This is a genomic window from Sulfurospirillum tamanense, from assembly GCF_016937535.1.
Lineage (GTDB): Bacteria > Campylobacterota > Campylobacteria > Campylobacterales > Campylobacteraceae > Sulfurospirillum_B > Sulfurospirillum_B tamanense.
In genome coordinates this window covers 1-57671 of record NZ_JAFHKK010000006.1, presented here as the reverse complement: position 1 = coordinate 57671, position 57671 = coordinate 1, and the positions used below count along the sequence as shown (strand labels likewise).

Sequence of the window (57671 nt, the reverse complement as noted above, 5' to 3'; positions counted from 1 at the left end):
TTTTGTCACAATTATTGCGTCAATTTGGTAGTTACATGTAAAGGCATGTTTGTACAAAAAGTAATCGATTGTCTTTTGGATTTTTTGCATTTTCGCAGGAGTAATGCGCCCAAGGGCATCTTCGTGTTTGGTACTTTTGACTTCAATAAAATGAAGGGTTTTTGTGCTTTTGGCGACGATATCTATCTCACCAAAACGGGAATGAAAATTCGTCGCAATGATGCTTAAGCCTTGGTCAAGAAGAAAAGCACGTGCCTTTGCTTCTCCTTCTTGGCCAAGGCCCATGACCTACTCCTCAATCCGAATCATATGAGGAATATCAGACACAAAATCTAAATGAGTAATAGCTTCTATGGCTTTTTTTGCATCTGACTCTTTACATGTATGGGTTGCAAACAGCAAAGTAACGTCTTTGCGGCTTGTTAGGTCAGGTTTTTGCAAAAAGCTGTCAATGGAAATGTTGCATTCGCCCAAGATGGTAGCAATCTTAGCAAGCACCCCTTTTTCATCTCGAACATGCATCCGCAAATAGTATTTGGTTTCAATCTCATCTTTTGGCATCAAGCTCAAACTCGCCTCTTCAAGGGGCTGTTTAAACCCAAGCATCGGCGACCCTTGCCCATCTCTGGCAATGTCAATCAAATCAGAAATCACCGCGCTCGCCGTGGCATTTCCTCCCGCGCCTGGACCATAATACATGGTCTCACCTACCGCATCGCCAATAACACTAATGCCGTTCATCACGCCATCCACTTTAGCAATCATCTTCTCGCTGGGCACTAGCGCTGGATGGACCCGCAACTCTACTTGAGACCCACGGCGTTTTGCGATACCAAGAAGTTTAATGGTGTAATCAAATTCTTTAGCAAAATAGATATCTTCCTGGCTAATACGCTCAATGCCTTCGATTAAAATGTCTTCGGGGTCCCCATGCACGCCATAAGCAATGCTTGCCAAAATCAACAGCTTGTGTGCCGCGTCAAACCCACCCACATCAAAAGTAGGGTCTGCTTCAGCATAACCTAACTCTTGGGCCTCTTTAAGCACAGCAGCAAAACTCACTTTCTCGTGCATCATTTTGGTTAGAATATAATTGCTCGTCCCATTCATGATGCCTTGAATGGATTCAATGTGGTTTGCGCTAAGTCCTTCGCGCAATGCCTTGATGATAGGAATTCCCCCTGCTACACTTGCTTCAAAGCCAATAGCAACGCCACCAGCCACTGCTTGTAAATCGTAACGGTGGTAGGCAAGCAGTGCTTTGTTGGCAGTGACAACAGGTTTACCTTTGGCTAAAATGCGCTTGACAATACCGTGTGTTTGGGCAACGCCGCCCATGAGTTCTACATAAATGTCAATATCTTCACGCGCCAACACTGCCTCAAGGTCATCGGTTAATGGTAAAGAAGTATCGCGGGCTTTGGTGGTATTTTTTACAACCCCAATCACCGGAACAATCTCTTTGCCGCTGCGCGCTTTAATAATGCTTTTATTCTTAAGCAAAATATTTGCAACGGCCGTTCCTACGGTACCAACGCCTAAGATAGCTACCTTTATCATGCCTTATTTTCCTTCCTGTAATTCTTTGAGGTATTTTTTTACATTGCGTGCCGCTTGGCGGATGCGGTTTTCGTTTTCAATGAGTGCAATACGCACATACCCATCACCTTGCTCCCCAAACCCAACCCCTGGGCTCACTGCGACCTTGGCTTTGGTTAAAAGTTGTTTTGAAAACTCAAGGCTTCCAAGGTGTTGTGCACACAGAGGAAGTTTTGCCCAAATAAACATGCTTGAACGGGGTTTTGCCATCTCCCAACCTGCATTCGCAAAAGCTTCTAATAAAATATCCCTGCGCTTTTCATAGGTGTTTCTAATCTCCTCCACACACTCTTGCGGCCCATCCAGTGCAACGGTTGCAGCTACTTGAATGGGGGTGAACATCCCATAGTCAAACCAAGATTTAATTTTTTTAAGGGCCGTAATAAGCTTGCTATTGCCCACCACAAATCCCACGCGCCATCCCGCCATGTTGTAACTTTTGGAAAGCGTGTAGCTCTCTACCGCAACATCTTTAGCCCCTTCTACTTCAAAAATGGAAGGGGTTTTATACCCATCAAAAGTCAAATCTGCATAGGCGATGTCGCTGATGATATAAAAACGTTCTTTTTTAGCCATCGCCACCAAACGCTCATAAAAACTCTTCTCTACTGTCACCGTTGTGGGATTATGGGGAAAATTCACCACAACAAATTTGGGTTTTGGAATAGAATCGTGAAAAGTTTTTTGGAGTTTTTCAAAAAAGGCATTTTCATCCAGCTCAAAGGCTTCATTGAACTCTATTCCCATTTTGTGCACACTACCCCCCGCAATGATAAACGCTTGGGTATGAATAGGATAGGCGGGTTCTGGCACCACGGCCACATCGCCAGGATTAATGATGGCATGCACCAAGTGCACAAACCCTTCTTTGCTTCCAAGGGCAACAACTGCTTCTGTTTCTGGGTCTAAGTGCACATTGTATTTGCGCTTATACCAATTGCAAATCGCAAGACGGAGTTTATAAATCCCCTGACTGGCCGAATAGCCGTGGGTTTTGTCTTTTTGGGCAGATTCTACCAGTTTATCAATGATGTGCTGAGGCGTTCTGCCATCAGGGTTTCCCATAGAAAAGTCGATGATATCTTCGCCTGCACGTCTGGCAGCGAGTTTGATGGCATTGACTTCAGCAAATACATAGTTAGGAAGGCGCTCAATCGTGTTAAACCTAATTTCATCAAACATCTTACTCATCTCCTCTCAAGGTAAAGGCTTAGGCCTCGCTTTATGTTGTCTAGCGTATAACGGTCTTCAATGCGTGCATAAGCAGCATTTTCAGGAATACTAAGTCGAAGTTGAGCACGAGAGTTCTCCTCTTGGACCTCTTCAATAACGTGCAATGTTTTATCAAAAAAGGCCACACGAGGAAACCATCGGTCTGCTGCATGGGAACGCAATGTCATGCGGTTTGCCTCTGAAACATTTACCCAATAGGGGTTAATAGGGTTACCTAGAGCTACAGTGGTATTTAGAGGATGGGGCTCCACCTTTGCTTTTGCCTCTTTCAAATCAATTACATAGCGCCACTGGCCCTGTGTGTCTTTACTAATTGCCTCAATCGTACCACCACGTAAGGCAATTTGACGCGACAACAACACAGGATCTACAACATGCTGGGTATTCATGGCAATGACCCACATAATGCCTTCTTTGTTTTTTTCCATTTTTTGGGTCAAATAAAAGGTGTAGCCCATTGCCTGGAGGGATTCGTTCACGATGCGCATGAACAACAAGGGGTTTTCTGTGGCATAAAACGAAAGCTCCACAGCGCGCGCCTCGGTGTACATGAGGCGCAAAAGGCCATGTTCTTTTAAGGTTTTTAATATTTCAAGGGTATTGGGAGACTCCCCTTTCATGTAACGGGCTTCGTCGTTAAACAAAATACGCACTAGGTTGCGTTGAGATTGGTATGCTCCTTCTCCCATAAACTGAACAAGGGTTTTTTCAAGTGTAGAAGCATTAAGCATGCATACCAATGCTGCCGCCAAAACAAAGGGTTTTACCAATTGCTGCCCCCATTGAGCGCAACAAACTCTTGTTGGGTTATTTCTCTAAGTGTTCCGTCTTTGACATGAAACCGTTTGGGTAACTGGGCGGTGTACTCATGGCGTTCTTCCCCGTTTATGAATGTAAAATTCCCGTGTCCTGTTGTAATGATTTGCTCTCTTGAAAAATCCAACGTGATGGGGTCTTGGCTCAAGTGAGATGCGCGTTTTTTTGTGTCAAGGTAGACAACGCCCACCCAAATGTTTACATTGGGGAGAATGATGCCTTCTTTAGCGTTTACAGTGGCACTCTGGGCGGAAGAGGCTTGAACTGGCTCTTGTGTATTACTTTCTTGGGCTAGGTTCTCTTGTACTGCGACTTCTGGTGCTGGCTCTTCTTGGACAGTGTTTACATGTAAAGATGTTTCTTCAGAGCCTTGAGGAGAAACTAAAAGTGTTTGTGTTTGGTTGTTTTCTTCTAAAGCCTCTGCTGGAACTTGTTGCACAAGCTCTAGGGACTCTTTTGTCTCTTCCACAATGGGCGCTACCGTAAAGGCAATGGGAGCCTCTTTTGCGGTATTTTGATTTTCAAGATAGGTTTGTATTTTTCCCCACGCATCAAAATACCACACCCCAGCACCCAATCCTCCAAGAAGGAGTATTAGCAACCACATTGGCTTGGATGAACGCTTGGAACTACTAAGTACAAACGTGGGCTCTTTGGTTTCTTCTTGCCCCTTGGTACTTTTCCAGTACTCTTCAAATTCCTCTTGCCAGCCACTCAAGTCCAAGTGAAACTCGCGGCTTAGGATCTTTAAAAAACCAAGGGTATTGATACGGCTCAGTTTATCAAACTCTTTGTTGACCATATACTGTAATGTCTTGACTTCAATATGTGTCTTACGGGAAACTTCTTGTAGGCCCACTTCTTCCAGTGTTGTCATATCACGCATTGGCTATCCTATCACATAATACTGCCGCGGCAGCACTGACGTTGAGAGAGTCAAAGGCTCTCGCCATAGGGATGGCCACTTTATAGTGGCATCGGTGCAGGGCTTTACTGGGAATTCCCTCCCCTTCGCTGCCAAGGACCAAAACTTTCTTTTGCGCTAAAGCAACCTTGCGCACATCTTCCCCTTTTGCATCCGCACCATAAAGAGTAAACCCACTTTGAACAAGCTCATTCATCGTGCCAAGACCATCTGGCGCGTGGGCAATAGGCATAGCAAACGCTGCGCCACTACTGGTACGCAACACATTTTCTAGGGCAAGGTGCTTGATGTTTGCCACGATAACCCCATCCGCACCAAACGCATAGGCACTGCGACAGATTGCGCCAATGTTGCCCATGTCTGTCAAGCCATAAAGCATGACCAAAAAGTTGCCTTGCTTTAACGCCTCCAAAGGCGTGGGCTCCAAGGGGGTAATTTCCGCGAGGAACCCTTGATGATTGCCGCCCTTTGCTAAAGCTTGCGCATGGCGCTCGTCTAGCCGCACAATAGGGCGCTTTAGTGCCGCAATGCGAGAGAAGAGTTTCTTTTCGCACTCTTTTGCAAGGTAGAGGGTACGCAACCGCTCAGGAGCGTTGTCAAGTAGGTAAAAAAAGAGTTGTTTGCCATAGATTATCATGGGGACGAGTGTAGCCAAATTCCCTTAAATATTGACTTATAAGGAGCCTACGTTTGGAGCCTTTGGTACCACACTTTGACACTTTCGCCTGTCATTTTGGCGAGTAATTTTGCTTTTTCTTTAGGAGGAAGAGAGAGTGTTAAAATATCTTGAACCACCAAAGGCGTTGTGGCAGCCTCCGAAGGCACCGCCTGAATCACCAATGCCCACTCGCCTTTAAGGTTTGCTTCTTGCATCAGGGTGCTTACATGTAAGGCCGAACCTTTGAACATTTTTTCGTGTTTTTTGGTGGCTTCTTTGATGGCAAAAAGGGGGCGCTGGGGCGCTTTTTGAACCAACTCTTCCATAAGTTTTTCGATGCGGTGGGGCGACTCATACAACACCACATTCAACCCATGGGCAAGCAATTTATCCAGCGCAATTTCTCGCTCTCTGCCCTTGTGGGGTAAGAATCCAAAAAAACTAAAGGCGGTCTCTTCAAAACCGCTTGCAGCATACGCGAGCAAGGCAGCATTGGCACCAGGAATGATTTCGTAGCCAATGCCATGATCTTGGCAAAACTTTACCAAAGCAGCACCTGGGTCGCTAATGGCAGGCATCCCTGCGTCACTCACATAACAGCAAGGCTGGGTTAAAAGAGCAGGATCGAGGGTTTTTAGAACTTCGTTTTCATTGTGAGAATGAAGGGAAATAAAGGTTTTTGGGGAACTTTCCATTCCATAACGCTGAACAAGGAGAGCTAAAAGGCGTTTGGTTTCGCGGGTGTCTTCACAAAAAAGGAGGGTAGCAGAAGCAAGGAGCCGAAGGCTCCTTTGCGAAATGTCTTCTAAATTTCCTATCGGCGTAGGAATGAATGATAACACGAGGTGTTACAACTGCACTTACTGGAGGTTGTATTTTCGCTTAAACTTCTCAACACGACCGGCCGCATCTACAATTTTTTCACTGCCTGTGAAAAAAGGATGGCACGCATTACAGATGTCAATGCGCATTTCTGGCTTGTTAGAGGTTGTAACAAAACTATTACCACATGCACATGAAACCGTGCATTCTACGTATTGGGGATGAATTTCTTTTTTCATCGGATAGTCCTTCGTTCTCTTGTAAAATCAAATGCAATAGACCAAGCAGTCCACTGCTCTATTGGGAGGGGAGTGGAAGTATAACAGAAAGTTCAGCCTTTTTCAAGGTTTTTTTAGGTCAAAATCTTTGCTGCCATTGCCACCACTGCACTTTCGCTACGTAAAATATAAGGGCTTCCCAAACCTACCACGGTTTTATTCTCAAACAAAGCCCGTTCTTTTGGGCTAAAACCGCCCTCGCAGCCCACTAAAAATGCATGGGGTTTTGCCTCGCCCAAGCGGTTTGATGAAAAATCCACAACCACCCCCTCAGGGTAGGCTTCACACCACGCTTCGACACTCTCAAAGTGCTCCCATGTGAGCAAATCCCCTCTTCCGCACTGTTGGCAAGAGTTGATTAAAATGCGTTGCAATCTGGCCATATCTAGCGTAACGCGGCCTTGGGAAAAATCACTCTGAACAAAGCCGATTTTTTTGACACCCATTTCATTAAGCATGGGCAACACTTTTTCGATGCTTTTTTGTTCCACCACTGCCCACCCTACATTCACCTCATGTTGGGCCATTTCAGGCAAAGGCAAAGTTTGTTCCAAAAGGGCGTGTGCCTTGTTTCGCGTTATGGCCTCAAGGCGATAAACGTACGCATTCCCGTCCACCAAATTCCTTACATGTAAAGACTCTTCGTGGCGCATACGGCGAGATTTAAAGAGGTGTGTAAAGATTTCGCCCTCAAGGGTTAACACGCGCTCTCCCGCACGTGCATCATAGACAAATTGCATGGGTATTCCTTTTAGGCAATGGCAACAAGTAGTCCCAGCACAAAGATGTCAAAAAGGTATTTCTTTTTAGCAAACGCCACAAAGCGCTGTTGTGCTTCGTGGGCATTTGTGGTTTTTGTGCGCTTAAACAGACTATATGCCTTCATGCTTCCACCTAGCATCAACACCCACACTACCACCATGGTAACCACCGCATGGGAGAAATAAAAATGCAACGCCGCCCACGCAATAAGCCCTGTAAAAAAAAGACAACTGAGCAAAAAGTAATACACAGGAATAAGTGTGTGTATCTTTTTGCCCAGCCTTTGCGCCTCTTTTATGAACCACAAAAGGCTTACATGTAACGCCGCTACTGCAAAGGTAAGTGCTACAAACACAAGGTGCAAAAACACGCTCATGCGCAATAATTCATCCATTGTTATTCCTTGGGTATTTTTGAAAAAGGTATAATACCAAAAATCCCCAAAGGAGTCCGTGCGTGAAACTAAGCCTAAGCGATGCCCTTGCGCACATTGCTTCTTGCATCACCCCACTACAAACCGCCGAAACCGTGCCACTCATGAAAGCCTTTGGGCGCATCAGTGCTGAGCCTGTACTTGCGCATTTTTCCGTGCCCCCTTTTCCTATCTCCTTGCGCGATGGCAAGATTGTTCCCTATGGCGCCTTGCCTTTAACCTCTTTTGAAGGGCTTGCCTCCATTTCCACCGGAGGGCGGGTGCCTGAAAACACCGCATGCATCGTGGAAAATGAAGCCTTAAGTACATGCGACCCTGCCTCGATTGTGCCAGAAGACAGTTTCATTAAAGCCCAAGGCGAAGACATCACCAAAGGCGAGTGTCTTGTGCAAAAAGGGCAAAAAATAGGCCCTTTTGACATCACTAATCTTGCCAGCCAAGGGATGCACACCTTGCGTGTCATTAAAGAAGCGCGCATTGCGTATGTGGGCATTGGGGATGAACTTATCGATGTGCAAGAAGCCCCTAAAACTGGTCACATTTATAATTCTAACGCTTACACCATGGCCGCACGTGGTGAAATGATGGGCGCGCGCACGGCTACCATCACCCACACCAGCGATACTCCTGAAGCTATTTTAGCTACCCTTGGTGCATTACATAATGTGGATGCCATTATTACAAGCGGCGGGATGAGCGCCCAAGACGCCATGCATTCTTTGTTAGATTCTGGCCCTTTGCGCACCCTTTTTAAAGGGGTTGCCATGGCGCCCGCGGGGTTAACGGCATTGAGTTTTTTGGACACAACACCCGTTGTGCACCTTCCTGGCCTTCCTATGTCTTCTTTGCTGGGTTTTGAGGTGATTGGCGCAGCGCTGATTCGCCAACTGTATGGCATGGACGAAGCCCAAGGGCTCATTACTACGATTACCGCAAGCTCCATTAAAGCCCATCCGTATTCTCAAAGTATCGTGCCGGGCTTTTTTGATGGAAGGGCGTTTCATCCCAAGCAGATTGCTGCGGGGATGATTAACGTGCTCAACCACTGCAATGGGTTTATCCTAACGGAGACAAACCGCCCCCTAAATACAGGTGAGGGCGTAACATTTCGGTCGTTTTTGGCGTGGAGCTAAAGGTGTTTGCGTAAGGTTTTGTTTTGTAGTTTAATGGCAAAGAGGTAAAAAAATGGGGTGTCTAAAAGGGCTAAGGCAACCTTGACTAAATAGTCTCCGATGATGAGTTTCACAAGCATAGAAGTGGGCATCGTGCCCCCAAACGCCAAAGTAAAAAACAGCGCCGTGTCAAACAGTTGGGATGTTAAGGTGCTGCCGTTGTTGCGCAACCACCACAGTTTTTCAAATTTTTTCTTAAGAGCATGGAAAATAACCACATCAAATTGTTGAATGAGTAAAAAGGTCACGATGGACGCAAAAGCGATTCTTCCATCAGCTACGAGCAAGGTAGGCACGATGGCAAGCACCACCCCAACACGCACCACTTTAAGGGTTTCTTGTTTGGTGTAGCGTTCTGAAAGAATATCGGACATCAAAAACGTAAAAGGGTATAACAATGCCCCGTACGTAATCCATTCATTGATAGCAAATTGTACCGTGTAATTAGCCAAAGCAATGAGCAGGGCAAAAACCGCCCCGTACATGTACGTCTGTTTTAAGCTCATCTCTACCCTTTAGACACCACGGAAGAATCAATCTCAATCACCGTGTGCACGTTACCACGGGGGTTAAAATCGGCCACGACTTTGAGCCATTTTGGCGCAAGTTTGGTCATTAGCACGTCGTAGATTTCATTGGCACTGTCTTCGTGGCTGATGGAGCGGGTCATGAAGCTATTGATGTAAAGCTTGATGGCTTTGAGTTCTACTACTAACGCATCGGGAATGTATTCGAGCTTAATGGTTGCAAAATCAGGATACCCACTGCGCGGACACAAACAGCAAAATTCGGGCAAGGTGATGTGAATCACATAATTTTTTTGGTGCTTATTGGGCCACACTTCCAAATCTTTTTCCACATCAAAAGTGGTAATAATTTTCTCTCCGTATTTCACGTCTTTCCTTCTTTTTAGATACGCCTTTGAAGCAAAGCTCCAAAGACTACGCTAACGCTGAGTTCTGCTCGGCGCAGGGCCCGCGCACCCTTGGTGCTTTTTTGTCTTATACACTATAGTTGCGAAGATGTCTAATGCGCCATTTTTGGTAAAAAAGCGCGCATTATAGCACACTAGCCTCCCGTTTGGTAAAAGGCGCGGTCACTGCTTTGGTTTTCTTGGTCTTCGCTCCAGCGGTTTTTTTCAGGTTTATTCGCAAGCACCGTGCGCAGTACTTCTGCGGCGCCTGCCACATCACCCTTGCGTACCGCGTCTTTAATGCTCATGGCTTCATCAAAATACAAACACGGAATGAGCATTCCCTCTGCGGTCAAACGAATGCGGTTACAGGTTTCGCAAAAATCGTGCTTGTGCGGGTCGATGATGCCAAAGACGTACCCGTCTTCTAGGCGGTAGAGTTGTGCGGGGCTAGCACCCTGACGTCCCATCTCTTCAAAGGCATATTTGGTGCCAATAATGGCTTTTATCTCCTCAGACTTAAGGCCCTTAAGGTCAGGATTGGCATGGTGGTTTTCCATGTACTCGATAAACCGAATGGGCATATTGCGGGCTTTAGCGTATTCCATAATGTCAAGCAGTTCTGTGTCATTAATACCCCGCATAGGCACGGTATTAATCTTTACATGTATACCTGCCAAACGGGCAGCTTCAATGCCTCCAAGAACGCGTCCAAGGACCTCTTTTTGAGCCACTTGTTTTGCCACTTCAGGCTTCAGTGAATCCAGTGAAATATTCACCCGCTTTAATCCCGCATCATAAAGCTTTTGGGCTACGTCTGCGAGTAAAAAACCGTTGGTTGTCAGTGCAATGTCTAGGCCACTTTTATAAGCATTAATCATCCCAATAAACTCGTCCAGTCCGTGGCGCAAAAGCGGTTCACCGCCCGTGATGCGAATTTTTTTAATCCCCTCATCAATCGCCACTTTGATAAACAAAAACAGTTCTTCAAAACTCAATAACTTCTCTTTGGGCACCCAAGAAAATGGCTTCTCTGGCATGCAATATTGACACCGAAAATTGCACCGTTCCGTAACAGAGACCCTTAAATAGCTTACTTCTCTTCCATGACCATCAATTAACATACTCCACCTTTGTTCTCTTTTTCAAAAGCTTAGCGCAATTTTTTTGCATTATACCTAAGATTTTTGCCATTAGGCCTGGAGTAAAGCACCTTTTAATCCTGCCAAAGCTACAATTGACTGTTTATATTTATATTTTTATCAAAGGAATAATTTTATCATGAAACGTCCTACTCCAACCAGCACGGAGCGACAAGTCAGGGATGACGCCTTCTTGGTTTCCAAGACCGACACCCATGGTCGCATCACCTATTGTAATCTCCCCTTTATTGAAATTGTTGGCGCCACCGAACAAGAAATACTCGGCAAGCCCCACAGCATTGTCAGACATCCTGACATGCCTCGTTATATCTTCAAACTACTCTGGGAACGCATCAAAAACAAAGAGGAAATTTTTGCCTATGTGAAAAACATGAGCTTTGATGGGTCCTATTATTGGGTTTTTGCCAATGTGACGGCTTCTCTTGATCGCAATGGCACTACTGTTGGGTACTACTCCGTGCGCCGAAAACCCAACCCAAAAGCACTGCAAGCCATTATCCCGCTTTATCAGGAGCTCCTTGCTAAAGAAAAAAGCGGTGGTATTGAAGCTGCAGAAGCCCACATGAAACAATTACTTAACACAAAAGGAGTGAGCTATGACCAGCTTGTTAATGCGCTTCAACGATCCTAAACTCCTTGGTGTTTTGGCTCTTGTTTTTGGGTTTAGCACCTTAGGGGGCGACGCTCTTCTTGGAGGAACCTTAGCCCTTGGTCTTTTTGCAGGAGGGTTTTTTGGTTCGACCAAAAAAATGGAAGTAGACGCGGATATTTATGAAAAAATACTTGCTGTCACCCAAGAAGCCGCCAATGGCAATCTCGAACCTCGTATCGTAGATATTGACCCAAAAAAGCCTCTAGGTAAGGTGGCGTGGGCTATCAACGATCTTCTTGATCAAGTCGAAGCTCTCCAGCGTGAAGCCAACACTTCCGTTAAAGCGGCCAGCGAAGGCAAGGCGTACCGTAATCTTTTTAACGAAGGGTTTCGTGGCCTTTTTGCCAACAATGCCAAAGCTTTCACTAAAGGTGTTGAAGGTATTCATGCAGGACAAAAAGGAAAAGTGCGCGGTGTGCTTTCAGAAAAATTCGGACAATTGGGCAACGGAAATGCAGGCATTGAAAATGTGCAGGCAGATTTGACCTACAGCATCGAAGAGATGGCTCGCATCACCGAAACAGCAACGGACACCGCAAGAAGATCCAACGAGAGCCTCTCTACGGTCAACGCGCTAGCTAGTGATGTGCAAGAGCTCACACAACTCATTGCGCGCACCGATGAAGCCATCAAGAGCCTTAGTGAACGCACTGCCGAAATCTCTTCCGTGGTGAGCCTCATTAAAGACATTGCTGACCAAACAAACCTTTTAGCCCTCAATGCCGCCATCGAAGCCGCACGCGCAGGTGAACACGGACGCGGATTTGCCGTTGTAGCTGATGAAGTGCGCAAATTGGCTGAGCGCACCCAAAAAGCGACCCAAGAAATCTCCATCACCATCCAAACCTTGCAACAAGAAACCAATGAAATCAATGCCAACTCTGACCGCATTAACGGCATTGCCGAAACAGCAGGAACAAATGTTGTGAAGTTTGAGGAAACATTAAATAATTTCAACGTCAATGCCAACCACACGGCCGCCATCTCTTACAGTATGGAAAACAAAACCTTTACCATTCTTGCAAAACTTGATCATATTGTTTACAAAATTAATGCATACAATTGCGTCATTAATGAACGGTGCGATAAAGAACAAATCGAAGCAACTGCATGTCGCTTTGCAAAATGGTATACAAACACAGGAAAAGAGCGCTTTGAGGAAACCAGAGCTTACGGGCTCATCCATGAGCCTCACCTTGCTGTCCACGAATACATTAATCATAACGTCCAAAGTGCTACCAATGGCTATACTATGGACAATATGCACACATTTGTTAACCGCTTTAAGCAAGCCGAGGAGGCGAGTGCTAAACTCTTTGTCTTGCTAGACCAAATGGTGGAAGAGAAGAAAAAAGAGAAACTCTAGCGCTTTTCCAAAAGGCGCTTTGGAGCAAAATACGCCTGCACCTTTGCATCATGGATAAATCCAATGTTGTAAGGGTGCAGGGTTTTAATCAGCGTGTAGCCGTGCGAGGTTGGTAAAAGCTTTTCCACCTCTTTGGCTAAATTTCCAAACAAAATCAACTCTTTATTATCTCCTGAGAGCTCGCTCAAAAGAGCTTGCATGAAAGGCTTAAACATCTTTACATGTAAAGATGTTTCTTCTTTACATGTAAAGATTAATGCCGTATTTAAAAGCAAAATTCCCTCATGTTCAAAGTTTTGGCGCAACGTTTCCATAGTGCCAATCAACCCCTGTTTGTCTACGTTAGAAATCGCTGATTGAGAGAGATTATCGGGCGATAAAAGCCCTTGAGCTAGCAGTTGCATTTTAAGAAAATTGCGCAAACTTGTGGCACGGTTTACTGGTTTTGAAAACCCAGAAGGTGAAAACAACCCCTCCACTGCCCCATCAATAAACGCATACCCAATAGCACTTTCACGCCTAGGATAGGGGTCTTGTCCAAACAAAATAGCTTTAGTGTTAGCCCGCGAAAGAGAGCCAAACGCCGCTAAAAAATCCACAGGAAAGTATCCCTCTTTTTTTTCTAAAAAAGCACGATAATCAGGCGAAAGTGCTCTATACGCTTTTTTGAGGACTGGCTCCCATGAGGAGTGTATCATTTGAGGTAATTCATCTTCAAAATAAACTGCACCTCACCAAGACCAAGTCGCAATTCTTTGGCAATCTCGTGCTCTTTTTTGCCCTCTTTAAATAGGGTAATCACTTGTTTTTCGTTAGAGGTAGCCGAAGGAGCAGCAAAGCGGTTAATCGTTTTAGTGCGTTCCTCTAGAGAACTAAGCCTATCTTGTTGCTCTTCTTGAAAGTTTTGCATGATGTTTTCAATCTCGCGCAAAGAGTTAAGCAGTGGCATCACATTGGTGTTAATCTCTTCTTGTACACGTTTGTGAAAATACTCTTCAAATGCCGCTTCTTTGGCTTTTATCTGTTTATTTTGCTCTAGCATTTCACGACGCAATTGGTGGTTTTGTTGCATTAACTCTTCTACCATGCGTTCAAATTTTGAGAATTTTTGTGCACTTTCACTGTCTTTAAAATAGACCATTAAAAAAATAAGAAGCAACAATGCCCCAATACCCGCATACACTAAAAGGTCAAAATCCATCGCGTTTCGCCTTTATTTGTCGTATCATTATCCGTTCGCGCGCCATAACATAGGCGTTCCAATCGCTCTCATCACCCTCATGCAATCGCACCATTTTAGCCAAATCTTTGCCCTCTGCTTCAAAAAAAAGGGGGAATTCCCGCTTGGGGAATACCGGCATCAAAATCCTACCGTAATAACGCTTTCCCGTTTCCAAAACAGGAACTTCCAGGTGAAAATACTCAAACCCAATTTGGTCAATCTCTGCGTGTTTGGCCAAAGCAAGGTACTGGGTCTGTTCATTGCGCACGTAAGCGCCTAAAGAATCGATTTTTCGGTGAAGCTCCACCATGAGCGTCAGGAGCACTGGGTCACTTTCCCCTGTTTCTCCTCGCGCCTTGGCAATTTTCAACCATTGCCCCACAGGATCTTCATCACTAAAAGAGAGTTTTTCAAACTCTTTGATGTAAAGGGCTTCATCAACAACAGGCTCAAAGGCAATTTTTAAAGGGGCATTAACAAGGCGTGGCATTTTAAGCTCCTAGTCTGTCCAAAAAGACAAAACAAAAAAACAAGATGCCAAGATAGCCATTGAGAGTAAAAAAGGCGCGATCGATTTTACTAAAATCCCGCGCCACAATGCGGTGTTCTTGAGCCAAAATAGCCGCGCACGCAATCACACCCAACCACCCAAGCACCCCAAGCCCAACAGCCCACCCAAAAAGCGCCCAAAACAGCACCGCTAGTGTGTGAAATAATTTAGAGATAAAAAAAGTAGCCTCTTTGCCAAAATGAGAAGGGATGGAGTGAAGCTTGTTTGCCTTGTCGTACTCCATGTCTTGCAACGCATAAAGTAAATCAAATCCCGCCACCCAAAACACAACCCCTAAAGAGAGCAATCCTGCCCACAAGGGAATATACTCACTGACCGCCACCACTCCCGCAATAGGCGCAAGACCCAAGGAAAGCCCCAGTACCAAATGCGCCAAAGGGCTAAAGCGTTTAAAGAGTGAATACCCGCCAAGGACACACAAAATAGGAACACTGAGATAAAAAGCCAAAGGATTAATCAACCACGCACTCAACACAAAAATCCCTCCATTAAAGGCAATGAAAAGCTGCATATTGCGCACACCAATGCGTCCATCCACACTGGGGCGCGAAGCAGTGCGCGGGTTGCCTTTGTCGATGTCACGGTCTGCGTAGCGGTTAAATCCCATGGCAAAATTACGCGCGCTCACGGCAGCTATGAGCCCAAAAAAGAGAAGTTTCCAACCAAACCACACCGACCCATTTTGCACATGACTTGCCACAATCATTGCTACAAAAATAAAAGGAAGTGCAAACACTGAATGCTTGAACATAATAAGCTCATTAATATCTTTAAGCACCCTCATAAAACGTTCCACATCACTCCTTTGAAAATTAATAAACCTTGATTCTACCCGATTGCGCATTAGACAAAGATTATCGCTTTACATGTAAAGAATCTATACATGTAACTTATTTTGGAAATAGGTGTCAACATCAAAAAAAAGCTCGCCACGCACATCTCGAAAAGCAAGGTGTTTTCGTGAAAGCTTTGAGATGTGCGCTTCACCCGTTACGGCCAAAATCGTTCGAAGCCCTTGAAGGAGTTGCCTATGGTAGTTAGCAATGTGGTGAGATTTTTGCAACACCAAATAAGAAAGACGTTTTTTTCTGTCTTGTGTTGCCATACCCACGGGGCATTTTTTACCCTCTGCACCCGAACAATGGCGCGCACGAATGCATCCGCCACTCATCATAAATCCCCTAGCAATCCCCACCATGTCTGCCCCCATACAAAGGGCAATTGCCACATCATCTGGGGTGAGGATTTTTCCACTGCCAATGATTTTTATCTTGTCGCGAAGTTGGTGCATACGCAAATAAAAATCCAACAAATACAAAGAATTAATAAGGCTCAACCCCACGCTCTCCATAAGCTCCAAAGGAGCGGTAGCGCTTCCGCCGTCTCCTCCGTCTACGGTGATAAAATCGGGAATAGCACCACCTGCACCTTTGCGCCCTTTAATGGCCACCATCAAATCATCCAGTTGCTCCACATCAGAGATAACAATCTTAATTCCCACAGGCTTTTTTGAAATCTCTTTAAGTGTTGCAACAAAACCCAAAAGTTCCTCCAGAGTGTTGGCATAAGGAAAACGGTTTGGGCTCATCAAGTCTTTCCCTGCTTCCACACCACGGTAGTAGGCGACATCATCTGTGACTTTTTCACTTATGATTTTTCCACCCGTTTGTTTTGCCCCTTGGGCAATTTTTACTTCCGTCATCTTGCAAAAGCGCATCACTTTTTCGTAGCGCTGGGGGTCAAAACTGTGGTCTTCTTTGCGCACGCCGTACAACCCTGAGCCAATTTGCAACACAATATCAGGAATGTCTTCGGGAACTGTTTTAGGAAACACCTCCAAAGGAGCGCTCCAATTAATGCGGTACAACAAAAGCGAATCAGTATCAAGAATAAAGCTATCTTTGGCTTTTGTTCCTGCAAGGGCAAGCTTTCGGTATAAACGTGAAGCAATCGCCCCGTTAAAGAGTTTTTTAACAAGACGGTAAAGCCCTTTTTGAAGGGCGGTGCCTTCCAGACTTTCAAGGTAGGCTAAACGCTCACTGGTGGGACGATGGGTAAAAAAATAATTAGACGTCAAACCACCCTCGCCTGTATTAACGGGAAATTTTCCCTTTAAAGCACCCATCGCAAAAGAGCGGGTTGCTTCAGGGCTAAGAGCACCATCACTCATGGCTGATCGCACAATGACTGAAGGGCTCACGTAGGGTATCTGACACTCCTTCCCAAAGGTTTGCGAAAAATCTTCACTCACTTCTTCGGTGTTTAATACCCTGTTAGCATTTTTGATAATAAACCGACTCCCGCTAAAAGGTTGTGCGACTGAGAAGGAGAGAAAAAGGTTTCTATCCTTAGCGGCTTTATAAACCCATTCGACCTTATCCCGCGACTCATAAAAGGTCTCTTCAGCAAAATACTGACGCAAAGGTTCTCTGAGTAATTCAAACACGTACCGCATGCGCGCCAAAACTGGGTAATTAATCAACAAAGACGACTTGCGTTGAACATATTTGTCATAAATAAACAACTGAACGAGCCCAAACACAATAACCAGTAACGCAATCTGCCACCACACCATTACCCACTCCTTGCCCCAAATATGTCACGAAATAGTAGCATTTTTTAGGGTTTTTAGGGTACGTAAAAGCTGTTTTGAGAAAGCTTGGTATAATTCCTTTACATGTAAAGCCGAAAAGGAACATTATGGGCCAATCAGTTGTCATTATTGGTGGTGGAATCGCAGCGCTCACAAGTGCGTATACACTGGCAAACAAGGGGCACCGTGTCACCATCATCAACCAAACAGACACCAACAGTGCTCCCTCTTTTGGAAATGCAGGATTGCTTTCTGCCTTTGAAAAAGCTCCTTTGGCCGCGCCTGGCGTCATCACAAAGACCCTCAAATTGATGCTTCAAGGTAAAAGCCCCATCGTACTACGCCCCAATCTTGACCCGCATTTTTACCGCTGGCTCGTGCGCTTTATGGCCAGCACTACCCGCGCACGCCTAAAAAAAACGTTAATTTTATTTGAACGCTACGGCGAACAAAGTATCCAAGCTTACCATCGTCTCACCCAAGAAGAGGGCCTTGATTTTGACTTTCACCACGATGGCGTCATGCTTGTCTTCACTGAGGCTGAAAGCTACCGTGAAAAACTTCGCCATGCTACAGATTCTAGTAAATATGAAGTATTGGATTATGCTTCTGCCAAAGAGCGGCTAGGCTTTGTTGCACCCAATATCGAAGGAGTGATTCATCTCAAACGTAACGGACGCCTTGATCCAGGGCGCCTCATGGAGCAACTCAAAGCCTTATTAGTACGCAAAGGCGTCTGCTTTGTTTCAGGCGAGGAGATTGTAGATTTTGACGTTGGCCCAAAACAGATTAAAAGCGCACGTAGCAAAACACGCACTTATGAAGCAGATACTTTTATTCTGGCTTCGGGACATCACACCGCTCTTGCAGCCAAGCTTGGCACCCCTTTAATGCTCATTCCCGCCAAAGGCTACAACATCACCTTTGAGATGGAAGAGAGCATTAAACCTAAACAATGTGTCATGTTTAATGACCTTTTCATCATCGCCACGCCACGCCAACATGACATGCGCCTCACCTCCAAGCTAGAAATTGGAACATCAAATCCTGACATTAACATGAAACGTGTGCAAAGTATTCTTGCCAACCTTAAAACACATACCGTGAAATTTGAACTTCAAAACCCCCGCTACTGGGCAGGGTTTCGCCCCCTTACGCCAAATGATATGCCTCTTATTGGACGCGATAGCACGTACCGCAATATGGTCTATGGGATGGGGTATGGATGGCTTGGCATGACGTTTGGACCTGCCCTTGGAGAGATTATCGGGCGATTAATTGATGAGGATTTAGAAAACCATCAAAGCGATGACGTGCTTTTGTTTTCTGGATTTTACCAAGGTTGTTTGTGAAACAAGTGGCTATTTTGGGGCCTACAGCCTCAGGTAAAACAGCGTTAGCGTTAGCGTTAGCTAACCACTACAAGGGTGTTATTTTATCAGTAGACTCTTTGGCTCTTTATAAAGAAATTGACATTGCCTCTGCCAAACCCACACCACAAGAACGGGGCAATGTGCCCCATTTTGGCATCGATGTCATCACGCCCGATACCCCCTTTAATGTGACACTCTTTTTTGAGCTTTACTGCCAAGCAAAAGCTTTTGCCCTAGCACACCATAGCCCCCTTATTTTAGTAGGAGGAACAAGCTTTTACCTCAAAGCAATGCTAGAGGGAATGAGCGAAAAGCCACCCATTTCGCCCTCTGTGAAAGCCCGTGTTCATGCTGAGCTTGAAGATATTGCCGCGGTGCAAACCCTCGCCCAGAGCCTTGACCCTGCATTTGCAGCCCGCACTGAAAAATTTGACCGTTACCGTCTGGAAAAATGGCTAGAGCTGTACTATGCTACAGGGGAGGTTCCTACCGTTTTTCAGGCCCGTACCCGCAAACCACCCCTAATAGAACATTTGCCTTTATTTGAAGTAGAAATGGATAAAGAAATACTCAAAGAGCGCATTAAACAACGCACAAGTGCCATGTTGGATCAAGGCTTAGTAGAAGAAGTGCGTACCCTTGAAAAACGCTACGGTAGAACACCTGCTTGCATGAAGGCCATTGGAATTAAGGAAGTGTTGGTTTATTTGGATGGGGATTGCAGCCATGAATCCATGCAAGAGGCGATTAGCATTCACACCACGCAGCTAGCAAAACGCCAACGCACTTTCAACAAAACGCAATTCAAACAAGAGATTATTAAAAATTCTGCTGATGCACTTTTTGAGCAAATAGCCCTTTACATGTAAAGGGCTAGATGTTGTCCTCACGTCGTAGAATCTCCAAAACAGATTGAGAATAAAGTGCGGGGTCGATGGTAAATTGAGAGTGCCAGCGATTGCGGTCAGGATCTTTCCATTCTAAAAAGTCTAACATTTCGTTTTCTCCACCAGTAGCCACACGGAGTTTTGGTTTTTTGTCAACGGTTTTTACGGTTGTTGGACCAAGTTTTCGCAAGTCTGAAATCTCTTGGGCCCTCACTTTACTAATGCTTAAAATCATTTCGCGCAAACCCCTACTGGTTCCTCTTACGATATACATCTTCATTGGCAACTCCTTTGCTTTAACTTTCACGCGTTACATTGTAGCAAATTTTCCTAAGGAATGAGTTCCAAATGCTGTTGGCACACACTCTTCCAAGAGCTCTCTTCTGAAGCATCGGCACATTGACTAAAATACGCCTTTGCCTCTTGAATTTTTCCGAGTTTTGAACTTATCTCTCCTGCATAATATTGCGCACGAATTCTCTCGCTAGGAGATTGAACGCGCGAAATTAAAGCAACTGCTACCTCAAGGGCTTCCTCTGGTTTTTCTAAGCGCTGAAGAACTTGAATGGTTTCGTATTCAAGTTCAGGAGTAAACAAAAAGAGTTCGGAACGCTCCTGCAGAGCAAGGGCTTCTTTGGCATATAATTCTAGCAACAAGTCGTTACCTTGTGTTTTTGCATACCGCATCACTTCCCTGTACACTTCCACACTTTTATAAACCTCTGAAAGGGTTCGCATAATCTCTTGGGCCACACCCAGTGCGCGCTCATGCTCCCCAAGACGCGTCAGGGCAAAAAACTTTTCGTACAATACTTCATTTGCTTTTGGTACTTTTACTAAAACACCAAGTTCCATAATATCATCGCTCATTCCCACCACATCAGCCCATTTTCCCGCTTCAAACAAAGCTTTATTAAGGCGTATCATCCACGCCAGACGTTCACGTAAATCCCGTACTAGCGTGTGGGTTTTTGCCTCTGCTGCTGCTGCGTCAAAACGAGAAAGACGCATTAAACATTCAAAGAGCTTTTCTCTATTTGCTAGCTCCTCGCCCACACCATACCGCTCAACCAACAACACGGCCCCTTGGCATTGGTCTTCCTCCAACAACACTGTTGCCTGATCAAAGGCAGCCAAGGTTAGTATTTGGTTAGCTTCCGTCGCCAAGCTTGGTTCCGCAACAGCGCGCAACGCGTCATCAAGGGCTAACACTTGGGCATAGCGCGCCTCTTGGTGAAAAAGTTTTGCTTTTTCAACCAATGCTTTTTGAGAAATTTCGTTATCGTAGCGCGCCATGAGGGTTTCATAGTATTGCGTTAGTTTTGTCGTGTTTGTTTCGGCAAGTTCAAAAAAGAGGCGATCTAATCCTTCTTGAACTTGCCCGCCAAACTCTCCTTCAGAAAATTGACTTTGGTACCGCGTAAGATACAAATGCCCCTTGGTCACTTCTCCTGATTCTGCATACCACAATCCCGTGTCTTTTAAAAGCACTTCGTAAAGAGGATGGGTGCGTGTCTTGTTGGCAAGGAGAGATTCTGAAATTTGTGCTGCAATACCAGGAAGGCGATTGAGTGCTAATTTTTCCGCCAAAGCATAAGCATTTTCTTCATCTTTTAATAAAAATTCTGCGTTGGCGTTTAGGATTTTTACAAGGTACTCTTTGGCTTCATTAACCTTACCCAAATCAATACTGTTTTGCGCCAAGCGAATGGCAGCTTCTGATGCCATATCTAAATCTTTAGCAGTGTATAACACATCATTATATAATCTTAGCGCTTCGGCGCGCTTGGTGCCATTATAAAGGGTATCGGCATAGAGCAAAATGGCCCATTTTGTAAAACGGCTTTCGGGATACTCTGTAATCAAAATGTCTAAAAAATAATTAGCGTCACTTGAAAAGCCCATTTTGAGGTAATTTTTAGCTACTAACATCAGTGCTTCTGCCATATTTTCATCGGATGAAAAGTTTTTCATCCACGCCTTTCCTTCTTGAATAACATCATTACGGTCAAGCGCCAAGAGCGAACCCGCATCCTCAGCATCTAACAAATAATCCATAGCGCGAATTTTATATAAAGCAAATTCACTTTTAAAAATAGTTTGAGGATAAAGCATCATGGCTTCTTGGGCTTGTTCTATGACGTTTTCAAAACGCCCCGCCTCATAATCGCGCTTTACATCCAAGTACGCATTAATATCCCTACTTCGTACATACCCAATGGGTGCACCGTTTAAATCAAGTGCACCTACACTTGGCCGTTGAAACTTTGGATATGTTACAGGAAAATTAATGCCCTCCTCCTGTGTTAAGTTCGAAAAAGGGTGTTCTTGGTAAATAAGAATAGCCCAATGCTTCGCTAGAGACGTTGGCGTAAGAGGCACTTCAATGCTCTCATGAAGCACCACGTCCATGTTTCGCATTTGCGAATCAAATGTTGGAGTAATAACAATTTCAAAACTCTCTTCATTTTCTACAAAATCGATTTGTACTAAGGGAGTTTTTTGAGAAGTAATGCGGTTAGTTAAAATTTTATCAAACTGGCAGGTGTATTTTTTTTGGCCCAAAGGAAGGTCTGTGACAAAACATTCAATAGGCGTATCATTCATTACATGTAAAATAGCATAGGGGCGATTGTTCTCTTGCGCACTGTTAAGTACAAGTGTCACCGCATGAAGTGATGAAAAAAAAATAAGGAAAATTAGAAGGTGTTTCATGGGCACCATTATAGCACATGCCCATGAAAACAAAAACGGTTAAAAACCGCTCGCGATGACATACTCTGCAATAAACCCGATGAGTGAATCCACAAACAGTACAGCACACAAAGTCATCACAAGAGCAAACCCAATAATGCTTTTTAGTGGCGTAGAAGCATTAATTGCATAAACACTACCATCTTTGGCAATAGGGTCTTTTAAGAACATAAACACTACCAACTTCATGTAATAATAAACCGCAATAGCGCTGTTAATCGCCATAATAACAGCCAACCCAATGTACCCCGCGTTCACGGCGGCACTCATCAAAAAGAGCTTACCCCAAAAGATAGAAAAAGGCGGAATACCAGCAAGGGAGAACATAAATACACCCATAATGGTAGCTGCCATCGGACTCACTTTGACCATCCCTGAAAACTTCGTAAAGGGGTGTTGGTACCTCGCATCCCACAGGTTTTGTTTATTGCGCGCAATCCAAAGCATAGAAAACGCCCCAAGGTTGGTAAACAAAAACATCATCCAGTACAAAAAGAAGCCCACATTCGCTTGCGTGGTGCCAATCAAAATGGCCGCAAGCACAAAACCTGCGTGGGAAATGGAGCTAAAGGCTAACATGCGTTTGACATCGGTTTGCACTAACGCCATTAAGTTTGCCAGAGTCATAGTGAGCACAACGGCCACAAAAAGCACATCTTCAAGCCACACCACTCCTGATTGGGCTAACATTTCAAACAAACGCATCGCCACGACAAAACCTGCAATCTTAGGCACAATAGACATATACCCTGCTAACGCCGCGCTTGAACCCTCGTACACATCGGGTGTCCACGTGTGAAAGGGAATAATGGAAAGTTTAAACCCAAGGGCCGCCAACATAAACACCGTGGCCCCAAGCACGCCTATCATGGGGTCAAAACCGCGCTCGTAGAGAACATTGACAATCACGCCAATCTCTACACTTCCTGTGAGCGCATAAAACAGCAGGGCGGAAAAAGCGTAAAACCCAGCCGCTAGTGCGCCCATGGTAAAGTATTTGATGGCTGCTTCAATAGCTTTGAGGCGGTTGTGCATGGCTATCATCGTATACAAAGCTAACGATGCTGTCTCAAGACCAATAAAAATCAAAATCAAATTGTCGCTTGAAACCATGAATAAAAATCCTGCCACCATAAACAAAAAGAGGGCAAAAAATTCAGGCATAGTAAACTCGTGAAAACGTTTAGAACTCAAGGCTAAAGGGACAAATAGCACCGAGGTTACCAAAATAATCAACCCTGAAATTACGGCAATGCCATCCATGAGCATCATGTCGAAAAAGCCACGCTCCGAACCGCTAAGTCCCAAGGTTGCTCCAATAGAAAGCAACATCACCAACACAGCAATCATGGTATAAAAACTGCGCGAGAGGTCGCGCTTAAACAAGTCGATACACAAAATCGCAAGGGCACCAATTACCAAGATTAAAGTTGGCATCACCGTTGCCATATTGAGCGTTGCGAGGTCAATGGAAATAGGCATTAGCGCACCTCCCCTACGGTATTTACATCTTTAAGCAGCAACTTGGTCTCTTGGCGTTCTGCTTTTTGTTCCATGAGTGAAATCATTTTCTTTACACTTGCATCCACTGGCCCTAAAATAGGCTTGGGGTAAACCCCTAAAAGCACCACTAGGGCCACTAGGGGCACCAAGGCAGTTAGTTCTCTACTGTTTAGATCAGAAAGCCCACGGTTAGCCTCGTTGGTGATTACTCCAAAGAAAGAGCGTTTGTATAGTGTTAGCATGTAAATGGCACCTAGAATGATGCCCGTACCTGCCAAAGCAGTTAGGACCATGCTCACCTTGAAAAAGCCCATTAAGGCTAAAAACTCACCGACAAACCCGATGGTAAGCGGCAAGCCCACCGAACCCATGAGCATGATGCCAAAGACGGTGGCAAAGCCAGGCATCACCGAAGCCAGGCCTCCAAACTCGCTCATTTTTTTCGTGTGGCGCCGTTCGTAAATCACGCCCACGAGCATAAACAGCGCGCCACTCACAATCCCATGGGAAATCATCAAGAAAATTGACCCTGTAATCCCCTCAGCATTTAGCGCAAAGGTGCCTAGCACGATAATCCCCATGTGAGAGATGGAGCTGTAGGCAATGACTTGCTTCATGTCTTCTTGCGCATACGCAATCATCGCCGCGTAAATGACCATCACAATGGCCACAATAGCAATGGGAATCATAAAGGTCACCGCCGCATCAGGAAACAACGGAAGGGAAAAACGCACAAAGCCATAGGTTCCCATCTTTAAAAGCACGGCGGCTAAAATCACCGAACCAATGGTCGGTGCTTGGCCGTGGGCATAGGGAAGCCACGTGTGGAAAGGCACCATGGGCACCTTGATAGCAAAGCCCAAGAAAAAGGCGCCAAAAAGCCACAGCTGGAAGTCATAAGGCACTTGGAGCAAATGCCAATCAGGAAGCGCAAAACTCCACACGCCCGTGGTTTGAAAATACAAATAGGCCATAAACAAGATACCCACAAGCATAAACACAGACCCAAAAAAGGTGTAGAGGAAAAATTTTACCGCAGCATAAATACGCTCTCCCGAGCCCCACGCCCCAATGATGTAAAGCATCGGCAAGAGAGACATTTCCCAAAAGACGTAAAATAAGATGACATCAAGGCTTAAAAACACACCCACCATGGTCATTTCCAAAAAGAGCACGGAAATCACGAGGTTTTTAACGTCTTCTTTAACGCTAAGCCCGATGAGTGCAATGAGGGTCATGAAGGCACTTAGGATGACCAAAAAGAGAGAAATGCCATCTACGCCAAGGTAATAACTCACCCCAAACTGGGCGATGAGCGGCGCGTATTCCACAAACTGAAAGCCCGCGTTGGTATTGTCAAACCCAACCCACAGCCACAGCGTTAAACACAATTCAATGGCGGCCACACTGATGGCGTACGCCTTGGCGCTTTCTTTATGCACCACGAACCCAAGCAACCCCGCAAAGGCTGGAAAAAAGATAATAAGTGAAAGTATATGATCCATCAAGCGGCTCCTTAAGGTCGATAGAAAACGGCTAAGACTAACAAGGTCACCAAGCCCACAACCATCCAACGTAGCATCGTTGAAAGATTGCCCGTTTGCATGCCATTAGCACCTTTTCCAAGGCGCACCAATCCGCTCGCAATCACATCCACCGTTTTGTCTACAAGCTTTTGATCCACGCTTTTCCACATAAAGGCAGAAAGGGTGGTAAAAGGCTTCATGATGCCCTCTTTATACAACTGCGGAATGTAGTATTGGTTAGAGAGCAATTTATAACAAAAGTGCTCTTCCATCCACACAGGAAACCCGCCTTTTTTGCCATACATGTAAACCGCAAACCCAATGCCACTAAGGGCTATGAGCAAGGTTCCACCAATGAGCAAATACGCCGTTGAATGGGGAATGTGCATGGAATATTCAGGTAACAACGTCGTCACAAAACGGTGAAAGCCTTTTTCAAAAAATCCTGCAATGACTGCCAACACACCAAGAGGGGCCATCGCCATGAGCACATAGGTGTAGGCTTCATGAGGGTGAACACCATTTTTTTCATGCTCTTTTTTGCCAAAAAAGACAAGCATTACCAAACGGAAGCTGTAAAATGCCGTAAGTCCCGCCCCGATAAATAACGCAAACCACAACACATACGCCCCTTCGTTAAAGGCGACTTCGAGGATTTTATCTTTCGAGAAAAAGCCCGCAAAGGGATAAATCCCTGCCAGAGCAATAGAAGCTAAAACCATCAAAATAGCCGTAACCTTCATGCTCTCATACAAGCCACCCATTTTTTTGATGTTGAGTTCATTGTTCATCGCGTGCATCACGTTACCTGCTCCCAAAAACAAAAGGGATTTAAAAAACGCATGGGTCATGAGGTGAAACAACGCAATCCAATACGCCCCAAGTCCTGCAGCCACAAACATGTAGCCTAGTTGCGACAAGGTTGAGTAAGCGATGATGCGTTTGAGGTCATTGTTCACCAGCGCCATCGTCGCGGCAAAGACTGCCACAAACGCTCCCAATGAAGCGATGAAAAACCCAACTTGTGGGATGATTTCATAAATCGGGTGGGCGCGGATGACCAAATACACCCCCGCGGTAACCATCGTCGCAGCATGAATGAGCGCAGAAACTGGCGTGGGGCCTTCCATGGCATCCGCTAGCCAGGTGTGCAGGGGAAATTGGGCCGATTTTCCCATTGCGCCGATAAATAGCAAGATGCCAATGAGTGCTACCACTGAAGGGGCTACAAATTCGATGCGTTCAAATACGGCATCATACTGCAAGCTTCCCACCTGCCAGTAGATGAGAAAAAGCCCCATCAGCATGCCAAGATCGGCAATGCGGTTCATAATAAAGGCTTCATTAGCCGCCCACGAAGCGGAATGCTTGTGGTACCAAAAGCCGATCAACAACCATGAACACAGACCTACTCCCTCCCAGCCGATGAACAAGCCCACAAAGTTGTCGCTCATGATTAAAATCATCATGGAAAATACAAAGAGTGAAAGGTAAGAAAAGTAGCGGTTAAATCCTTTGTCGTGGTCCATATAACCGATGGAGTACACATGCACCGCAGTGGAGACCACCGTAACGGTGACCATCATGATGACAGACACTTGGTCTACCACAAACCCAAAAGGCACGCTAAAGCTTCCCGCGCTTATCCAATCAAAAAGCGTTACATGTACACGGGTAGAAGCGTCCACGTGGGAGAGTAAGACCAACGAAGCTACCATGGAAACCGCTAAGAGCAACGAGGTGACAATGCCGGTTAAAAGCATCTTAGGACGTGCGCCGAAAAGTGCTGCAAACAAAGAACCCACCAGCGGAGCAAACAGTGCAGTGTAAAGTAGTTGTTCCATAGGCTATCCTTTCATAATCTGCAAGCTATCAAGGTCAATACTGCCCGTGCGCTTGTACCATAAGACCAACAGTCCCAATCCCACCGCTACTTCACTCGCGGCCACTGCAATGATAAAAAAGGCAAAGATTTGCCCTGTGATATCTCCGTAAAACTTTGACACGGCAGCAAAGCCAACATTGGCCGCATTTAAAAGAATTTCCGTGGAAAAGAAGAGCATCAAGAGGTTTTTGCGCCGCATAATCCCCACCAAACCAATGGCAAACATCGCGCCTGCCACCACAAGGTAGTGTGTTAGGGTAATCATAATGCCTCCTCTTTTGGGTCTTCGTCGTGGAGTGTGATGCTGTGATCTAGTCGCTTGCTCACCAAGATAATCCCCGAAATCATCGCCACAAGCAACATCACCGCCGCGAGTTCAAAAGGAACAAGGTATTTGGTAAAGAGTACCAAGCCAATGGTTTGGACGTTTCCAAGTTCTGCGCTCATAGGATAGGTGGCTTCAATGTTTGCGCCCATAATAGGAGCGGCCACAATCAGCACAATCAAAACAGCGCTAAACAACGAAAGAGTATAGAGAGTTTTTTTACATTCGGTCTTTTCGCGCACTTCTTGGGTGGTGTCAAAAAACATCATCCCAAAGGCGTACAAGGCCATTACCGCTCCTGAATAAACGATAATTTGCACTACGCCCAAAAACTCCGCATCTAGGAGAAAAAAGAATCCTGAGATAAAAATCATCCCACCCGCCAATGCACTCATGGAGTACAGCGCATTTTTGCTCAACACGGTGACGCTAAACATCCCCAGTGTTAGTGCCGAAAAAAAGTAAAAGGCTATTGCTTCATACATCGTAACCCCTAATATGCCAACGGCGTTTTTGTGACCCACTGGTCTGCTTCTTTTGAAAGCGCCCCAAAGCCATCGTATTCACGTTGTTTGTTTGCTCGAAATGTTTCTAACGGTGTTAGCATGTCTTCTTTGAGTGCAAAATGGGCCCGCTGTTCGCTGGCATTTTCATACTCTCCCCCATGCACAATAGCAAGCTCTGGACACACCTCAGCACAATACCCACAAAAGATACATCGCCCAAAGTTGATGGTGTACTCGCTTACTTTTTTGCGGCCGTCTTCGCCTAGTTTAGTGTCCATGCGAATGCAGTTAGCGATGCAGATTTTTTCACATAGCCCACAACCAATGCAACGCTCATTCCCACTTTCTACCAACACCAAGAGCTTATGAATCGCGCGATAACGCGGACTCATGGCAATTTTTTCAAGAGGATATTGGATGGTTGCACAACTGTCTTTTTTAATCATTTCTCGAAATACAATCCAAAGTCCCACAAAAAGCTCGCCCTTAAAAGTGCGGGCAACCACTTGCTTAAACTGCTCCCACGGTGTAACGGGGTGCACTTCTTCGTGGACGTACATGTAAGGGCTGTTTCGCGTGTCTAATGGTTTCATAATCCCTCCTAAAGTAGCACAATGCCCGTGATAAGGATGTTAAGAAGTGCTAAAGGCATGAGCACTTTCCAACACAACCACATGAGCTGATCGGGGCGAATATGGGGCCACGCGGCCCGCACCCACATAAAAAAGAAAATCAAAAAACAGACTTTTAAGATAATCGCCAAAGCACCAGGAATAAACCACATGGGGTTAAACCCACCGAGGAAAATCAACGAAACCAAAAAAGAGGCGGTGAACATGTTGGCGTATTCTCCAATGAAGAACATCCCCCAACGCATCCCCGAATACTCCGTGCCATATCCTGCGGTAATTTCTGTTTCGTGCTCCAAAAGGTCAAAAGGCGTACGGTTAGTCTCCGCAAAAATGGCGATGACAAAGAGGACAAAGGCCAAAGGTTGTTTCCAAATAATCCACTCCGCAACCCCGCCAATTTGGTAGTTGTTAATATCAATGAGCGACAACGACCCAATAATCATAATCGGTGCTAAAAGGGCAAACCCTGAAACCACTTCAAAAGAGAGCAGTTGCACCACCGCTCTTGCGGAAGCTAGCAATCCCCATTTATTAGAGCTACTCATCCCTGCTAGTAAGGGCGCGTACATGCTCACCGAAGCCACCCCCATGACAAACAACACACCCACGCCCACATCTGCCAAAATGGGGCGCACCGTATGCCCAAAGAGGGTAAACTCAGGAAATAATGGCACAGCAGCCAAGGCTGTCATCGCTGAAATTGCCGCAATAAGAGGTGCGATGAGAAAGATAGGCTTGACCACATTTTTAGGCACCACATCCTCTTTGGTAAAGAGTTTAATCATGTCTGCAACCAATTGCAACACACCATAAGGCCCCACCATCATTGGTCCCAAGCGGCGTTGCATAAAGGCCAAAATCTTTCGCTCCACGTACGTTGCAAACCCCGCCAACGCCGAAAACAGTGCAATAATCACAAGGGCTTTTACGAGGGTTTCAATCACATAGGCCATCTCGCTACTCATGGCTCACTCCTTCAAACGTTACCTGCGCAAAACGGTATCCTGTAAAAAACGGTGCCGTTTCAAGCTTGGTGTCAAAGGTGGGCAGATAAGGAATCATACCCTCCCATAAAGGGTCGGCTTTCATTGCCACTACTAACGTGTGTCCCTCTTTATTTGTTAGTTTTACCATTTGCCCGTCTTTCCACCCCTTGGCTTCTAAAAACGCCAAAGAGACATACAAGGCTCCTGCTTCGTTCAGTTGGTGGGCTTTGTTAGTAAAGGGACTAAACTGGTGCACAGGGTTCGCACGGTACACCAAACTCTCATCAAGCGCGCTTACATGTAAAGGGGAAAGCTCCTCTTTAGGCGTGCATTCGCTTACATGTAAACAATACCCCCGAAGCTGTGTGCCATCATTGGCAAAACAATTGGGCAGCGTGTCAAAAGGTCTTGCTTCGTACCCTTTATCTTGGGGCAATTGCTCGGTATAATCTACCGTTAACGCCGCTTGAATCCCAAGAGCACTGGCCACATCATTGAGGCAATACCCATGATAAGGAAGGGCAACATTAGTGGGCACAACGCGCTTGTCCATGTTGGTAAACGTGCCTTCTTGTTGGTTAAGGGCAGGCATGTCTAAGGTTCCTTTGCCTAGAGCACTGAGTACTATGTCGCCTTTTTCGTTATAGCCAAGCACTTTGCCTTCTTTGACTTCGTCTAGTTCACACAACAAAGCGACGCCTAACGTATTGGTTTGTGAAGGGATGAGCATCACCTCAAAAGGGGTATACCTCGCGATAAGCCCCAAGAGTTTGCTCAGTTCTTTGGCGCGCGGGTGGGCATAAAGGTCTTCCCCTGCAATCAGGCTAAAGCGTTCTTTTTTCTCTAAAAGCTTTTGGATACTCTCATCCAAATCTTCTACCCCCATGGTTTCCCATAAGGTGTTTTGTGTTACTTCTACGGTCTTTGTCACGGTCTTAGTAACACTCTTTTCAACCTCTTTACTCTCGCCCGTTGCCTCATCAACCACCGTTTCTGTGACAACTTCCTTGACAACCTCACTCACTTCTTTGGTGCCCTTGACTAAAAAGCCCTCCAGCATATTTGCTATGGAGGCAGGCATCTCTCTTCCAAAACGGCCAAGCAACCACATCAGTACGGCTTCTTCGCTTCCGACCTTATGGGTCACGCTTAACATATTTTTGGAATACCCTGAAACTACCACGTCAGGCACAGGGTGGAAATAAATGCCAGCGCCTTTATTCATCGTCAGGGCATTATTTAGCGCATAACCCGCGTTGGGCGCGTCGGTTTTAAGGGCCGTTCCCACAGAAACGATAAAATCACTCTGGGCGAGGGTTTCAAGGGTGGCACCATAAAGGCTTTTTCCGCTCGCACTTGCAAATCCTGCTAAAAAATCTTGGTACGCTTTGGCATCGGGATTCACGAGGCGAAGACCCAGTTTTTCTTTGAGTTTTTGTAAGATAAAGGCTTCTTCATTGGTGATAAAGCTATTAAACCGTACGGTTTTTAGTTCTCCACTTTGCAAGGCATGCACAACACTCTTAAAAGCCTCTTGGTCTTTTGTCACCACCGTGTTTTCAAAATCATACCCGTAACGCGCTGCGCCGCTTAAGGTGCCAAAATGAATATCATTCGTGACACGGTAAATGGTCTCTTGCGGGTGTTGGATGCTTTTGTGTCTCACTTCATAATACAACAGCGCACAATCGCTACTATGGGGGTTAGACGCAGGGATTCTTGTAAGCTCCCACGCATTTGCGCGGTACTGAAAGTCTGTTCCCACCAACGCTCCCACAGGACACACGGCCGTACATTCCCCACAAAACGTACACGAAAGGGTTTCACCTTGCGTGGGTCCGATGAGGGATTTTTGCAGTTTATTCCACATGGCAAAGGCATCTTTGGGGACTTTTTCTTTCCACTCTTTATCCAGTGGCTCACCGCCGCGCGGAACGGTCTTAAGGGCCGCTTCTCCGATTTTATCTTTACACACGGTGATGCACCGTTCACACACGATACACAAAGAAGGATCATAATGAATCTTTCCCCATGTTTTGGCAGGGCGGTGAGTATCTTGAATAGCAAAGGCTTGGTGGTCTACGCCCATTTCAAGGGTGTAGTTTTGAAGCTCACACTCCCCACTTTGGTCACACACGCCGCATTCAAGAGGATGATTAATGTCATACACTTGCATGATGGCCTTGCGCTCGGCCTCAATCTCTTCGGTTTTTGTTATAACATTCATGCCTTCTTTGGCTTTAGCATTGCACGCATACGCACGTTTGCCATCAACATCCACCAAGCATAAGCGACAGGCCAATGTGGGCGAACATCCGCTGATATAACACAGCGCAGGAATAAAAATGCGGTTGCGTCGTGCGACATTTAAAACAAACTCCCCTTCTGTTGCTTGACAAGGGATTTGGTCAATTGTAATTGTAATCATTGGCTATCCTACTTGCTTGATTGTAGAGTGCGCATAACGAAAATGTTCAGGAACATGGGCGTAGGGCAACAAGGCCACTGTGCCTTTCATAGTTTCATCCATGCAAAAAGTCCGCACCTGCACCCCCAAGGCATTGTGTATCTCAACCCTATCTCCATTTTTAACTTTCGCAGCAACTCCAAATTGGCGTGAACCCAAAAGCTGTGATGCCTCCTCGTTATTTAACGCAGGGCACGCATAAGTCACCGTCCCATCAAAACTCTCCAACACGTCTGGCGCCTGAGGTAGCTCAAGTGGAAGGGGTTGCGCTAGGGTAGCATTGTGTCCTGCCATAACATAAGAGATTCTCGCAACATGAGAAAGAAGCTTTAGCCACTGGGCAAGAGCAGGAGCATGAAAATGGTGTTCCAAATCTGCGCCCAACACACACACAACACGCTTTTCTTGTAGTGTTTGGGCCAACTCAAGTGCTTCTTCTTCGCCTAAATTACATTCAGCACTCAAATACCCCTCATCAAGTTCTTCAAAAAACCGCTCAAGAGAAGCATCTGAGCCTTGATAAAGCGCCTTAGTGAGAATGCCAAGCACTCCCTCTTCTGTCCCTGCCTCGTATTTGTAAAAACGTCCAAGCCGCGAGTCTTCCAAGGCTGAAAGTGCCACAAAAGGAAGTCCTGAGTCCATCACCCTATCAAGCAAAAAGGCATCGTCACGCCCGATAAGCGTGCCAAACAAAAGCACCTTATCTGCATGCTGAGGCACAAACGTTTCCAAAGGCACCCCAAGGTGATGCAGTGCTTCTGAGAGTTTCATTATCTTCATCCTAGCTCACTTTTTTCTTGACGACAATCGTCCAATCTACTTCGTTAAACTTCAACGAATTCATGAGTTCATGCCCCAAAGATTTCACCACGTCTGCACTTTTTTGCACGGGTGAAAAATCCCCCACTTCAAACATAAAAATGGCCACCTCTTCGGGCGCTATTTCGTCTAAAATCGCCTCCATGCGTGGGTAAAAATCGTCTTTTAAGTGTCGTAAATCATAGCGTTGCATTCCCTCTCCTATCGGTCGATTTCGCCCAAAATAATGTTCGAATTTCCAAGGATGGTTACCACATCCGCCAAATATAGCCCTACCATCCATTCTTGATAAAAGGCGCAATGGAAAAAACTGGGTGCGCGCACTTTGAGACGATACGGATAGGGATCGCCCTGAGAATTGATGTAAAAACCAAGTTCCCCTTTAGGGGATTCTGTTGCCACATACACTTCGCCTTTAGGGGGGCGCATTCCTTGTGTCACCAACACAAAGTGTTGCATAAGGGCGTAATTTTGGGTCATGATTTGCTCTTTAGGAGCGCTAAGGTACCGAGGGGCGTGGGCCATAATGCCTGGCTCGCTCTCTTGGTAGAGGCGGATGAGTTGCTTCAGCATTCGTGTGCTTTGGCGCATCTCTTCCATGTAGACCAAATAGCGGGCATAACTGTCGCCCTCTTTGGCCACAGGCACGTCAAAATCTAGCTCTTCGTACAGCGCATAAGGTTCTTCTTTTCGAATATCCCACTCTACGCCAGACCCCCGCAAAATCACCCCTGTACAACCCCAACTTTTAGCTTGTTCAGGTGTCACCACACCTACACCTTCAAGGCGCATTTTCCAGATGCGATTTTTAGTCAAAAGCCCCTCGTAATCGTCAATATCGCTAGGAAATTTTTCACAAAACGCGGCTAATTTTGCTGTCCACCCCTCAGGCAAATCCAGCGGAACGCCTCCGATGCGAACAGCCGAATGCGTAAGGCGCGCGCCACAGTAATCTTCAATGAGGTCCAAGATGTACTCACGCTCCCGAAAGGCATACAAAAAGATAGTCATCGCCCCTACGTCTAGGGCGTGAGTTGCCAACCATAGCAAGTGAGAGGTAAGGCGATTGAGCTCTAAAAGCATCGTACGAATCACCTCTGCGCGCCTTGGAGCTTGGATGTCTAAAAGTTTTTCTACTGCCAAAGCAAAGCCGTAGTTAGTGGAAGAAGCCGCCACATAATCCATGCGGTCTGTGGTGGGCAAAAACTCATTATAAATCATGTTTTCAGCCATTTTCTCCATGCCTCGGTGCATGTAGCCCACACAAGGAACGGCTTTGGTAATCATTTCGCCATCCAACTCCAAAATAAGGCGCAATTGGCCGTGGGCAGAAGGGTGCTGAGGCCCCATGTTGATAACCATGCGGTTGTCTTCGCGCTCAAAGGCGATGTTTTCAAAAAAGGGTCGCAGTCTATTGGGGGATTGATTTTCCATATTTAGGGCCTCTCTTTCAAGGTCTTTGCTTTCTCTTTAGTGATTTTACTCACCACAGCGATGCCGCCTTTTTCTTGGTACTCTTGGGCAGTAGGCGTCGCACTGTAAGGTGCGCCTGCTTCAACCTCATGACCAATGCGAGAAAAATCAACCGTATTGCGCGCATCTACACGCGCGGGGTCACGGTTTTCTGGACCAACCACTTCGCGGTACTCTTTGCCAAAAATGGTGTCGATTTCGTACCATTGCGCCGCTTCATCCCCCTGGAGAGGGTAGGTTTTAAGAAGCGGATGCCCTTGCCAATCATCGGGCATCAACAGCCGTTTCATGTAAGGATGGTTTTCAAGTAAAATCCCGAACATGTCGTACATTTCCCGCTCTGACCAGTTGGCACTTTTGTACACCTCGGTTACGCTATGCAAGGTTTCTCCCTGGGGCACAAAACACTTCACTCTGGCACGCTCATGTTTTTCCATGGATAGCAGCTGATAAAACACTTCAAAACCGCCCTTTTGGGCGATAAAATCTACTGCACTCATTTCACTAAGGTTTTCATACCCTGCTGTTTTAAAAGCTTTCAGCGCACTCACGTTTGCCTTGGGTGTTACCCATACCACCAACTGACCTGCTTCCACATAAGCCTCTAACACATCCACCAAGCCCTTTACATGTAAAAGAGTAGCGTTAAAGGGAGAATCTTCCGTTACTTCAAAGCGTGGAAGGGAAGGTTGCACGTTAAAACGGTCGGTGTAGTAGGCTTGTTTTTGCACATTGTGTTTGTCTTGATAGCGTCGCATTAGACCAACCTTTTAAGGGCTTGTTTGCGGTTAGCCCCTTGCCGTCGAATCTTTTTTTGCAACAACATTAAGGCGTACTGCAAGGTTTCAGGGCGCGGGGCGCATCCGGGAAGGTAAATATCCACAGGAATGATGCGGTCTACTCCTTGAACCGTAGAGTAGGTGTTAAACATGCCGCCCGTGTTGGCACAGCTTCCCATACTGATGACCCACTTGGGCTCTGCCATTTGGTCGTACAAACGTCTTGTAAATTCGGCGTGTTTTTTCGTGAGTGTCCCTGCGATAATCATCACGTCCGAGTGTCTAGGACTGGCACGAAAGATAGTACCAAAACGGTCAAAGTCATAGCGACTGCCCCCTGCGGCCATCATTTCAATGGCACAACACGCCAAGCCGTAGCTCAGTGCCCACACGGAGTTACTACGCCCCCATTGGACCAATTTATCTACCGAAGTGAGGGCAATGGGAAGCCCGCCACTGTTTAAATACTCTACTTGATGCTGTGCCATTCAAGCGCTCCTTTTTTCCATTCATACAAAAAGCCGATGGTAAGTAATCCCAAAAAGAAAATCATGGCCACAAAACCAAACCATCCAAGAACTTTAAAGTTCACTGCCCACGGAAACATAAAAATAATCTCAATATCAAACAAGATAAACAACAAGGCGAAGGTGTAAAACTGAGCGGAGATGCGGTTGGGTTGCTTGGTGGGCTCAGGACCACACTCGTAAATGGATAATTTTAATTTTTCTGTGTCTTTTCTGGCAAATTTATTGCCCACTGTGCGGGCCAAAAACACAATGCCACAAAAGATAACCGTAGCAAAAACCAACATCACAAACGCCCCAAAATAGGGGTGTGCAAAGTCCATGTGCGTCATAAACATCCTTTAAATAAGGTACAAGGTAATCAATATACAAAAAAGATGGTTTAGAAAACCTTTGAAAAGTCCTCTTTTTTTCCCGTTCTTTTAGATAGTCCTTACATGTAACACTTTTGGCATTATCTTATTGGGCAAATCCCATGGTTTTCCCCTCGCCAAAAGCACCGCTTGTTTCTCTCGTAATCGCTTGAATAAAATCCTCCATGGTAAAAATTGGCTCTTCTTTCACGGCAACTTTGAGCGCTGTATTTTTAAGCACCACCACAATTTGCCCGCCGCTCAAAGGGTAGTGTGCCAGTGTCTCGATGCTAAAATCCGCCTCATACACCGCGCTTTCTGGAAGCACCCTGCGCCACAAATCCAGACGTTGTTTGAAGTCGGGTTTTTCAAAGGCGATTTTATAATCAAACCGTCGTGAAAAAGCCACGTCCAAGCTCTCTAAAAAGTTGGTTGTCGCGATCAAAATGCCTTCAAAACGCTCAATTTGCTCGAGGAAAATATTTTGCATTTGGTTGTGCATCTTGTCCGCACCCGAACCCCCATCGGCACTTCTCGCACTCAAAAACTGGTCCGCTTCGTTCAGCAGCAATACCGGCTCGCTTTTGGTTTTGATGCACATCTCTTTGTATGTGTCAAAAATCTTGCGCACGTTTTGCTCGCTCTCGCCCACGTATTTGGAGAGAATCTTGGAACAATCAAAACTAAGCACCCGCTTTTTCAAGGACTTAGCCAAGGAAACCGCCGTCATGGTTTTGCCTGTTCCTGGAGGGCCATACAACAACACTTTCGCGTCAATCCCACGCCTGTTTTTCTTGATACCCCACTCTTTTAAGCGCGCCACGACCGTGCGGTCTACTTGTTTTAAAAGGGTATTCATCAGTTCCCTAGTTTTAGGGTGCATGACCACATCATCAAGGGAGGTTTTGGGGTCGATAAGCTCGAAGATTTCTTGTTGTTCTACCAACATGTCGAGTTTGATTTTCTTGTTTTTTTTCTCTTTATCGGGGTGCATGATTTTTTGTAAAATCTCTTCTTGAATGTAAAAACTGCGCGCCACACCCCCAAACGCCGTGAGCATTTCATCGTAATCAATCAACCCGCTCTCCACAAGTTTGGAACCATCTTCCAAAAGAGCGCGGTTTTTAATTTTTTCATAATCGTCATAGCTCACCAAAGAAATCAGTGTATTCATCTCACGCAAGCTTTCAAACTCCCCTGCGTATTCTTCTTTTAAAAGGGCTAAAAAGATGATTTGTTCTTTCTCTTCTAGGGCGTGTTCTTCAAACAATCCTTCAATGATAATATCGTTTTTGGTGGCCTTGATGCGTTCGGCTATTTTGGCTTCTAGCATCACAAGAGTGGTTTGAAGGCGGTTAAATCCGTGGGAAAATTCTGGGCCATTTTGACGTGTTGCGCCCAGTTTTTGGTACAGTTCGATGCGAAAAAATTGGTCTTTGAGGTACTCAAGGTGATCGGCATACGGGGTTGTTTCAGGCAAAATCATCTCCAGCGTCCCCTCTTCCAAGAGTTTTAAAAAAGTAGTGCTTAGGCACACAGCGCTGTTAAAAAGCTCTAAACTCGACACTTCACCCATCTTTAGGCCCGTAAAGCTGCTTTGAATCACCCAGCCTGCATCCATCAAGCTCTTCATTACAGGCAAATGGTCCAAATGGGCATACGCCTTGGTACCAAAAAGTTCCATCAGCACATCACACACTTGAAGGTCCAGTGTGCCGCCCACATACTGGGACGTCATGTAGCGCAATGTTAGCGCTTCGGCTTTGGAGCATTTGAGGTGTGAAAAAACCTGCGTGGCTTCAATGTTTTCATTTTCTAAAAAATCAATTAAAAACTTCATGTACTTCCTTGCAGACGCGGAATCATAGCAAATACACATGATACTAAAATGATGCTTGTGTTTGGATATAGGAAAATACTATGTAAAAAGAGGAGTAAAGACCCCCTCTTGGGAGTCTTTACATGTAAGGCTTAGTTGCGTGTTTTGCGCTTGGATGCCAAGATAGTGTTAAGCAGTGAAAATAAGGTTTTGGAATCTTTTTCTGCTGCGTCAAACAAAGCTTTGATGGTGTTGGCTTCTTCAATAGTGGTGTTGTTTTTGATAATCTCTAACACCCGTCCAATGTTCTCATGCACCCCTTCGTGAGGCTTTTGGATAGTGGCATACACTTCATTTTCACCAAAGGTTGCTCTTCCTTCGTTTTGGTACCATTTGCCAAAACGACAGGTGCTGCTGGTGCTCATGACTTTTTCTTTGTCGTCTTTAAAGACCGCCAAATAGCCGTTTGTTTTGTAAATCACGTGGTCGATTTTAGCCAAAGAGACAAACAATTCATGGGTAATGGCTTCGTTTTCTTCTTTGGTTTGTCGGGACGTCTCAATCAACTGGTTAAGAGTCTGTGTAAAGGTTTCAAGGCGCGTGGAAGAGGCGGTGGTGTAGTGCTCGACCCGCTCGTTGTTTTCCAGCATGGCGTTGGAATTTTGGCGCAAGACATTGATGTTCATCTCCACTTCTTGGGTCGCTTTTTGGGTGCGTTCGGCCAGTTTTCGCACCTCATCAGCCACCACAGCAAACCCGCGCCCGTGCTCACCTGCGCGCGCCGCTTCAATGGCGGCATTAAGAGCCAAAAGGTTAGTTTGGTCAGAAATATCTTTAATGAGCGCCATGACACTGCTAATCTCATCCACGTTTTGGTTGAGTTGTTCGGAGCTTGTGCGCGCGCCGTGTACCATCTGCACAATGTCATTGATGTTTGAAACAATCGCCCCTGTGCTCTCTTGAACACTGTGGATGATTTGTTCGGCATTTTCATTGACCACATTAATGCTTTTTATGGTTTCAATGTTGCTATTGAGGTTTTGCTGTACATCTTCACTATCATAAATCACCCCGCCCACAAGACGGTTTGCCAAAGAGGTAAAGAGCATTGATTTTTGAAAACTGCTTTGGGCTTGTGTGGTGGCTTCTTTGGCGCGCTTAGCTTCTTCTTTAGCTTCCTTGGCAATGATTTCGACCTTGTCTAAAAAATGATCAAAACTGTCTGCTGCTTCACCAATTTCATCATTGCTTTGAAAGTTCAATCGGCGTGTCAAGTCCGCACTGCCTTTAGAGATTTCTTTAGCAATGCTATCAAGGTTTTTAATGGGCTTAATCACTGTCGTATGAATTGTCCAGAGCATAAACAATACTACAAGAACCAACAACACCACAATGAAAGCGAGTTGGTAATTCAAAATCGTTGCCGTGCTTGTAATTTCTGCTTGAACTTGAGGTGTAGACTTAGCTAGCAATCCATACCCTACCGTGTTTCCTCCCACGTCAACAATGGGCAAGGCTACACTAAAATACTGTTCATCCACCACGTAAGGGTTTGTAATGGCTTCTTGCAAACTAAAAGCATCGCTAAAAACATAAGCGGCGAAAGCTTCATCGATGCGCTGGGTGCTTGAAAGCGGATGGCTGTCTTTGGCTCTTTTAGCATTGGCAAACAAACCTGCATGGGACTTGTCCAAAAAATACAAAAACTCTATTCCTGCATTTTTTAAAGGGGCTGCAAAGTTATTAATCCCTCCATCAAAATCCAACAACCCCAAAAAGCGATCGCCGTCCATGAGTGGAAAAACGCTCTTAAACCGCAATCCATTGGCGGCTTCTTCAAAGGCCACCACAGGCTTTTTGGTTTTTACGACCTCTTGGTAAACCTTAGAGTTTGCGTAGCTTTGGCCAACACTCTCTGGGTTCCATGATTTAAAATAAGAGTGCAGGTCAGGGGTTAAAAGGTGGACATTCACCGCACGAAAAGGTGTATTGTCGCGGTAAAGTTGGCCAATGTTTGCGACGATGTCACCAAGCGCATCGCGGTCTTGACGTCCAAATGCAGTGAGAATATCGTGGTTTTTAGCCAACTGCATAGCGTTGGTAAGCCAAACATCATCTTTTGCTTTTATTTGTTCCTGCAAAAGAATTACCAAAGATTGCCTCTCTTTTGCGTAAACATCTTCTTTCATTTGGTTGACGAAATATTGACCTGAAATAACCGAAGCAACAAACCCAAAAGCACCGGCAAGCAAGAACGGGATGAAGATTTTTGAGGCTAAAGAACGCGTTTTTGCCATAGTAGACTCCTTGACACAGTTTTATTGCACACCATTCTAAGTAAAAGGAACTTAAAGACGAATGTTTTTTAGCAAAATCACGAAAAAAAGAACATTTGTGCTATTTTTACCTATACCAAAACCTGACGCGCCATCACTTCTGCTTGAAATGCCACCTTATTCATCGGCTTTCCAAACAAATATCCTTGGAACTGTTTACATCCGCTTTGCGCCAAATATTCACGCTGCTGAGGTGTTTCTACCTGTTCTGCCACAATATTCATCTTGGCATTATGAGACAACGCCAACACGGTTTGCAAAATCAAAGCCATCTCTTCTGAGGTATCCTCTGTTAACAATCGCCCCACTTTCACCTCATCAAAAGGAAGGGTGCGAAGGTGACGAAAAAAAGCAACACTATCGCCATAGCCATCAAGAGAAAAACGCACACCCATAGCAAACAACTGCTGCATATTTTTTTCCATGGCTAACCCATGTTTTAAAAATACCGCCTCTTTAACATCCAAGCGCACCCGAGAAAGTCCCTCATCAAATGCCCCAAACGCTTGACAAACCTGGGGCACAAGGTAATCACTGCAGATTTGCTTTTCACCCACATTGATGCTTACATGTAAAGGCTCTAAAGGGGTGTTTTTCCACCCTTGCATCTCTTTGGCTACTTCTTCAAAAACCCAAGCCCCAATAGGCTCAATCAACCCCGTCTCTTCTGCAATCATCAAAAACTTCCTAGGCTCAAGCAACCCAAGATGGGAGTGACGCCACCGCAAAAATACTTCTGCTCCTACAATGGTATCATGGCTGTCTACTTTGGGTTGATAAAGTAACTCGAAACCTGTTTTTTCTTGGGCCGCTTGGCGCAAATCATTCTCCAAAGCCACACGTTCTCTGGTTATTTGATGCAAGGCGTTGTCGTACACATACGTCTGGTCTCGTCCGGCATCTTTGGCTTCGTACAAGGCAATGTCTGCGCGCTTTAGCACTTCATCCTTCCCTTCATCTAAAAACAACGTTGCCCCAATGCTAACTGTTGCTTTATACTCTTTTTCTTTGAGCAGATAAGGGGCGTTTAACACCGTGTGCAAATTTTTTGTCACGGTCTTTACATGTAAGGTTGCTTGGGCTAAATTAGCGTCTAGTCCTTCTAAAATCACTACAAACTCATCCCCGCCAAACCGTGCCACCGTGTCACTTTCTCGCAAGGCGGCTTGAATGCGTTGGCCAACTTGTTGCAAAAAATCATCCCCACAATCGTGTCCTCGTGTATCGTTTAGGAGCTTAAATTTATCCAAATCCAAAAACAACACCGCGGCGTATTTGCCATGGCGCTTGGCAAAAGATTGGGCGCTTTTGAGCCTATCTTCTAACAAACGGCGATTAGGAAGCCCCGTGAGTGCATCGTAAAAGGCCAGAGAGTGAATCTTCTCTTCGTGCTCTTTACGCGCAGTGATGTCTTGCTTGATGGCAATAAAATGCTCCACCTCGCCCAAAGTGCTTACTAACGGGGTGATACTAAGCTCTTCGTGGTACAACTTTCCATCTTTTTTACAATTTATCAACTCTCCATGCCACGCGTTTCCTGATAAAATCGTACTCCACATCGCTTCGTAAAAGGCTTCTGTTTGTTTTCCTGATTTGAGCAAGTCTTTGGGTTTTCGCCCCAACGCCTCGCCTGCGCTAAAACCTGTCATCCGCTCAAAGGCGGGGTTTGCCCACTGAATTACAGCTTCTTTATTGGTAATCACCACCGCATTGGCGCTCGCTTCAAGGGCATGGGTCAAAAGGCGCATGTGCTGTTCGTTTGCCCTGCGCGCCGTGATGTCATAAAAGGTGACCACCATCAAAACTTCTTGGTTTTCTTGCTTTAGGGGTTTGGCTTGAATTTCCACGGCAAGCTTTTTCCCTTCTTTACATGTAAAGGTTTCTTGGTCGCTCGAAAACACTTCTTCTTTAAGCAGGGCAAGGTAGATGGGGCACTCGTCCAAAGCGTTAACCCCCGCAGAAGACGATACATGAAAAAGGCGATGGGCTTCTTTACCCAATATTTCTTCTTTGGCGTAGCCCAACAAAACACACGTTGCGGCATTAACATCCACAATCTGCCCTTTTTTATTGATGACAAACACTCCCTCAGTGAGGGTGTCGTAGAGGGTTTGGATTTTTTTGTGTTCTGCTCGTGAGCGTCTGGCGTACCGTTGCATCCCAAGCAGCAGTACAAAAATCACCCCGCCCCACGCGCTACTTAATCCTAAAACAAGTACAAAATCTTTCCATAACTGCGTCGGTGTTTCATCGTGCTGGTAGGAGAGAAAAAATCCTTCAACACCCCGCTCTCCTTTTCCTAAAGGCAAAAGAGTTACCCCATAAAAGGCCTTTTTTACCCGCACATACGCACTAAAAGGTTCTCCTTTTTTAAGCCCCTCCAAAAACACCTTTTTTTGCGAAAGGGCCGCCCCAATAGCTTTGAGTTTTGCCAATCCTTCTGGGCGAGGTGCGTCTGTGTCTTGAAATACTTCCATCGCAAACTGCTCATCCAGCAAAATCGGATTACGCAAGTGTTCTTTTGTTTGGCTTAGCGTTTTTTTCGCCAAGTGATTATTGACCACAAAAGCATACCCGCGCCACGGGTCTAACTGGTACAAAGTCCCCAAAACAGACGCCGTAGGCACGCCTATTTCAACGCTCCCTAAAAACAGCCCTTCATCAAAAAGCGGGTAAATAAACCGATGTCCAAAAAGGGTTTTGCCCGCTTCAAATCCTTGGATTGCCTCTCGTGTCTCATGGGCGCGGCGTACCAAAGGGCGCACTTCAAACAAAAAATCTCCATGCCATTGGGGTGCATGAAGACGCAACAAAGTCTCTCCATTGGGTAAATGAAAATGCACATGAGTGAGGTTGTTTTTTTGGAGATTGGTGTACATGTTTTTTAACATAACCTGCAACTCTTGGCGCACTTGCTCGCGAGTTTGTTTGGCTGTTTCTTCCACGGCGCGTCTTAAGGTTTTTAACACAACAGGGTGTTGAATTTCCAAATTGACCGCTTGTTCTGCCATCAAAGCATACAACTGGACGCTACTACGGTACGCCAACTCAAAGGTGCTTTGGTTTTTTTCTAATTGGATTTTTTCTTGTATGGCGCGGTTGTGATTGAGCCAACCAAGAGCTACAACCCCAGCAAGCAACACAATCGCCACGTGAATCTTCCAAGAGTACAACTTGTTTTTAAACCAATTCAATCTCTATTTCCTTAATAATGTGCGCGATGAATCAACATCAGAAAAAGAAGTATCTCTACATGTAAACAAAGGCGGCGTGATTAAAATATGTGAAAGTTATCTAAAAAATCTCGGAAATTTTAGCTAAAAAATACCTCACTCACGCGCAAAAAGTCCTAAAAATATCCTCTTTCTTAATATTTTTTACAAAAAGTAACAGTACTTTCTCTCCAATGTGCTTTACATGTAAAGCCTACAATGCGCGCATTATTCTTTCGTTTTTGCGTCAAAATTGGGTTATAATACACATTAACAACCAAAAGGAGTTCGTGTCACTTATCGACGCAAGTACCTTCTGCGTTTTCTTCCCCTAGTCCCCTAGCCAAAGGAGTGGTGATGTTTGCACAAAAGCTTTCTCGGTGGCATTTGCTAAGTTCGTGGCTAATTATTTTTACTATTGTTATTTTATTTGGTTCACAGCTTGCTTTCACCCAAATCCAAAACCTCGAAAGTGAAGTTACCCAATTTAAAACCCAAGAGCTCCAGTCGCGTGTTTTTCTCAATAAAAGCGCCATTACTCAAGCCATCACCTACATTGACCACAAACGCAACGAAACCCATACTGCTTTTCGCAACACACTCAAAGAGCAAACCGAAGCATTTGTCGCTCTCTTGCGGGCCTCCAAAGCGCCTTTGAGCCTAGAAATTGCAGCAACCATGGCAGAGAGCTTTTCGCAACATCACGACATCCGTCTGGCATTTCATTCTGCTGCCCTTAACCATGACCTTGAGGGGTATCACGCCAACAAAGAACAAGACGAAGTGGGGTACTTGCACTACATTCCTGAGCTTGATGTGTATGTTTTGGGGCACCAAAGCCTCTCTTACTTTGAAAAACGGGTAAAACAAAGTGTCCTAGACACCCTGCGCTACATTCGCTTTGGAAAAGAAAACAGTGGATATATCTTTATTATGGAGCTTTACAACATAGATGGGGGCAAAGAATTTGCCAAAGAAATTTTGCTTCCTATCAACCCAAACAAAGAAGGCCTACGTATCGATTCTGATACAAAGGATGAGCTTGGTAACCGCTACCGTGAAGACTATCTTAAGCAACTCAAAGAGAAAGGGTTTGCCATCACACGTTATGTGTACCCCATTAGTGAAACCGACAATAGCGCCCGCGAAAAAATCTCTTACCTAGAATTGTATCGGCCTTGGAATTGGGTGATTGGTACGGGTGTTTATTTTGATCACCTCAATGAAAATATTGAGACCTATAAAAAACGTAGCCTAGAACGGCTAAAACTCAATCTTTACCTCTTGGCGTTGTTTTTGGTTGTTTTTAGTATTGTTGCCTATGCAATTTCACGCTACTTCAATCGACGCTTACTCGCGGATGTTTCTCTCTATGAAGAGACGATTAAAAAACACGAAAGTGCCCTCTCCCAGTACAAACACGCCGTCATAGAAAGCACCATTTACTCCAAAACTGATCCCCATGGCGTCATTACAGATGTCAACCATGAATTTTGTCGCATTAGCGGCTACACCAAGGAAGAGCTCATTGGAAAAACCCACGCCCTCATCCGCCACCCCGAAGAGCTCGATAGCACCTTTAAAAACTTGTGGGAAACCATTACAGCGAAGCGTATTTTCAAAGCGGTGTTAAAAAATCGCGCTAAAAACGGTGACACCTTTTATGCTAGCTCCACCATCATGCCCATCCTTGACACCCATGGCAACATCCAAGAGTACATCGCATTGCGCATCGACATCACAGAACAAATGGAACAAGAACGGCGTATCCAAAGGCAAATTACCGACCGCCTTACTGGCCTTTCCAACATTGAACGCTTGCGCGAAGATATTCGCATCCAACTTGGCGACAAACTTGGGCTTATTAAAGTAACGGGCCTTAAGGATGTGTCTAGTTTTTACGGCCAAGATATTGCCGAGTCACTCCTAAAACTTTGTGCCACAGAACTTCAACTCCTTACCCACAAAGAGCCCATCACGCTTTACCGTTTTGCATTTGACACCTTTGCCTTTTTAGGAAGCATGCATGCCAAAAAAGAAGATTTTCTCCTTATTCTCCACCAATGCATTCAAAACCTCAAAACCTCCTCAAAATCCGTCGGGCATGTTAATTTTGATGTTGGCGCCCATGCTGGAGTGGCTTTTGGCACAGACCATGCTTTTCAAGAAGCCCAAGCCGCCCTTGACCAAGCGCGCACCAACGGACAAGAGTTGATTGTCTTTGATACCAACTTGAGTATTTTACAAATCTATCAACACAATATCGAGTGGACACGCATCATCAAAACTGCCCTTGAAAATAACAAAATTCTCGCTTATGCCCAAGGGATTTTTGACCTTTCTACCAACAGCATTTGCCATTATGAGGTATTAATGCGTCTTGAAAAGGAAGATGGCACGATTATCTCCCCTTCGTTATTTTTACCTGTGGCAAAGCGCTCAAATCTTTATTTGGAGCTCACAAAACGCATTGTCATCGCTTCTTTTGGCCATTTTTCTTCTTTTAGGGTTCCTTTTTCTATCAACCTCACCGCCCAAGATGTTTACAATGTAGAATTTGTCGCCTTTTTAGAAGAGCATATCGCACATTTTAGCGTTGGTGGATTATTGACCCTTGAAATTGTGGAAACAGAAAGCGTGGACTCTTTTGAGCGTATTTCAACCTTCATTGAACGCATGAAACGCCTTGGGGTAAAAATTGCTATTGATGATTTTGGCACAGGTTATTCTAATTTTGAATACCTACTTAAAATCAAAGCCGATTACATAAAAATCGATGGTTCACTCATACGCACCATCGACGTTGATGCCAACTGCCAAAAAGTTGTTACAGCAATTGTGGCCTTTGCCAGAGAGTCTTCCATGGAAGTTGTTGCGGAATTTGTGCATTCAAAAACGGTACTAGAGCATGTCCAAGCTCTTGGCATCACCAAGTGTCAGGGGTACTATTTTCATACCCCTGAACCTTTACATGTAATAACACCTAAGCCTTTAAAATAGCCACGGCTTTTTCATCATCTACGTCAAGCATGAAAGGAATGCCTGTTATTTTGGCAGTTTCTTCGTTGGCAGAAAAAATATCCTCACGGACAATATTCCCCACGTTAAATTTGCGCGCACCTGCCAAGAGCTGCTGAAGACCTGTGCCTAACTTGTCTGCCAAGGTAAAAGAAGCAATAGCACCATAGGGAATGTTCGCCATTTCTGTTTTGCCCACCATCTTTTGCACCTCATAATACCCCGCAAAAATCTCTTCAGGGCGAGTGCCTTTTTCTGTCACGCTTGCAGGGAGTTTTTCCCAGTGGCCAAAGACTCTCTCTTTGTGTTCTGGCTTAAGTGCCCCTTCGATGTTTGAACCCAAAAAGGCAGGAATCATTAAAGAACGCCCCATGCAAATAAGCTTGGTAAAAGGTGCTCCAAGGGCAAGGGCTTTAAAGATGTGGTCCTCTCTGGCCAAACCACCTGCAAAAGCCATGTCTACCACTTTAACCCCTTGGGCTTCAAGGATTTTGGCGTAGCGGTAGGCTTGGGCGTGAAGGTGCAAGGAGGGCACGCCCCACGTTTCCATCATGTTCCACGGGCTCATGCCCGTACCTCCGCCCGAACCGTCGATGGTCAAAAGGTCAAGTTTGGCTTCGCTGGCATATTTGATAGCCATGGCTAACGCTTCGTTGCCATAAGAACCCGTTTTAAGAGAAATACGCTTAAACCCAATCTTTCGCAAATACGCCACGCTTTCCATGAAGTCTTGCTTCACGGCTGCTTCGTCTTGCAAGTTCGTTCCGCCCAAACGGCTGTGGCGGGCAAAGGCTTTGATGGCACCGCTTTCAAACGCCTCTTGGGCTTCGGGACAGGAGGGGTCTGGGTCTAAAAGATACCCGCGTTCTTTGAGAAACAACGCGTATTCCAAGCTATTGACTTGAATCTCTCCGCCGATGTCTTTAGCCCCTTGGCCCCACTTAAGCTCAATCACTACGCTTTCACCGTATTTTTCCACTACATACTCTGCAACACCATTGCGCGTATCTTCGACGTTGAGTTGGACAATGATAGCTCCATGGCCACTAAAATAACGCTGGTAGGTTTGAATACGTCGGTCAAGTTCGGGAGCTTTTTTGATTCTTCCTTTTTCGATGACTGCTTCTTTATCAATGCCCACGACGTTTTCACCCACCACGATGGGGTACCCCGAAAGGGCCGCGCCGATACAAAACGAATCCCAATATTTGCTAGCAATGGCAGTAGAGCCCAACGCACCTGTCATGATGGGCAGTTTAAATGTTGTCTTTTCTGTTGCGCCAAAAGAACCCTCAAGGGAAACGTTCGTGAAAAGACAATCATCAGGATCGTTGCTTAGGCCATTTTTTAGCCCAGAAGAGCCGTAGTTGTACCCTTGAATACGCAAAGAGTTATAACTGGCACCCACATGTGTCGTGTTGCGCGCTCCCGAAGTGGTAGCACCAAAGTCTCTAGGGTAGAGTAGCTTTCGCCCCACCATACTTGACATCCATGTTTCGCATTTACCCTTGCAATCTGAAGTACACAAAGTACACAATCCTGATTCTGCCGCATTTCCGCGGTTTGCCGTTCCAAGAGCATCGTTATTTTTTGGCCATTCAACCATATGTATCCTTTAGATGAATTTTGTAACAATATAGACTAAGTGGGCTTTTAAATAAATTAAGTGCTTAAAAAGTAGTCATTATTACAGTGTTAAATACCAATATTTTGTCTATTTTTTAATCACAATGAGATTCCCGAAACTCTGGGGTTTGAGTTTCGGGATGGGGTTATTTTAGAGGGAATTTGCCACTCAAAACATGCTCTTTTAACACGCGTTTGAGCACTTTTCCTGTTGCATTTTTAGGCAGTTCTTCGACAGTATAAATATGCTTGGGTACTTTAAAATTTGCTAAGTGGGATTTTAAATACTGCTTGAGTTTAATTTCAGGGATACTTTCCACCTCTTCTTTGAGTTGAATGAAAGCCAAAACTTCCTCGTCATTGCTCTCATCCTTTACCCCAATGACGGCACACGCATCAATCCCTTCAAACTTGTACAGCACTTCTTCGATTTCGCGCGGGTAGATGTTGATGCCCTTAGAGATAATGAGGTCTTTTTTACGGTCCACGATGTATAAAAATCCCTCCGCGTCCATCTTGCCCAAATCTCCCGTGCGAAGCCAGCCATTCACAATCGTCTCATCGGTGGCATCAGGACGGTTGTAGTAGCCCTTCATCACACAATCGCCCTTAACGATGATTTCCCCCACTTCCCTTAAGGGAAGTTCCATCATCTCTTCGCTCACAATTTTAACCTCATACCCTGGAAGTGCGGGGCCAACAGAAAGCGGTTTTTGCTTCTGGGAACGATTCACCGCCACTGCGGGAGAACATTCGCTTAGGCCGTATCCTTCTAGTAAAGTCGCGCGCTTGAAGCGTTGATTAAACGCTTGTAACGCGTGTTCGCTCAAAGGCGCACTCCCAGAGATAAACAAACGCACCTTGTTAAACCACAGAAAATACCACGGGATTTTCGCTTTTAAAAGGGCGTTGTAGATAGTAGGCACACCTAAGAAAATCGTGACCCGTTTTAGCAAGGTTTGCTTCATAACATTGCTAAAAGGAAACACTGATTTAATGAGTACCATGGAACTGCCTGCGTACAAAGGCAACAGCACCATCACTGTCAAGGTAAAGGAGTGAAACATAGGTAAATAGACAATAAACCTGTCTTTAGCAGTGATTTGAAAGACCTCATCAGCGCTCACCATATTTGAAAGCATGTTACGGTAACTCAGCATGGCGCCTTTTGGCTTACCCGTGGTGCCAGAAGTGTAAATGATGCACGCCAAATCATCCAACTTTGGCGCCTTGGCAAGTTGTTCGTGGGTCTCCATACTGCCCGTGATTTCCACAAAGCTGTAGTTACGCTCATCCAACTTGTCATAGTGTCCCGTCCAGACGATTTTTTCCACAGGAGTCGCCTCTAGCAACCCGCTTGTCTCCCCTGCAAATTCGGGAGAACAGATGAGCAGTTTGGCTTGGGCATCGCTTAGAATATATTCAAACTCTTCACGTTTCAAAAAAGTGTTAAGAGGTACGGCCACCGCCCCAATCTTGGTCACCGCCAAAAAAGAGACGATAAATTCTTCGGAATTTGCGATAATGAGCGCGACTTTGTCGCCATTTTTGATGGAACTAAACTCCAAAAAGCGTGCAAAAGTATCCACCTTTTGCTTCAACCTCAAATGGTCAACCTTGCGCTCATCCACCAACAACACCGTCTCTTTAGGACGGTGCTTGGCGTTGTGTTCGACCATTTCGTAAAAATTGCGGTATTTGTAGGTTAACATACTAGAACCTGTAGGTGATGCCCGTGGTCACTAAGTGTGCGCCACTGCCAGTGAATTTTCCTTGCGCATAGGTGTTGTTGACACTGCGGACTTTTTTATCACTGTACAAATACGCCAACCCCACAGTAATATCGGGGCGTATCTTGTAGCTAAAGCCAAAGGAATAAAGCTGGGCATCCGCATCGGGAAGTTCAAATCCAAGACTACTATCTGGAACAGGAGTTTCATCATAAGAATACCCTGCCATCAGCGTTAGTTTATCGCTGTATTCGTGGGTAATACCAAGACGGTAGGTGTTGGAATCTTTCCAATTTTTAGCAGAAGGGTTATCAAACATAGCAACCAAAACTGGATTTGCAATAGTGCTTCCATAATTAAAATCCAAGTTCTTATAAGCCGACCAATACACACGCTCATATACCAATTCTACCGTTGTTTTATCCATGGTATAAGCTGCCGCTAAAGCCAATGTGGCAGGAAGAGGGATAGTAACACTGGCAGAACCATCGTATTGTAGTGCATTTAGGTGATACAGTTTTGCATCTCCTTTAACCGTCAAATCCACCTTTGAGCGGTAGGTTGCAGCCAGTTTAAGTTCAGAAGTGGGACGATAAGCTAACGCAAGGTTGTACCCATAGTCAATAGAATCTCCCGTTAAATCTCTTTTTGCTGCGCCAAAGCCAAGATTTCCATCACTCTTCACCACCCCATCCGTATACACCATCCGCACCCCAAAGCCCAAAGCCAATTGGTCGTTGATTTTATACGCAGCCGTTGGGTTGGCTTCGATGATGCGCAAGGTAAACTCTTCTGCAAAGGTTTTCTGGTAGGGACTATTCCACCGCTTAGAAAGACCACCTGGGGCTACCGTGGAAAAACCAAAGCGCCAGTTTTCATAGTACTCAGGGGTCACTACATGTAAAGAAGGCATCAAGAAATGTTCTACTTTGGATTCGCCATCTGCCCCTGTGCCCGAATTAGCAAACTTTACTTTGGGGAGGTTAATGTAAGTTAACGCCCCTTCTACATGGTAAGCATTGTCCATCCACACCATATTGGCAGGGTTGTAATAGTTGGCATCCGCGCCATTTACTGCTGCCACGTTGGCCGCACCCAACGCCGTTCCCTTTAGGGATTGTTCGGGAATTTTATACCCACTTGCTTGCAGTACCGCCGCACAGGCCATACTCATACCTACAACGCGCATCGTCTGTCTCATCTGTTTCCTTTGTAAAAATTAGATTTTTAACGTATTTTATTTACATAACCGTCTTGGCTACCTGTAGGTTTTTCTGCACCTTGCATTGCCCGAAGCAACGCAATCTCTTGCGCCCACAACGCGGTGTCGATAGTCTCCAACACCAAAGGAATGTCATCCATGCGTGGGTCATTCATGATATACCAAAATGCCTCAAGACCAATGGTTCCCTTGCCCAAAGAGTGGTGCCTGTCGACCCTAGAGCCCAAAGGGGGCTTGGCGTCGTTAAAGTGCATGCCTTTTAAGTAACAAAAACCCACAATGCTATCAAATTCTTTTGTAGTTTTAGCATAAGCCTCTGAGGTTCGTATGTCATAACCTGCTGTAAAAAGGTGGCACGTGTCCAAGCAAACCCCGATGCGCCCCTTGTCTTCGACTTTTTCGATGAGGTGGGCCAAATGTTCCCATTTGTAACCCAAGTTCGTCCCTTGGCCCGCCGTATTTTCGATAACAAGTGTTACATTTTGTGTAAGCTCTAAGGTGCGGTTTAAACTCTCGGCAATACTATCCAAACACGCCTCTTCAGTGAGCTGGTTTAAGTGGGACCCGGGATGGAAGTTAAGCTTATCTAACCCCAACTGGTCACACCGCTTTACTTCGTCAATAAACGCCTCCAAAGATTTTTGGCGCGCCTCTTTTTCGGGGTGGCCTAAGTTTATCAAGTAGCTATCATGGGCAAGGACATGTTTGGGTAAAATTCCCACACGCGCAAGGTTGGCCTTAAAGGCTTCAATGGTTGTTGCATCCAAAGGTTTTGCGTTCCATTGGCGTTGGTTTTTGGTAAAGAGGGCAAAGGCGTTTGCACCGATAGCCTCGGCATTTAAAGGGGCGTTAAACACACCGCCACTGGCACTCACATGGGCACCGATTGCTTTCATTTGTTCTCCTTTGGGGATGCCATCCGCATCAAAATTCCCCGCTGTGTATCGCGAAACAACGTGTAAGCGGGAGTGACTTCATACGCAATTTCACGCCCGCGCAAGGAAAAATGTTGGCTAAACCCTTGCGCGCTTCTCTCTAGCCCTCTGCTTTCATAAATGGGCCGACCTAAAAGAATCTCTTCTAAAAGCTCAGGATAATGGGGGGCATTAAAAAAGTGGCGATTAAAAGCGGTTTTATCATAACACGTGCCATTAAGACACAAGGAGTCTCCCACCACAAGGTCTAAAACCACTTGACCAGCAGTAAAGACTTGGATGTTTGTAGTGGTAGCGCTGTGGCGCACAAACGCCATATCAGAAAGACGAATTTGGGGTATTTTTAGGGTGAGATGAACGGTTGAAGTTTCATAAATGAGGGGCTTTAGGGCGCATCCCCCTAAGAACAATAGACTTAAAAAAAGTATCCAATGCTTCATGCTCGCCTCCATTTCAGGCGGTATTGTAGCATAGAAAAAATAAGGCGTTTAGGAGGTAAAAAAGCGTGTAAAAAAGGTTTACATGTAATGTTTTTTACACCCCAAAAAAGCTTTTAAAAACCCTCATTATTTTATTCTTTTTTAAGTTTTACTGAGGTACAATTCCATCCTCAACAAAAACACGGCCCATTCGTCTAGCGGTTAGGACACCGCCCTTTCACGGCGGTAACACGAGTTCGAGTCTCGTATGGGTCACCACTTTTTTAAACCGCAACTTCACCATTTACACATTTTTCACCCAAAATGGCATTCACACTTTGTTTTCTTCCCAGTGTTTTCCTAGGAGTGTTTTTAGCTGTGCCAATGCCTCTTCTCCGAGCGTTTGCGCAATCGCTTTTTCTACCTTTACCATCACGTTTTTACGGCACGCCAACAATGCTTCCCCGTGAGGTGTCATGCAAATCATTTTTTCCCGCTTGTCTTGTCCTTCGCACAAACACAAAAAGCCTTTTTTTGCTAAAGCTTGCACATTTTTATGCACCGCTTGGCGACTAATCCCCAACTTTTTTGCAATGGATGAAATAGTGACCACGCCATGATCTACAAAGGTGAGTATCCCCGACGAAGAGAGAATGTCGTGGTCTTCATACCCGTACGCTTTTGCCTCTTGGCGCGAAAACTCTTCCACCCACGCGAGCTTATCTAAAAGTAAAAATTTTATATCCTGTTGTCCACTCCACATTGTCAACCTCCTTGACAAACTACATTTCACGCGCTAAACTGTCAACCAAGTTTACAATACCGTGGCTTAAATGCCACCCAAGGAGACATCATGTCGCAATCGCTCACTCTCAAAGAAGATTATTCGCCCTTGTATTTTCTCGCCTCGTTGGGTGCGGGAGGGCTAGCGGTCTCATTTTTTATGTACCTCAATTTCTTGCTTCCCCACCCCACTACCCCCATGGTGACCGCCAATGCTTTGTTTTCTTGGGGAAGTGCGCACCCTACTTACCTTCCACTAGTTGGGGGCGCGCTTGCTGGAATTCTCTTTTTTGCATACAAACACATCACTTTGCTTTTTTGGAACATCCGCCAATTTCGCCTGTTTAAACACACCGCTGCGTTTGAAACACTTAAGCAAACTAACGGCGAAGTTTCATTGATGGCTCTTCCTTTGACTTACGCCATGACTATCAATGTGGCTTTTGTACTGGGTGCCACTTTTGTACCCAATCTTTGGAGTGTGATTGAGTGGCTTTTTCCTCTGGCATTGTTGGCATTTTTAGGGGTTGGTTTATATGCGCTTAGGGTTTATGGCACCTATTTAACACGGCTCATCATCACGGGCAACTTTAACCCAACCACCAACAACAATTTTAGCCAACTGCTTGCTATCTTTGCCTTTAGTATGGTTGGAGTGGGATTTGCCGCGCCTGGCGCCATGAGCAGCTTGCCTTTGGTCTCTGCTTTGGGTATTTTTGGTGCTGTTTTTTTTAGCGTTCTTGCCATTACTTTGGCGTTTTTGAAAACCGTCTTTGCCATGCGTGATATATTTGCGCAGGGAATTCATGCTGAAACAAGTGTGAGTTTATGGGTAATGATTCCTATTTTAACCCTTTTGGGCATCACTGTTATTCGTGTTAGCTTTGGTGTAGCACACAACTTTATGGGGTTATCTCACGGTGCTAACTGGTTTCTCTTTTTGTTAGGCTCCACGGTGCTTTCTTTACAACTCATGTTTGGCTGGATCGGCTACAGAGTCATGAAGCAGGTGGGCTATTTTAACACTTACATTCACGGATGTACGCGCTCGCCTGTGAGCTTTGCTATCATTTGCCCAGGTGTAGCACTGTTTGTGTTTGGGTTTTTCTTTTTGATGACAGGTTTGGTTGCTAACAACATCGTAAGCCTTTATTCGCCACTATTTTACGGGCTTTTGGCTCCCTTGGTGTGGGTGCAATGGTTGACCGTTCGCACTTTTTTTACACTCAGTAAAAAACTTTTATAACACAGTGGCGCACCTGCGCCACACTAAAACACCATTAGCACCATTTCTGATTCGATTATATTTTCTACCATACCATTTTCATCCGCATGTTTTTCAACCAAAGTGCTGAGTGTTTCTGGGTCAAAAGTTACCTCGTTGATGCCCAAGTGCCATGCGACATTTTCCACACTTTTTGCAACGTCCATGTAGCTTGTACGCGTTTCCTCCAAAACCTTACATGTAAAGAAAATTCCCTGAGCCTCTAGCCATGCTTTGAGTTCAACCCCTCCTCGCGGGGCATTGTATTGGGTACCAAAGGCTTCAAAAATAGGATCATGCAACGAAGACTTGCGTTTGCCACCCCACCCTAAAAAGACTTTTTCTTTAGCGCACGCGTGCATTTTTTCAAACATAGCAGGAGAGCTCACTGCAGGACTCATGGAGCAAAATGCAAGGTCGTATTGTGCCTTACATGGTAAGGTGTCAAAACGGTCATGAATAGTTTTAATATTATGAATACCATTACTTTTTGCATCGGATTGTAGGATATTTAGCATTTCGCTGGAAAAATCAAGAGCATCTACATTTGTTGCTTCTTTAGCAAGATGCAAGGTATACACCCCTGTACCGCACCCAATATCAAGAATGGTTTTGTCCACAAACTCCACACCCCATGCCTCAAGCGTGTCAAACACGCGCTGCCCGAAGGCATCAGGCTTTGCCGAAAACCGAACATAATTGGCCGCTTTTTCATCCCACTTGGTTTGGCTCATAGTATTACCTTCTATATTTTTCACGATAGTAACGTGCGGTGGGTTAAAAGGGGCTAAAGGAGCTGTAACGTGCATTATCACTTTTGGGTATACTTCTATCAAAAAGGAACATCATGAATCCCCGTTTTTGCTACACCCTCACCATCCCCAAAAGTGCCATCGACATCAACGGTCACGTTAACAATGTCTTATACGTTCAGTGGATGCAAGACGCCGCTACGGCGCACTCTCAAAGCGTGGGCGACACTATCTTGCGTCAGCAAGAAGAAGGCTCTACATGGGTGGCTAAAACCCACACTATCGACTACCTTAAGCCCGCCTTTGAGGGCGAAACCTTGGTCATTCAAACCTGGGCGGAGAGTTTTCGTAAAGCGGCAAGTGTACGCTTGTATCGGTTTTTACGCGGAGAGGAAGAGATTGCCAAGGCAAGCACGGTGTGGGTTTACATCGACACACAAACCCAGCGCCCCAAGGCCATCCCAGATGCAGTGATTGCCCGTTACATGTAAAGCTATTGGCAGGCTTTGCATGTTCCTTTTAAAATAACACTTTTCACCGCATTGCCCTCGCTGGCTTTTGGAATAGGCACGTTAGTACAGCGGACTTCGTGACAGGTTTCGCAGATGAAATGGGCATGATTGACAGGTGAGAGTTCAAAGTACCATTTACGGTCATCCGATTCAAACTTAGTCACTAACCCCTCTTTTTCAAAGATGCTGATGGCACGGTAAAAGGTGGCCTTGTTGATGCGCATTGGCATTTGGTCTGTAATTTGGTCATAATTTAGAGGCGACAAGGCATGTTGTAGCACATCAAAAATTGCAGTACGTGCAGGGGTTGGCTTGATGTTATGGGCGGTAAGCTGTGTTGACACTTCTTTCATTTTTCCTCTTTAAACCCTTTTACATGTAAGGTTTTTTCCTTTTAAACCCACATCATAACGCATTTTTTGTTAAGGTGCAACTAAGTCGCTTTTTCTTATACTATTGCAACTTAGTTGCGAGAAAAAAGGAGAAAAAATGGTACGTTTGCTTGTGTTGTTTAGCCTTATTTTTGGCTTTTCCTATGCCAAACCGGTAGTGAGTGTCAGCATCTTGCCTCAACACTATTTCGTCGAAAAAATTGCAGGGGATACTGTAGAGATTAATGTCATGGTCCAGCCAGGCCACAGTCCCCACACCTACGAACCGCGCCCAAGCCAAATGGCACAACTGGAAAAAAGTGCGCTCTATTTTGCCATTGGTGTTAACTTTGAAGAGGCATGGATTCCCCGCTTCAAAAGCGCCAACCCCGCGTTAGTGGTGGTTGAAACTGACCACGATGTGACAAAACAACCCATCGCAGACCACGACCATGAAGAAGATACCAAACACAAACATGACCATGGAGACAAACACGACCACAAACACGCGCATGACCATCAAGACAAACACGAGCACAAAGAGGGCACCCTTGACCCACATATCTGGCTAGACCCTGTGCTGGTAAAAATCCAAGCTAACACCATCGCTAACGCACTCATACGCGCTTTTCCCCAGCATAAAGCGTTGTATGAAGCCAATCTTCAGGATTTTGAAGCAGAATTAGACGCCCTAGATGCACAGATTCGCACCAAACTCACAGGACTAACACACCGAAAGTTTATGATTTTTCACCCCAATTTAGGCTACCTTGCCACGCGTTATAACTTAGAGCAAGTTGCCATTGAAATTGAGGGCAAAGAGCCTAAACCTGCCGCCTTGGCTGCGTTAATCAAAGAAGCAAAACACGAGGGCGTGCATATTATTTTCGTCGCGCCACAATTTTCCACCAAAAGCGCCCAAGTAATTGCCAAAGAAATCGGCGGCAGTGTCGTGCCTCTTGATGCATTATCTAAAGATTGGAAAAATGCGTTACTAAAAAGTGTCGATGTTTTAGCCGCTGGCCTACGTTAGGGCTTTTAAGTTGGGTGGTTTTTTGCTACAATAATGCTTTTTAACGCGCAAGGAGCAGACGTGGCAATCGCGAAAAACCATCCCGACTTTACTTTTTCAGAGTTAAAGTGTTTTTTAGATTTTAGCCCAAGCGTCTACTTCAAATGGGACAACGACCCTATCCACTCTGTTTTACTCGTTAGCCCTTCCATTGCCAAAACCCTCGGGTACGACCCGAGGGTTTTCCAAGAACAAACTCTTCATTACAAGGATTTAATTCACCCTGAAGACCTTAACCGTGTAGAACAAGAGTTGCTTCAACACAAAGAGGTCGACGTTTTTACCCACCAACCCTACCGTTTGCGCAAAAACGATGGTAACTACGTGTGGGTTGAAGACACCACGCAAGTAGTACGTGATGAACATAACAATGCCATTCATTTTTTAGGCGTAATCTCAGACATCTCTTCCCATGTATTTAACACCAAAGGCCTCATCAAAGTAACGGCTTTTTTAGAAAATTATAAAAAAGCCCTCAATGAAAGCTCCATCGTCACCAAAAGTGACCCCAAAGGTATCATTACCTACGTCAATAAAAATTTTGTAGAAATCACGGGGCACCGCGTCGAAGACCTCATTGGTAAGCCCCACAGTGTCAACCGTCACCCCGACACGCCCAAAGAAGTG

The 57671-nt window shown here is 45.4% G+C and carries 55 protein-coding genes and 1 tRNA gene (1 of these 56 running past the window's edge); 11 read left to right on the top strand and 45 right to left on the bottom strand.

Annotation, left to right across the window (positions count from 1 at the left end):
• The 10 genes from JWV37_RS04240 to JWV37_RS04195 form a co-directional block, all read right to left on the bottom strand.
• On the bottom strand, positions 1-285 hold the 5' portion of the coding sequence (locus JWV37_RS04240) for a YraN family protein (protein ID WP_205458531.1). Its footprint begins 36 nt before the window's first position; 285 of the gene's 321 nt are visible here — the first part of the coding sequence; its start codon is at positions 283-285; its stop codon lies off the left edge, out of view.
• Between the two features lie 3 nt (positions 286-288).
• The gene (locus tag JWV37_RS04235) at positions 289-1557 is read right to left on the bottom strand and encodes a homoserine dehydrogenase (RefSeq protein ID WP_205458576.1); all 1269 of its coding nucleotides are present in this window, start codon (positions 1555-1557) and stop codon (positions 289-291) included.
• A gap of 6 nt (positions 1558-1563) precedes the next feature.
• A complete protein-coding gene (locus JWV37_RS04230) occupies positions 1564-2781 on the bottom strand; it encodes an LL-diaminopimelate aminotransferase (protein ID WP_205458530.1) in 1218 nt (405 codons plus the stop codon).
• Between the two features lie 5 nt (positions 2782-2786).
• Positions 2787-3563, bottom strand: a complete 777-nt coding sequence (locus JWV37_RS04225) for a hypothetical protein (RefSeq protein WP_205458529.1) — start codon at positions 3561-3563, stop codon at positions 2787-2789.
• A 32-nt stretch (positions 3564-3595) separates the two neighbouring features.
• A complete protein-coding gene (locus tag JWV37_RS04220) occupies positions 3596-4534 on the bottom strand; it encodes a hypothetical protein (RefSeq protein WP_205458528.1) in 939 nt (312 codons plus the stop codon).
• Complete coding sequence (gene rlmB, locus JWV37_RS04215) at positions 4527-5210, bottom strand: 23S rRNA (guanosine(2251)-2'-O)-methyltransferase RlmB (protein WP_205458527.1); 684 nt, start codon at positions 5208-5210, stop codon at positions 4527-4529. The genes JWV37_RS04220 and rlmB overlap by 8 nt, the downstream gene beginning before the upstream one ends.
• Positions 5211-5257: 47 nt before the next feature.
• Positions 5258-6073: a 16S rRNA (cytidine(1402)-2'-O)-methyltransferase gene (gene rsmI / locus JWV37_RS04210; RefSeq protein WP_205458526.1), complete on the bottom strand. Its 816-nt coding sequence runs from the start codon at positions 6071-6073 to the stop codon at positions 5258-5260.
• Between the two features lie 18 nt (positions 6074-6091).
• Positions 6092-6292, bottom strand: a complete 201-nt coding sequence (gene rpmE / locus JWV37_RS04205; RefSeq protein ID WP_205458525.1) for a 50S ribosomal protein L31 — start codon at positions 6290-6292, stop codon at positions 6092-6094.
• Positions 6293-6405: 113 nt separating this feature from the next.
• A complete protein-coding gene (locus JWV37_RS04200) occupies positions 6406-7071 on the bottom strand; it encodes a 16S rRNA (uracil(1498)-N(3))-methyltransferase (RefSeq protein WP_205458524.1) in 666 nt (221 codons plus the stop codon).
• A gap of 11 nt (positions 7072-7082) precedes the next feature.
• Positions 7083-7487 carry a hypothetical protein gene (locus JWV37_RS04195; protein ID WP_205458523.1) on the bottom strand — a complete coding sequence of 135 codons (405 nt, stop codon included), beginning with the start codon at positions 7485-7487 and terminating at the stop codon, positions 7083-7085.
• A 62-nt stretch (positions 7488-7549) separates the two neighbouring features.
• Here JWV37_RS04195 and JWV37_RS12900 point away from each other — a divergent pair, with 62 nt between their 5' ends.
• Positions 7550-8659, top strand: coding sequence for a molybdopterin-binding protein (locus JWV37_RS12900; protein ID WP_205458522.1), 1110 nt, complete (start codon positions 7550-7552; stop codon positions 8657-8659).
• On the opposite strand, the gene JWV37_RS04185 is transcribed toward JWV37_RS12900, so the two are convergent.
• From JWV37_RS04185 to moaA, 3 genes are all read right to left on the bottom strand, one after another.
• Positions 8656-9204: a queuosine precursor transporter gene (locus tag JWV37_RS04185; RefSeq protein WP_205458521.1), complete on the bottom strand. Its 549-nt coding sequence runs from the start codon at positions 9202-9204 to the stop codon at positions 8656-8658. The genes JWV37_RS12900 and JWV37_RS04185 overlap by 4 nt on opposite strands.
• 2 nt (positions 9205-9206) lie before the next feature.
• On the bottom strand, positions 9207-9593 hold the full coding sequence (queF, locus tag JWV37_RS04180; RefSeq protein ID WP_205458520.1) for a preQ(1) synthase: 387 nt from the start codon (positions 9591-9593) through the stop codon (positions 9207-9209).
• A gap of 173 nt (positions 9594-9766) precedes the next feature.
• Positions 9767-10735, bottom strand: a complete 969-nt coding sequence (moaA, locus tag JWV37_RS04175) for a GTP 3',8-cyclase MoaA (RefSeq protein WP_205458519.1) — start codon at positions 10733-10735, stop codon at positions 9767-9769.
• Positions 10736-10892: 157 nt separating this feature from the next.
• Between moaA and JWV37_RS04170 the strand changes: the two genes are divergently transcribed.
• Complete coding sequence (locus JWV37_RS04170; protein WP_205458518.1) at positions 10893-11405, top strand: PAS domain-containing protein; 513 nt, start codon at positions 10893-10895, stop codon at positions 11403-11405.
• Positions 11371-12792: a methyl-accepting chemotaxis protein gene (locus tag JWV37_RS04165; protein WP_205458517.1), complete on the top strand. Its 1422-nt coding sequence runs from the start codon at positions 11371-11373 to the stop codon at positions 12790-12792. The genes JWV37_RS04170 and JWV37_RS04165 overlap by 35 nt, the downstream gene beginning before the upstream one ends.
• Here JWV37_RS04165 and JWV37_RS04160 read toward each other — a convergent pair.
• The 5 genes from JWV37_RS04160 to JWV37_RS04140 form a co-directional block, all read right to left on the bottom strand.
• Complete coding sequence (locus JWV37_RS04160; RefSeq protein WP_205458516.1) at positions 12789-13490, bottom strand: uracil-DNA glycosylase family protein; 702 nt, start codon at positions 13488-13490, stop codon at positions 12789-12791. The genes JWV37_RS04165 and JWV37_RS04160 overlap by 4 nt on opposite strands.
• Positions 13487-13993 (bottom strand): DUF6115 domain-containing protein, encoded by a 507-nt coding sequence (locus tag JWV37_RS04155; RefSeq protein WP_205458515.1) that lies wholly within the window; start codon positions 13991-13993, stop codon positions 13487-13489. Before JWV37_RS04155 ends, JWV37_RS04160 begins: the two co-directional genes overlap by 4 nt.
• Positions 13983-14504 carry a hypothetical protein gene (locus JWV37_RS04150; RefSeq protein WP_205458514.1) on the bottom strand — a complete coding sequence of 174 codons (522 nt, stop codon included), beginning with the start codon at positions 14502-14504 and terminating at the stop codon, positions 13983-13985. The genes JWV37_RS04155 and JWV37_RS04150 overlap by 11 nt, the downstream gene beginning before the upstream one ends.
• A 1-nt stretch (position 14505) precedes the next feature.
• The gene (mqnP, locus tag JWV37_RS04145; protein WP_371829333.1) at positions 14506-15369 is read right to left on the bottom strand and encodes a menaquinone biosynthesis prenyltransferase MqnP; all 864 of its coding nucleotides are present in this window, start codon (positions 15367-15369) and stop codon (positions 14506-14508) included.
• Between the two features lie 93 nt (positions 15370-15462).
• On the bottom strand, positions 15463-17160 hold the full coding sequence (locus tag JWV37_RS04140; RefSeq protein ID WP_205458512.1) for an FMN-binding glutamate synthase family protein: 1698 nt from the start codon (positions 17158-17160) through the stop codon (positions 15463-15465).
• A gap of 125 nt (positions 17161-17285) precedes the next feature.
• Here JWV37_RS04140 and JWV37_RS04135 point away from each other — a divergent pair, with 125 nt between their 5' ends.
• Complete coding sequence (locus JWV37_RS04135; protein WP_205458511.1) at positions 17286-18530, top strand: NAD(P)/FAD-dependent oxidoreductase; 1245 nt, start codon at positions 17286-17288, stop codon at positions 18528-18530.
• Positions 18527-19420, top strand: coding sequence for a tRNA (adenosine(37)-N6)-dimethylallyltransferase MiaA (miaA, locus tag JWV37_RS04130; protein WP_205458510.1), 894 nt, complete (start codon positions 18527-18529; stop codon positions 19418-19420). The genes JWV37_RS04135 and miaA overlap by 4 nt, the downstream gene beginning before the upstream one ends.
• A gap of 4 nt (positions 19421-19424) precedes the next feature.
• Here the strand turns inward: miaA and JWV37_RS04125 are convergent, their stop codons facing one another.
• The 19 genes from JWV37_RS04125 to JWV37_RS04035 all read right to left on the bottom strand — a co-directional run bounded on the left by JWV37_RS04125 (position 19425) and on the right by JWV37_RS04035 (position 43322).
• A complete protein-coding gene (locus JWV37_RS04125) occupies positions 19425-19718 on the bottom strand; it encodes a hypothetical protein (RefSeq protein WP_205458509.1) in 294 nt (97 codons plus the stop codon).
• Positions 19719-19768: 50 nt separating this feature from the next.
• On the bottom strand, positions 19769-22153 hold the full coding sequence (locus JWV37_RS04120; protein ID WP_205458508.1) for a tetratricopeptide repeat protein: 2385 nt from the start codon (positions 22151-22153) through the stop codon (positions 19769-19771).
• A gap of 39 nt (positions 22154-22192) precedes the next feature.
• Positions 22193-23674, bottom strand: coding sequence for an NADH-quinone oxidoreductase subunit NuoN (nuoN, locus tag JWV37_RS04115; protein WP_205458507.1), 1482 nt, complete (start codon positions 23672-23674; stop codon positions 22193-22195).
• Positions 23674-25200, bottom strand: a complete 1527-nt coding sequence (locus JWV37_RS04110) for an NADH-quinone oxidoreductase subunit M (RefSeq protein ID WP_205458506.1) — start codon at positions 25198-25200, stop codon at positions 23674-23676. The genes nuoN and JWV37_RS04110 overlap by 1 nt, the downstream gene beginning before the upstream one ends.
• An 11-nt stretch (positions 25201-25211) precedes the next feature.
• Entirely contained in the window at positions 25212-27065 is a 1854-nt protein-coding gene (nuoL, locus tag JWV37_RS04105; protein WP_205458505.1) for an NADH-quinone oxidoreductase subunit L, read from the bottom strand.
• 3 nt (positions 27066-27068) lie between these two features.
• Entirely contained in the window at positions 27069-27371 is a 303-nt protein-coding gene (gene nuoK, locus JWV37_RS04100; protein ID WP_205458504.1) for an NADH-quinone oxidoreductase subunit NuoK, read from the bottom strand.
• Positions 27368-27916 (bottom strand): NADH-quinone oxidoreductase subunit J, encoded by a 549-nt coding sequence (locus JWV37_RS04095; RefSeq protein WP_205458503.1) that lies wholly within the window; start codon positions 27914-27916, stop codon positions 27368-27370. Before JWV37_RS04095 ends, nuoK begins: the two co-directional genes overlap by 4 nt.
• 8 nt (positions 27917-27924) lie before the next feature.
• Positions 27925-28530: an NADH-quinone oxidoreductase subunit NuoI gene (nuoI, locus tag JWV37_RS04090; RefSeq protein WP_205458502.1), complete on the bottom strand. Its 606-nt coding sequence runs from the start codon at positions 28528-28530 to the stop codon at positions 27925-27927.
• 8 nt (positions 28531-28538) lie between these two features.
• Positions 28539-29534, bottom strand: coding sequence for an NADH-quinone oxidoreductase subunit NuoH (gene nuoH / locus JWV37_RS04085; protein ID WP_240332014.1), 996 nt, complete (start codon positions 29532-29534; stop codon positions 28539-28541).
• Positions 29527-31980, bottom strand: a complete 2454-nt coding sequence (locus JWV37_RS04080; RefSeq protein ID WP_205458574.1) for an NADH-quinone oxidoreductase subunit G — start codon at positions 31978-31980, stop codon at positions 29527-29529. Before JWV37_RS04080 ends, nuoH begins: the two co-directional genes overlap by 8 nt.
• 6 nt (positions 31981-31986) lie before the next feature.
• Positions 31987-32793 (bottom strand): hypothetical protein, encoded by an 807-nt coding sequence (locus tag JWV37_RS04075; RefSeq protein ID WP_205458501.1) that lies wholly within the window; start codon positions 32791-32793, stop codon positions 31987-31989.
• Positions 32794-32803: 10 nt separating this feature from the next.
• The gene (locus JWV37_RS04070) at positions 32804-33034 is read right to left on the bottom strand and encodes an NADH-ubiquinone oxidoreductase subunit E family protein (RefSeq protein ID WP_205458500.1); all 231 of its coding nucleotides are present in this window, start codon (positions 33032-33034) and stop codon (positions 32804-32806) included.
• Between the two features lie 8 nt (positions 33035-33042).
• The gene (nuoD, locus tag JWV37_RS04065; protein WP_205458499.1) at positions 33043-34275 is read right to left on the bottom strand and encodes an NADH dehydrogenase (quinone) subunit D; all 1233 of its coding nucleotides are present in this window, start codon (positions 34273-34275) and stop codon (positions 33043-33045) included.
• Positions 34276-34277: 2 nt separating this feature from the next.
• Entirely contained in the window at positions 34278-35072 is a 795-nt protein-coding gene (locus JWV37_RS04060) for an NADH-quinone oxidoreductase subunit C (protein WP_205458498.1), read from the bottom strand.
• Positions 35072-35581: a NuoB/complex I 20 kDa subunit family protein gene (locus JWV37_RS04055; RefSeq protein ID WP_205458497.1), complete on the bottom strand. Its 510-nt coding sequence runs from the start codon at positions 35579-35581 to the stop codon at positions 35072-35074. Before JWV37_RS04055 ends, JWV37_RS04060 begins: the two co-directional genes overlap by 1 nt.
• Positions 35563-35952 carry an NAD(P)H-quinone oxidoreductase subunit 3 gene (locus JWV37_RS04050; RefSeq protein ID WP_205458496.1) on the bottom strand — a complete coding sequence of 130 codons (390 nt, stop codon included), beginning with the start codon at positions 35950-35952 and terminating at the stop codon, positions 35563-35565. Before JWV37_RS04050 ends, JWV37_RS04055 begins: the two co-directional genes overlap by 19 nt.
• A 127-nt stretch (positions 35953-36079) precedes the next feature.
• Positions 36080-37813: an ATP-binding protein gene (locus JWV37_RS04045; protein ID WP_205458495.1), complete on the bottom strand. Its 1734-nt coding sequence runs from the start codon at positions 37811-37813 to the stop codon at positions 36080-36082.
• Between the two features lie 131 nt (positions 37814-37944).
• Positions 37945-40089, bottom strand: coding sequence for a methyl-accepting chemotaxis protein (locus JWV37_RS04040; protein ID WP_205458494.1), 2145 nt, complete (start codon positions 40087-40089; stop codon positions 37945-37947).
• 110 nt (positions 40090-40199) lie between these two features.
• Positions 40200-43322 carry an EAL domain-containing protein gene (locus JWV37_RS04035; RefSeq protein ID WP_205458493.1) on the bottom strand — a complete coding sequence of 1041 codons (3123 nt, stop codon included), beginning with the start codon at positions 43320-43322 and terminating at the stop codon, positions 40200-40202.
• Positions 43323-43697: 375 nt separating this feature from the next.
• Here JWV37_RS04035 and JWV37_RS04030 point away from each other — a divergent pair, with 375 nt between their 5' ends.
• A complete protein-coding gene (locus tag JWV37_RS04030; protein ID WP_205458492.1) occupies positions 43698-46340 on the top strand; it encodes an EAL domain-containing protein in 2643 nt (880 codons plus the stop codon).
• On the opposite strand, the gene JWV37_RS04025 is transcribed toward JWV37_RS04030, so the two are convergent.
• The 5 genes from JWV37_RS04025 to JWV37_RS04005 form a co-directional block, all read right to left on the bottom strand.
• Positions 46324-47964: a glutamate synthase-related protein gene (locus JWV37_RS04025; RefSeq protein WP_205458491.1), complete on the bottom strand. Its 1641-nt coding sequence runs from the start codon at positions 47962-47964 to the stop codon at positions 46324-46326. The two genes, JWV37_RS04030 and JWV37_RS04025, sit on opposite strands and share 17 nt — an antisense overlap.
• A 166-nt stretch (positions 47965-48130) precedes the next feature.
• The gene (locus JWV37_RS04020; protein ID WP_205458490.1) at positions 48131-49696 is read right to left on the bottom strand and encodes a fatty acid--CoA ligase; all 1566 of its coding nucleotides are present in this window, start codon (positions 49694-49696) and stop codon (positions 48131-48133) included.
• A gap of 1 nt (position 49697) precedes the next feature.
• On the bottom strand, positions 49698-50915 hold the full coding sequence (locus JWV37_RS04015) for an OmpP1/FadL family transporter (RefSeq protein WP_205458489.1): 1218 nt from the start codon (positions 50913-50915) through the stop codon (positions 49698-49700).
• Positions 50916-50941: 26 nt separating this feature from the next.
• The gene (gene nfo / locus JWV37_RS04010; protein WP_205458488.1) at positions 50942-51832 is read right to left on the bottom strand and encodes a deoxyribonuclease IV; all 891 of its coding nucleotides are present in this window, start codon (positions 51830-51832) and stop codon (positions 50942-50944) included.
• Positions 51829-52311: a hypothetical protein gene (locus JWV37_RS04005; protein WP_205458487.1), complete on the bottom strand. Its 483-nt coding sequence runs from the start codon at positions 52309-52311 to the stop codon at positions 51829-51831. Before JWV37_RS04005 ends, nfo begins: the two co-directional genes overlap by 4 nt.
• Before the next feature lie 183 nt (positions 52312-52494).
• On the opposite strand from JWV37_RS04005, the gene JWV37_RS04000 reads away from it, so the two are divergent.
• Positions 52495-52569, top strand: a tRNA-Glu gene (locus JWV37_RS04000).
• Between the two features lie 52 nt (positions 52570-52621).
• On the opposite strand, the gene JWV37_RS03995 is transcribed toward JWV37_RS04000, so the two are convergent.
• A complete protein-coding gene (locus tag JWV37_RS03995) occupies positions 52622-53053 on the bottom strand; it encodes a MarR family winged helix-turn-helix transcriptional regulator (protein WP_205458486.1) in 432 nt (143 codons plus the stop codon).
• A 90-nt stretch (positions 53054-53143) separates the two neighbouring features.
• On the opposite strand from JWV37_RS03995, the gene JWV37_RS03990 reads away from it, so the two are divergent.
• Positions 53144-54319 (top strand): TsoY family (seleno)protein, encoded by a 1176-nt coding sequence (locus JWV37_RS03990; protein WP_205458485.1) that lies wholly within the window; start codon positions 53144-53146, stop codon positions 54317-54319.
• Between the two features lie 23 nt (positions 54320-54342).
• On the opposite strand, the gene JWV37_RS03985 is transcribed toward JWV37_RS03990, so the two are convergent.
• Positions 54343-55071: a class I SAM-dependent methyltransferase gene (locus tag JWV37_RS03985; RefSeq protein ID WP_205458484.1), complete on the bottom strand. Its 729-nt coding sequence runs from the start codon at positions 55069-55071 to the stop codon at positions 54343-54345.
• 113 nt (positions 55072-55184) lie between these two features.
• Between JWV37_RS03985 and JWV37_RS03980 the strand changes: the two genes are divergently transcribed.
• Positions 55185-55580, top strand: a complete 396-nt coding sequence (locus tag JWV37_RS03980) for an acyl-CoA thioesterase (RefSeq protein ID WP_205458483.1) — start codon at positions 55185-55187, stop codon at positions 55578-55580.
• Positions 55581-55582: 2 nt separating this feature from the next.
• Here the strand turns inward: JWV37_RS03980 and JWV37_RS03975 are convergent, their stop codons facing one another.
• Complete coding sequence (locus JWV37_RS03975; protein ID WP_205458482.1) at positions 55583-55954, bottom strand: Fur family transcriptional regulator; 372 nt, start codon at positions 55952-55954, stop codon at positions 55583-55585.
• 136 nt (positions 55955-56090) lie between these two features.
• Here JWV37_RS03975 and JWV37_RS03970 point away from each other — a divergent pair, with 136 nt between their 5' ends.
• Positions 56091-57005 (top strand): metal ABC transporter solute-binding protein, Zn/Mn family, encoded by a 915-nt coding sequence (locus JWV37_RS03970; protein WP_205458481.1) that lies wholly within the window; start codon positions 56091-56093, stop codon positions 57003-57005.
• A 33-nt stretch (positions 57006-57038) separates the two neighbouring features.
• A partial coding sequence (locus JWV37_RS12665; protein WP_240332012.1) for a PAS domain-containing protein occupies positions 57039-57671 on the top strand: 633 nt, incomplete at its 3' end.

Excerpts from the sequence above, each read along its gene's own strand:
- JWV37_RS04015 (WP_205458489.1), bottom strand. The coding sequence starts at position 50,915 with ATGAGACAGACGATGCGCGTTGTAGGTATGAGTATGGCCTGTGCGGCG.
- JWV37_RS04045 (WP_205458495.1), bottom strand. The coding sequence starts at position 37,813 with ATGAAGTTTTTAATTGATTTTTTAGAAAATGAAAACATTGAAGCCACG.
- JWV37_RS04055 (WP_205458497.1), bottom strand. The coding sequence starts at position 35,581 with ATGGCACAGCATCAAGTAGAGTATTTAAACAGTGGCGGGCTTCCCATT.
- JWV37_RS04125 (WP_205458509.1), bottom strand. The coding sequence starts at position 19,718 with ATGAAGATGTATATCGTAAGAGGAACCAGTAGGGGTTTGCGCGAAATG.
- JWV37_RS03980 (WP_205458483.1), top strand. The coding sequence starts at position 55,185 with ATGAATCCCCGTTTTTGCTACACCCTCACCATCCCCAAAAGTGCCATC.
- JWV37_RS04120 (WP_205458508.1), bottom strand. The coding sequence starts at position 22,153 with ATGAAACACCTTCTAATTTTCCTTATTTTTTTTTCATCACTTCATGCG.
- JWV37_RS04075 (WP_205458501.1), bottom strand. The coding sequence starts at position 32,793 with ATGAAACTCTCAGAAGCACTGCATCACCTTGGGGTGCCTTTGGAAACG.
- JWV37_RS04135 (WP_205458511.1), top strand. The coding sequence starts at position 17,286 with ATGGGCCAATCAGTTGTCATTATTGGTGGTGGAATCGCAGCGCTCACA.
- JWV37_RS03985 (WP_205458484.1), bottom strand. The coding sequence starts at position 55,071 with ATGAGCCAAACCAAGTGGGATGAAAAAGCGGCCAATTATGTTCGGTTT.
- JWV37_RS04165 (WP_205458517.1), top strand. The coding sequence starts at position 11,371 with ATGACCAGCTTGTTAATGCGCTTCAACGATCCTAAACTCCTTGGTGTT.
- JWV37_RS04060 (WP_205458498.1), bottom strand. The coding sequence starts at position 35,072 with ATGCGACGCTATCAAGACAAACACAATGTGCAAAAACAAGCCTACTAC.
- JWV37_RS04220 (WP_205458528.1), bottom strand. The coding sequence starts at position 4,534 with ATGCGTGATATGACAACACTGGAAGAAGTGGGCCTACAAGAAGTTTCC.
- JWV37_RS04140 (WP_205458512.1), bottom strand. The coding sequence starts at position 17,160 with ATGGTGTGGTGGCAGATTGCGTTACTGGTTATTGTGTTTGGGCTCGTT.
- JWV37_RS04230 (WP_205458530.1), bottom strand. The coding sequence starts at position 2,781 with ATGTTTGATGAAATTAGGTTTAACACGATTGAGCGCCTTCCTAACTAT.
- JWV37_RS04155 (WP_205458515.1), bottom strand. The coding sequence starts at position 13,993 with ATGGATTTTGACCTTTTAGTGTATGCGGGTATTGGGGCATTGTTGCTT.
- moaA (WP_205458519.1), bottom strand. The coding sequence starts at position 10,735 with ATGTTAATTGATGGTCATGGAAGAGAAGTAAGCTATTTAAGGGTCTCT.
- rlmB (WP_205458527.1), bottom strand. The coding sequence starts at position 5,210 with ATGATAATCTATGGCAAACAACTCTTTTTTTACCTACTTGACAACGCT.
- JWV37_RS04160 (WP_205458516.1), bottom strand. The coding sequence starts at position 13,490 with ATGATACACTCCTCATGGGAGCCAGTCCTCAAAAAAGCGTATAGAGCA.
- JWV37_RS04150 (WP_205458514.1), bottom strand. The coding sequence starts at position 14,504 with ATGCCACGCCTTGTTAATGCCCCTTTAAAAATTGCCTTTGAGCCTGTT.
- JWV37_RS03995 (WP_205458486.1), bottom strand. The coding sequence starts at position 53,053 with ATGTGGAGTGGACAACAGGATATAAAATTTTTACTTTTAGATAAGCTC.
- JWV37_RS04040 (WP_205458494.1), bottom strand. The coding sequence starts at position 40,089 with ATGGCAAAAACGCGTTCTTTAGCCTCAAAAATCTTCATCCCGTTCTTG.
- JWV37_RS04050 (WP_205458496.1), bottom strand. The coding sequence starts at position 35,952 with ATGACGCACATGGACTTTGCACACCCCTATTTTGGGGCGTTTGTGATG.
- nuoH (WP_240332014.1), bottom strand. The coding sequence starts at position 29,534 with ATGAGTAGCGAGATGGCCTATGTGATTGAAACCCTCGTAAAAGCCCTT.
- JWV37_RS04070 (WP_205458500.1), bottom strand. The coding sequence starts at position 33,034 with ATGCAACGCTATGATTTACGACACTTAAAAGACGATTTTTACCCACGC.
- JWV37_RS04200 (WP_205458524.1), bottom strand. The coding sequence starts at position 7,071 with ATGCAATTTGTCTATGATGCACGTGCGGGAGAGCGCGTGTTAACCCTT.
- JWV37_RS03970 (WP_205458481.1), top strand. The coding sequence starts at position 56,091 with ATGGTACGTTTGCTTGTGTTGTTTAGCCTTATTTTTGGCTTTTCCTAT.
- nuoD (WP_205458499.1), bottom strand. The coding sequence starts at position 34,275 with ATGGAAAATCAATCCCCCAATAGACTGCGACCCTTTTTTGAAAACATC.
- JWV37_RS04195 (WP_205458523.1), bottom strand. The coding sequence starts at position 7,487 with ATGGATGAATTATTGCGCATGAGCGTGTTTTTGCACCTTGTGTTTGTA.
- nuoI (WP_205458502.1), bottom strand. The coding sequence starts at position 28,530 with ATGAAACCATTAGACACGCGAAACAGCCCTTACATGTACGTCCACGAA.
- rpmE (WP_205458525.1), bottom strand. The coding sequence starts at position 6,292 with ATGAAAAAAGAAATTCATCCCCAATACGTAGAATGCACGGTTTCATGT.
- JWV37_RS04030 (WP_205458492.1), top strand. The coding sequence starts at position 43,698 with ATGTTTGCACAAAAGCTTTCTCGGTGGCATTTGCTAAGTTCGTGGCTA.
- JWV37_RS04095 (WP_205458503.1), bottom strand. The coding sequence starts at position 27,916 with ATGTATGAAGCAATAGCCTTTTACTTTTTTTCGGCACTAACACTGGGG.
- JWV37_RS03975 (WP_205458482.1), bottom strand. The coding sequence starts at position 55,954 with ATGAAAGAAGTGTCAACACAGCTTACCGCCCATAACATCAAGCCAACC.
- JWV37_RS04020 (WP_205458490.1), bottom strand. The coding sequence starts at position 49,696 with ATGTTAACCTACAAATACCGCAATTTTTACGAAATGGTCGAACACAAC.
- JWV37_RS04005 (WP_205458487.1), bottom strand. The coding sequence starts at position 52,311 with ATGAAGCATTGGATACTTTTTTTAAGTCTATTGTTCTTAGGGGGATGC.
- nuoN (WP_205458507.1), bottom strand. The coding sequence starts at position 23,674 with ATGCCTATTTCCATTGACCTCGCAACGCTCAATATGGCAACGGTGATG.
- nuoL (WP_205458505.1), bottom strand. The coding sequence starts at position 27,065 with ATGGAACAACTACTTTACACTGCACTGTTTGCTCCGCTGGTGGGTTCT.
- JWV37_RS04170 (WP_205458518.1), top strand. The coding sequence starts at position 10,893 with ATGAAACGTCCTACTCCAACCAGCACGGAGCGACAAGTCAGGGATGAC.
- mqnP (WP_371829333.1), bottom strand. The coding sequence starts at position 15,369 with ATGAGGGTGCTTAAAGATATTAATGAGCTTATTATGTTCAAGCATTCA.
- nuoK (WP_205458504.1), bottom strand. The coding sequence starts at position 27,371 with ATGATTACCCTAACACACTACCTTGTGGTGGCAGGCGCGATGTTTGCC.
- JWV37_RS04185 (WP_205458521.1), bottom strand. The coding sequence starts at position 9,204 with ATGAGCTTAAAACAGACGTACATGTACGGGGCGGTTTTTGCCCTGCTC.
- nfo (WP_205458488.1), bottom strand. The coding sequence starts at position 51,832 with ATGAAAGCAATCGGTGCCCATGTGAGTGCCAGTGGCGGTGTGTTTAAC.
- JWV37_RS03990 (WP_205458485.1), top strand. The coding sequence starts at position 53,144 with ATGTCGCAATCGCTCACTCTCAAAGAAGATTATTCGCCCTTGTATTTT.
- JWV37_RS04025 (WP_205458491.1), bottom strand. The coding sequence starts at position 47,964 with ATGGTTGAATGGCCAAAAAATAACGATGCTCTTGGAACGGCAAACCGC.
- JWV37_RS04225 (WP_205458529.1), bottom strand. The coding sequence starts at position 3,563 with ATGCTTAATGCTTCTACACTTGAAAAAACCCTTGTTCAGTTTATGGGA.
- JWV37_RS04110 (WP_205458506.1), bottom strand. The coding sequence starts at position 25,200 with ATGGATCATATACTTTCACTTATTATCTTTTTTCCAGCCTTTGCGGGG.